The organism is Vibrio sp. 10N.261.51.F11 (assembly GCF_041471665.1).
Classification (GTDB): Bacteria; Pseudomonadota; Gammaproteobacteria; order Enterobacterales; family Vibrionaceae; genus Vibrio; species Vibrio crassostreae_C.
The window spans coordinates 269,184-310,108 of record NZ_JBFROW010000025.1 but is presented as its reverse complement, the minus strand read 5'-3'; the positions used below and the strand labels follow the sequence as shown (position 1 = coordinate 310,108).

Sequence of the window (40,925 nt, the reverse complement as noted above, 5' to 3'; positions counted from 1 at the left end):
GAGATGCGAGATGCGAGATGTGATATTGATATGGCCCCTAAAAAGTAGACACAGGGGTTGTCCCGTATTTAATCAACACGGGACAGATAAAGTAGGGAGAGATTAACGCTTTAAGTCGATGTAAATCTGCTCTACCTTGGTACGAGCCCAATCTGTTTTACGCAAAAATTTTAAGCTCGATTTAATGCTCGGGTCTTTTTTAAAGCAGTTGATGTTCACCATGTAACTCAACTCTTCCCAACCGTAATGTTCAACTAATTCAGTCAGTAGCTTCTGTAGAGTGATACCGTGAAGTGGATTATTGTCTTGTGTCATGAGATGTTCTCGCCATTTATTTGAGCTAAGTATACCAGTTTCGCCTTATGAATTATCCGACCATTTGAGTTCGTAGTCGGTGTGGATAATCGAAAGCTCTTCTCTACCTGTATTACCAAATAATTTAACCTGATTCTGCATCCATTCTTCGAAACGTTTTATCTTTTCTCGATGAAAGTAACCTGGAGGCGCACACAAAAAATAATTGTACTTAGGCTTCAGCGCGATGTTTCCGATTCGCACCAATTTCTTTTCTTGTAAATAGCGGTATACCAAGCTGTGCTTAACAAGCGCGACACCTTGAACGGATAGCGCACCTTCTAACACAAAATGAGAGCCATCAAATTGCAGTGATGTTCGGCCAGCTTTTACCCCTGCGACTTGTAACCAGAGATTCCAATCCATATCAGGCCAACGGTCTTCAATAAGTTCCGCTTTATGCAGATCGTCGATGTCATAGATACCATGTTTCTCTTGATAAATAGGGTGGCAAACCGGGTAAATGACCTCGTCCATCAACCAACGTGATTCGATGTTTGGGTAGTCTCCATGACCGTATCGAACGCAGATATCGACATTAGAATCTTCAAATGTGACTAGCTTATTGGTCGGCTCAATTAGCATGGATAGATCAGGGTGGCGATCGCGAAAGTCGCCAATTCTTGGTACGAGCCAATGCTGAGCAAAGGAAGGCACGGTAGAGATCGACAGTTGAGTGGGGTTAGGATCTTGGTTGATTCGTCTCACCCCATCTTGAATATGAGCAAAGCCTTTCTTCGCTTGCAGGTAAAGCACTTCACCTTCATGGGTTAATACTATTTTTCGGTGCTGGCGAATAAACAGATCTGCGCCTAACCACTCTTCAAGTTGGCGAATTTGTTGGCTGACTGCTGCAGCCGTGACAAATAGCTTTTGTGCGGCGAGTTTAAAACTGCCTGTTTCTGCCGCCGTGTAAAAATAGTAGATCCCTTGGAATGGTGGAGTGCGTTCTCTCACATTAGTTTTCCTTAACTGAATGCCAGTATCTATCGTTTGTCGATGTTGCTCTACTGGTCGATTATTGACCATAACAAAGCAAAAGATCAACAGGGGAAAGGTTATGAATACGATCACAGCAATAGTAAATACCAACCATTCATTTTTGTCATCATTATCAATTAAGAAATTCTATTCTAAATTAAGCCTGTACTTTCAAAATCGTAGAACCAGAAAGCAACTGTCTGAGCTACCCGATTATTTACTTAGAGATATCGGGATTACGTCGGAACAAGTCGAGAAAGAACTGAAGAAGTCATTTTGGGAGTGAGTGGGAGTGTTAGGGGAGGGACTGGCTAATCTAAGGTTGAGCGTACTTTGCTGCCAAAAAAGGAGCCATAATGGCTCCCTCTCGATTTTAATTATTCTTCCCAAACCACCAATTTATCTTTCGGCCAGTTATGACCGACTTCATGGTATTTCTGCTCTAGTACATGGCGTTTGATCTTGAGTGTTGGTGTTAACACACCATTTTCAATACTCCATGGTTCTTTAATCATCAGTACGCCCTTGATCTTCTCATGAGACGCGAGCTTCTCATTCATTCTCTCGATCACTCGTTTAGTGGTTCTCTCGTAGCGAGCGCGATCAAAGTTAGGGAAGTCATGCGGTACCACAAGTAGGATTGGACCAGGTAGGCCAAGACCTATCAAACACATCATTTCTACGCGGCTGTACTCAAACAGTTTGTTTTCGATTGGTACAGGGGCAACAAACTTACCTTTAGCGGTTTTAAAGGTATCTTTCTTACGCCCACGAATCGTTAGGTAACCTTCACTATCGATATCACCGATATCACCGGTATGAAGCCAACCATCCGAGTTAAAAGACTCTTGGGTTGCAATATCATTCTTGTAGTAACCAGAGAATAAGCCTTTGCCTCGAACTAGAATCTCTTCATCTTCAGCTATTTTGAGTTCGATCCCTGGACCTGCATTACCAACCGTACCAATTTTATCGGCTCTGAATGGGTAGTTGAGCGTGCTGTAGGCGAAAGACTCTGTCATGCCCCATGCCTCGGTAATGTGCAGGCCAACACTCTCATACCATGCGAGTAGAGCGGGTGATACAGGTGCAGAACCACACCCGAGAACGCGAGCTTGGTCTAACCCTAAGCCATCAGCAAGCTTCTTCTTAATGATGTTGTTGATAAACGGAATCTTCAGTAAGAAGTTCAGTTTCTTCTGTGGCAATTTGTCTTGGATTCGCTGCTGGAACAGAGTCCATAAGCGAGGAACTGAGATAAACAGTGTAGGGCGATGCATTTTCACATCATCAATAAAGGTGTCTAAAGATTCAGGGAAAGCCGTAACCACGCCCCCCATTACTGAAGAACCAAAGATGTAAACGCGTTCTGTAATATGAGCAAGCGGTAGGTAAGAAAACAGGCGATCGCCAGGTTGGATCCCAATATGGTCAATCAACCTTTGAACAGACCAAGTAAATGCGCCGTAGGTGAGCATTGCGCCTTTTGGTAACCCTGATGTACCCGATGTATAAACAAGTGACATCAGCTTATCGTCGTGATGCTGAGGGCGTTTGGTTGATGGTTCATGTGTCTCAATGAGCTGCTCGAAAGTGTGTTGGCACTTCGCTGCGCTGTCGTATGGCAGTGAAATACTCACCAAGCTCGGGTTGTCATCAAGTACTTTTTGAGTGGCTTTAGGATCGTCAAGCTTACCCGCAATCACAATTTTACATTCACTGTGTTCAATACAGTACTGAATGGTATCTGCACCTGCTGTTGGAAAGATTGGGACGCTGACAAAATCTCCTAACATCATGGCAAGATCGCAGATGAACCACTCTGCACAGTTTTTCGATACGAGAGCGACTCGATCGCCAGGTTGGGCTCCGAGTCCTTCTAATGCTGACGCCAGTTTCAGTGCTTTGTCGGCTACTTCTTTATAAGTAAATTCGACAAATTGACGGTTAATAATCTGTTTCAAATAGACTTCATCTGGGCGATCTTCTGCCCATTTTAAAATCATGTCATTGGGTGTAGGGAGAGCTGTTGCTTGTTCTTGGCTAAACTCGTTAGGCTGAATCATTGTCTAACTCCATGTTTTTCGCTAAGTTATTTTTGTTAAGATCATGTTAAATGTACCATGATTTTTTCTTTTAGGGAGTAAAATTAGCGTTTTCTGTTATCCGTGCAGGCACGTCTGTAACTTGCGGGTGTTACTCCGGTCCTTTTCTTAAAGATTCTTGAAAAATACGACACATCCTTGTATCCACATTGGTAAGAAATAACAGCTATTTTTGATTCGGTATCGGCTTCGATTAACTTTTTGGCTAACAGGATTCGTTTATCGCACACAAAGTCTCTAAAGCTTACCCCAAAGTGTAGATGAAACTTCTTAGAAAAGTAGGTTGTTGAACAATGACACTTTTCTGCGATTTCTGTTTCTCTGATTTCTTTGTTGATGTTGTCCATAACAAAGTTAACGACTTCAGAGGTAAACAACTTTGCAGGTAATTGATTGTTGTTGTTTGTATCTCGGTCGAGATCAAAATGAGGCTCGAAGATATGCTGTGTTTTACTCTTCAGTTCTTCGAACTTACTGGTCAGATGTTTACTGTTTGTTTCGATAATAAAGAATATATTCTTATGATTTCGAACGATATTAGGTAACGGGTCTGAGCAAATAAGAACTATTCTTTTATTAAGGTTCTCGCAAATAGCTAAAGCCATTGTAAGTAGTTGAAGTTTATCTGGCTTATTCAATATGAAAAACACTAACCTTACATCTAAGTTACTGATTATAGATATATCTTGTCCAAAGTTTTCAATAGGAAAGTAGTGGCTTATTTTATTGATAATAACAGCGTTAAAGTCACTATCCTTATCTGATAATAAAGGTGTTACTACTTTCATATAAATACCAACTCTATTTCATATTTAAATGTGGGTTTAAAATTAGCTAAATTACTATACGTAACAATTAGATTAGAAGTACCACAAAAAAGTGCAAGTGAATGGCAAAAAAATCCTAACCGAATATATCTCTCACCTCTAGATTTAGTTTACAGGTAAACAAAGCCTGATACGTAAATCAAGGAGAGGTTCTCATGGATAAGTTTTTGAATAATTGTAAAGAATTCATGAAAGATGAAGAAGGGTTGACTGTTATCGAGTACGTAATCGGTGCAGCGATGCTTGTTTTAGGTTTGACCACAATTTTTTCCGGTGTAGGTGCTGCCCTAGCTACCAAACTGACAAATATCATTGGGTTAATTACAGAGACTGGTACTCCAGGTGTATAGACTGGAAAAATTTACTAGTAAGTTAGTAGGAGCACGTTTGGATAGAGCATTGATTAGAAAATTTCAAAGAGATGAGAATGGGCTTGTAGTTGTTGAATATGTTATTGGTGCTGCAGGTTTATTAATTTTAGTTGGGATATTATTTGCTTCTTTCGGAACGGCGCTTCTTTCTAAGTTGTCTAGTATCCTCTATTCGTTATAAAAGGGTTGACAAGCATATGGTAAGTTATTTATGTGTTTGGTTAGTTATGTTTTTTATTTCATTTTACGATCTTAGTGAAAATAGAATACCAAACAACCTACTGATAATGCTTATTATTGTTGGTTTTTCTTATGGTTTTCAACAAGTCGGAGTTAAAGAGCAGATATTAGGCGTTGTAATTTATTTCTCTGGTGGGTTACTACTTTATTTTCTTAAAGTGATGTCTGCTGGTGATGCTAAACTTTTGGGTGTTTTAGGTGGTATTTTTGGCGCGTCGGCAATAATAGATGTTGGTTATTATATTATAATATCTTGTGGTTTGATTGGACTTATGTACTTGTTTTTATATAAAGTTAATAGTTTAGGGCTTCAAGGGGGAACGTTGAATTTGAATCCAACCAATAATCAAGTAAATACTAGATATAAAGAAAAAATAACGATGCCTTTTGCACCTTCTGTTGTTATCGGTTTAGCGATGTATAGTTATTTTACTTAAAAGTGTTGTTGGCTAGTTCTAATGGAGAGGAATAATATATGGATATTATAGGACATACTGATCCAACAACATTAAAACCTCAAATATCTGCTCCAACCGTACCAACATCTATTGATATGCTAGGTGTTCCTGAGGTCGTTATTGAAAACCTTGTGTTGAAGCACCTGTCAGCTTATCCGAAGTCGGATGTTTTAGAGCTCTCTAACTACTTGTGTGTTGTGACACATATTGTTGAAAGTGCGTTGGCTGTGTTGAGAAAAAAGTCATTGATTGAAGTTTTTCAACCAACCAACAATCTTTCTCTCTCATCAGCATCTCATAGTCACGTCCGCTATTCTCTTTCTGAGAAAGGGCTTGAAGATGCTGATCTAGCTTTTAAACGAGATGCGTATTTAGGTCCTGCTCCAGTTTCGCTTGCTCAATATAGTGATGTGGTCAAACAGCAAGACCTGAGAGCAGAGTTAGTGACTCGGCCACATGTCGAAGCTGCTCTGGATGATGTATATGGTGTCGATAAAATGATTTCGGTATTGGGGCCTGCAATTAATTCGGGGCGTGCCTTATTACTGTATGGGCATGCGGGGACGGGTAAAACATTTGTAGCGTCGCGCATTGTCAATGCGCTGCATACGTCGGTTTTCATTCCTTATGCCGTTTATGCGTTGGGCAATATCATTAAGGTGTTTTCTGCACAGCATCATAAACCGCTGGATAGTAACGGCAGCGATCAAAGTATCTCCCTCAAAGATCAATACGACAAGCGTTGGCTTAATTGTGAAAGACCAAATATCCAGGTTGGGGGAGAACTGACTATGGATATGCTCGAGGTTAATCATTCAGAGAACAGTCGCGTTTGGTTAGCGCCTGTACAAATGATGGCAAACAATGGGATTTTTATCATTGATGACCTGGGTCGTCAGCCCATGCCGGTGGATGCACTTCTTAACCGTTGGATTGTTCCTATGGAGTACTCATTCGACTATTTGTCGTTGCCCAATGGTCAGCAGATAACGATGCCATTTGTTCTAACGCTAGCTTTTTCTACCAATCTAAATCCCAAGAAAATAAGCGACCCTGCATTTCTACGTCGTTTAGGTTACAAAATTGAATTCAAGCCGCTGAATCAGCGAGATTATGAAGCTTTATGGATGAGCGTCGTCGCTGAAAAAGAGATGGAGCTTCAAGATGGTTTCTTTGAGCGTTTGTCTCAAATGCACACGCTTCTTAAGGTGCCACTTTTCCCCTGTTTGCCGAAAGATCTCGTTGGTATAAGCAAAGACATTCTTTCGTTTGAGCAACTCCCACCTGTTATCACATTCGATATTCTTTCCATGGCATGGGAAGTCTATTTTACCTCTGATGGACACGAGGAAGAGAATAATGAATAAGAGTCAAGTTTTCCTACTGTTTTTACTGTCCGTAGTATTCGGCTTAGCGGCTGTATTTTTTGCTAAGCAGTGGATGGATGATCAAGTTCAGCCAACCGTTGAAGTTGAAACGGTCGAGCGTCACCCCGTTGTTGTCGCATCACAAGAAATTGAAGCCGGAACCATTATCGAGGATCAGTTTTTAACCACCAGGTTGATGGAAGTTGATTGGATTAATGAAAATAACTATTCGGATAAAGCAGAGCTGATTGGCAAGGTTGTTGCGAATACTGTCTATGCGGGAGAGGTGCTTCACAAGTTACGATTTACTGTACCAGGAGAAGGGTCAACGCTTGCAGCTCTTATCCCTGAAAATAAACGTGCGGTAACGATACGTGTTGATGATGTTATTGGTGTGGCGGGTTTCTTATTACCGGGTAACAAGGTTGATATTCTCAATACCGTTTCTTACGGAAAAAATTCTGCCACGACTCAAACAGTATTAAAAGACATCAAGGTTTTGGCTGTCGACCAAACGGCTAAGACGAATGAAAACAGTCCAATTATTGTACGAGCGGTAACACTTGAGATGACGCCGAAAGAGGCAGAGAAACTTCTCACGGCTAAAAGCAAGGGCGATATTCAGCTGACTTTGAGAAACCCACATGAAGTTGAGAAAAAAGTGGTTCGTCGATATGTGCCTAGACCAAGTGTCACCATTATCAAAGGTACAGAAACATCTAATGTGCGCGTCAAGGATTGAGGTGAAATATGAGAATATTAATTGCGTGTGTTTTGAGCCTGATTTGTATTTCGACGGCCAGTGTTGCGGCGTTACAAACGGGAAAAACAGTCACGGTTCCACATCATAAATCTACGCATGTCGTGCTGTCGGGAAAAGCGGCGAAGGTTTCTCTTGGTGATCCTGAAGTTTTAGATATTGTAATTTTAAAATCAAATGAAGTGTTTTTAATTGGTAAAAAATTAGGTGCGACAAACCTAATGGCTTGGGACTCTCGAGGTCGGTTAATTGAGTCTATTAACATTGAGGTTACTCATGATCTTAATAGCCTCAAAGCTAAATTATATGAGTTCCTTCCAGATGAAACTATCGAAGTCCACAGCGCACAGAATCGTTTGTTGTTGAGTGGTCAGGTGAGTAATCAACAACAAATGAATGTCGCGATGCGAATTGCAGAAACGTATTCATCTGGGCAAACCGCTGACAAATCAAATGAAAGTGGTAGCGAGCAAGCCGCTGCTACCGGTGTTATCAATTTGATGTCCATTGGCGGGGCTCAACAAGTCATGTTAGAGGTGACGGTTGCCGAGGTGCAAAGAAGCTTGGTGAGAAAGTTTGATGCAAACTTCCACTTCTTCCAAACCAGTGGGTCTGACTTTTCTTGGGGGGCGTCTTCAGTCCCTGCTGGTGTGTTAGGTGCAACCCCAATTTTCAATATTCCTACCTCTACCGATTACGGCATTTTAGGTTCTTTCATTGATAGTAATACATTGTTTACTTTCGCACTGGACGTAGCAAAACAAAACGGGGTCGCTAAGGTATTGGCTGAACCGAACTTAACCGCATTAAGTGGTTCTAAGGCTGAGTTTTTAGCTGGTGGGGAGTTTCCAATTCCAGTGCCTGATGAGGATGGTATTACGATTGAGTACAAAGAGTATGGTGTGGGTTTAAAGTTCATCCCAACGGTACTCAGTGACAAAAAAATCAACCTAAACTTAGCGGTTGATGTGAGTGAAATTGCCAATAGTAGCTCGTTAACGATTGATCCTGGTACTACCAATGCGACTTACTTTATCCCTCCAATTACACGAAGAAGTGCGTCATCGACGCTTGAGTTAGCCGACGGTCAGACCATCGGTATTGCGGGGTTGTTGAGTGAGAATGTTAGGGACATCAGTAACAAGATGCCAGGCTTTGGCGATGTGCCGATTTTAGGTCAGCTTTTCAATAGCCAAGAATATGTGTCTGGTGAAACAGAGTTGGTCATTCTTGTTACGCCTCGACTCGCCAAACCGGTGGATAGAAGTAAAGTAACACTGCCAACTGATGCTTTTGTTGACCCTAATGACTTGGAGTATTACTTATTGGGCCGAGGCGCTTACATAGCTGAACCGTCTGAATCTGATTCAGAGCAATCTCAAGCTTCACAGGATATATCACCGACCGATGGTGGTAGCGAAGGCTCATTTGGGCATGATTTATAAGGGGATAGATATGACTAAAATAATGATGATCTTTCTCGCAATGTTATTAGTTGGCTGTGCGAACGATGCTCGTTTAGGGCATTCGGTAGCACTAGTGAAAACAGAGCAAACGTATAACCCTAATGCTACCCAAGAGAATTTACTCGAAGTACCTGATGGTACAGGGGAGCGGATGCAGACTGGTTACGACAGATATGTTGGCAGAGGTGAAAACGAACTGTCCGGAAGTAGTAGCCAGATCTTAGAAGATTTTAACTAAATCTGGAGGTACTCATATGTTGTATCGAGTATCACAAAGCCCTAAAAAGCAACAAGGCTTAGTTGTGGTGATGATTACTGCTGCCTTGTTGGTTTTTCTAGCTGTCTCAGCGCTAGCTATAGACATAAACCATATGGTTGTAAATAAAACGCGCTTACAAAATGCAGTTGATTCTGCAGCGCTGGCTGCCGCAACCATATTAGACAATAGCAAAGATAAAGACGCGGTAGACGCGGAAGTCGGTACGGCGCTCAATGCTATGGCGGCTTCAACAGGGAACCAAGAAATTGATTTTTCGACCGCTTCTATAAGCATTGATTATTCGAATGACCCACAGGATTTTACTGGCACGGCGACGTTCGGTGCAAGTGATGATGTTTATGTGCGAGTTCGCGTGGATGCACTAGAGATGGATGAATTTTTCATTCATATGTTTGGTCTTGATAAGGCAGTATCGGCAAGTGCCGTTGCTGGGCCAAGCTCAGGGCAAGAAGTCGTTAATAACGTTGTACCCATTGGCGTATGTATTGGTGATGGCACTTCGGATAACGATATTGATCCTGAAGATGGTTTTCACGATGACACCGGTGAGGTAATAACCAATGTGTTTGGTTATGAGGTCGGTACCGTTCATGCTCTTAAGGTAGGGGATAACAAACTATCTGAAATGGGTAATGGTAATTATCACCTATTAGACTTTGGCTCTGGTGGTAAAACCGTCAAAGAGGGCTTAGGTGGGAATTATAGTTATCCTGTAGCGATTGGTGACAATATAACCACTAAACCAGGTGGCACGGTTGGTCCCACAGGCGATGGCCTGAATACTCGTTTTGGTGATTATGGTGGTGGCTTATCTGCATCAGATTATCCTTCAGATTATGTAACCACAGAACCTACCAACGAAATAACGATTGATGCCGGTACGGGAGAGATCGACTCTGACGGAAGTTATACCTACGCTCAATATGAGTCAGAGACTAACGCCTGTATAGCAAGCGGAGGTTCAGGGTGTGCATCTAATGGTGTGGCTTGGCGAAGAATTTTACCGATTCCTATGGTTGATTGCTCAGGTAAAAGTGGTGGTGCAACCGACTTTACCGTAAACAAAATTGGCTGTTTTTTCTTGTTGCAAAAAGCACCAACTAATAACTCAGGTACACCCGCCGTTTTTGGTGAGTTTATCCACTCTTGCAGTGTTGCTGGTGGTTCTGGTAGTACAACGTCGACAACGGAAGGGACTTATAAGATTGTTTTGTATAAGGACCCCAATAGTGGGGAGTCTTGATCATGAAGCAATCTAATCAATTTCAACAGGGGTTTGCTGCTGTAGAGATGGTCATTGTGACTCCCGTCTTATTGTTTTTTCTAGTTTTAGTTCTAGAGCTTGGCAATGTTCTGGTTCACTACAATGTGATATCGAAGTCAGTACAAAATGGCGCTCGTTATGCGGTTAGTGAAGTATATGGAACCATTGGTGGAACCATCGCACCGACGTCTGAAATTCAGAATGTCGTGGTCTATGGTCAGAACAGCGCGGGGACAGCTGTACTATCTTCATTGACGACATCGGATGTGACGGTAACCCCGCCTTCAGGCGACAGTTATGTACGAGTTAGTGTGACGTATGATTATGTTCCACTTTTCTTGTCTATTCCTTTTTCGAATGAGAGTTTTGCTGTTCCATTAAGTGTGACTTCAGTGATGAGGGTGCTGTGATGACAAGGCTTAAAAGACGAATTGAAGGGCTGGCCATTATTGAGTTCACTCTGGTCTCATCGCTAATTTTTCTACTTCTCTTTCTCATTTTAGCGTTGGGTGCCTATATATTTTCGCTACAAATGGTTAGTGAAGCGACTAGGAAGGCGGCTCGGTTAGCGACGGTATGTTACGTCCTAGATAGAGACAATATTGCAGGAATGGTGGTGGATGATATTCCTCTTGTTGGATTTACTAATGCGAACTTAGAAGTGGCTTACTTAGACGCGAGCGGGGGAGAGGTTGCTTCTGATTTTGAAGCGAACTTTGGCACCATTAAGTTTGTGCGTGCTAGGGCTACGGGTTATGGCATTCAGTTAATCAGTAACCTAAGCTTTCTAGGAGTGAATGGATTTCTTGCTGCCCCTGCGTTTGAAACAATATTACCAGCTGAAAGCTTAGGTGTGGTTAGGGCGGACTCTGAAAAAAGGAATCGGTGTCCATAAGTTATTTATTACGGGAGTAGCGGTATGGGGGAAGCGATCAAAATAACGCCGAATGAAAACGATAAAGATATGACGCGTTTAAGAACGAATCTAAAGGTTTGGTTAGTCTACAGTACTGACGGCTTTCATTCGCATATGAGTAAAGAACTAAAAAAATGCCGAAATGTTCATGTAACGTCGTTTTCTCTTGCGGCAATGAGTGAGGAATACCTAAAAAGTGCAGATGTCCCAGAGCTTATTTTCGTTGAAGCTAATGGGAATTGGGCTCAAAAAATGGTTGAGTTGCAAGGGTATGATTTGTCTTTAGAAGACAAGGATTTGTCTTTAGTTGTGCTTGGTGATGAAAGTGATAACGGATCACTAAAAATAGCACTTCGTTTAGGGGCATCAGATTTTTTGTCTCATAATGTGACTCTATCGGACTTACTTCCATTATTGAAGAAAACCGCTTCCGAAAAACTTGAGAACTCCAGTTACGGAGAGTTTATCTTGTTTTTGAATACCAAAGGAGGGATGGGGGCAACTACCTTGGCTTTAAATACTGCCATTGAGATGGCGACTCAACATCCTAATGAAGTTCTTTTACTTGATATCGATCTCCAGTTTGGCGTGATTCCAGACTATTTGAACATAGTTCCGACTTATAGCGTTTCTGATGCGATCAACAGTTCTAATGATTTGGATGAAATGTCTTTGGGATCTTTGGTAAATAAACACGAATCAGGTCTCCATGTTCTAAGCTTTAAACATGAAAATAACGCTGATGATTTCGAGCAGGCTCAGAAAATTGGCAGATTACTTCCAATTCTGCGTCGTTTCTACCCTTATGTGATCATTGACCTGTCTAGAGGCTTAGATCACGTATTTGCATCAGCAATATCACCCGCGACTAAAGTACTTTTGGTTTTGCAACAGAGCTTAGTGTCAGTAAAAAACACAAGCCGACTAATTAAATCTCTGAAGTTTGAGTACGGCTTACAAAGTGACTCAATAGAGGTCATTCTCAACCGTTATGAAAAGCGACATTCAATTAAGTTGAAAGACATTGAGCAAGCAGTGGGTAACCACGACATACACCTTATGCCAAATGATTTTAAAGTCGCGCTAGAGAGTGCCAACTTGGGGCAGCCGTTAGTTCAGTCGAGAAAAAAAAGCTCTATTACTCGCTCTATCATCGACTTATCTCATGTTCTTTCACCACCGGAGCAGGAAGAGAAAGGGTGGCTGAAAAAGTTGTTTTCATAATGAGTTGATGAAAAGTAAACACGAGGGATTGTGATGTTCTTTAAACGAAAAAATGTAAATCCAGAGTTTGAAAAAAAAGTAGAACAGATTTCGCATGATTCAGAAGATGCCAATCCTGTTGAACGTTTATCAAGTGTTGAGACGTCCAGTCACTCTCGGACAGAAGCGAGCGTTGAAAAGGAGAAAGCGATCGATGAAGCTCGAAAAGTACTGGAGCAAGAATTATCAATCAAACACTTCTTTCACAAGCAGTTGCTTGAAACGTTAGACTTAGGGTTACTTTCTAGCTTGGAGAAAGAGCGCGCCAAGCTAGATTTGCATGAAGCTATCGTTCAGTTGATGGCTGATGATGGTAGTCATGCACTCAGTGCAGAAGGTCGTAAGCGGGTCATCAAACAGATAGAAGATGAAGTTTTTGGTCTTGGTCCGTTGGAGCCCTTATTAGCTGATCAAACTGTATCGGATATATTGGTCAACGGCCCTAAAAGTGTTTATGTGGAGCGACGGGGTAAACTCGAAAAAACGCCCTATACTTTTCTTGATGATCGCCATTTAAGAAACATTATTGACCGTATCGTCAGTCAGGTTGGTCGTCGTATCGATGAAGCATCACCTATGGTAGATGCCCGCTTAGTTGATGGTTCCCGTGTTAATGCGATTATCCCGCCTCTCGCACTCGATGGCCCTTCCGTTTCGATCCGTCGTTTTGCTGTCGATCGTCTGACCATGGATAACTTAATTGGTTACGACTCAGTCTCGCCTCAGATGGCTAAATTTGTGGAGGCTGCCGTGAAAGGTGAGCTGAATATCTTGATTTCAGGAGGGACGGGGTCAGGGAAAACAACCACACTGAATATCTTTTCTGGTTTCATTCCGCGAGACCAGCGAATTATTACCATAGAAGACTCGGCAGAATTACAACTGCAACAACCACATGTTATTCGTCTCGAAACCCGCCCTGCTAACCTAGAAGGGAAGGGAGAAATCAGCCAGCGCGAATTGGTTAAAAATACCTTGCGTATGCGACCAGACCGAATCGTGGTTGGGGAGGTGCGTGGTAGCGAAGCCGTTGACATGCTAGCGGCGATGAATACGGGTCATGATGGTTCACTGGCTACCATTCACGCGAATACCCCCCGTGATGCCTTGAGTCGTGTTGAAAACATGTTCTCGATGGCAGGGTGGAACATATCAACCAAAAACTTACGAGCTCAAATTGCTTCGGCTATCCACCTCGTCGTACAGATGGAGCGACAAGAAGATGGTAAGCGTCGTATGGTGAGTATCCAAGAGATCAACGGCATGGAAGGTGAGGTGATTACGATGTCGGAAATATTCCGTTTTCAGCGTAAAGGTATTGATGAAGACGGCAATATTATCGGTTATTTCACAGCAACGGGGGTTGTGCCTCAATACCATGACCAGTTAGTCAAACGTGGACTCGACCTGCCTTTCGAGCTCTTTAGTGAGACCAAAGGTTAAGGAGGGAATATGGACAATGTAAGCGTTTCATTAGCCCTATTATTTATCGCAGTACTTTTTATTTCACAGGCGTTGTTATTACCTGCTGCCGGTAAGAAAGCGAAACATAAAGAGTTGTCTCGCCGCTTAAAAGAAACGCAGCGTAATATCGATGCAGAGAGTTTGTCATTACTTAAGGAACACTATAACAAAGAGCTTTCTCCGCTGGATCGTAAGCTCATCGTTATTCCTTTCTTCGCTGGCTTGAAAAAAATGTTGGAACTTGCCGGTATGAAAGTGACGTTAAGCCGGTTCTTACTTGTTGTTTCTCTTTGCGCCGTAATACTCTCATTGATATCGATAATGACCAACCAAGTATGGTTCCTTACTGTCGCGGCATTCATTTTTGTTTGGGTTATCGCCTATCTATTTGTGCAAAATCGAGTGACCTACCGAATGGCTCGATTTGAAGAACAGCTTCCTGAGGCTTTAGATATTATTCGACGTGCATTACAAGCAGGACAACCCCTCGTTCAATCATTTAACGAGGTTGGCGAAGAACTTCCAGATCCAATCGGTGTTGAATTTAAAAATACCTATAACCTGCTTAATTATGGTTATGACTTACGTTTGGCGATTCTACAAATGACAGAACGAGTACCAACCGTCTCAATGTTGGCATTTTCTAGTGCTGTAATGTTGCAAAAAGAGACTGGGGGTAACCTCTCTGAGAATCTGCAAAAGGTATCTGAAGTACTTAGAGCACGTTTTAAACTGGAAAGGAAAGTCAGAACGCTCTCTGCTGAAAGTCGTTTATCAGCATGGATCTTAACGTTATCTCCTTTTGGTTTGTTTTTCGCATTAAGGGTCGCTAGTCCTGAGTATATCGAGCCACTCTATAAAGATCCCCGCGGCCTATCCATGGTGAGTGTCGGTATTGTTCTTTTGGCTATCGGAGCCTTGTGGATTAAAAAGATCATCAGCATAGAGATATAACCTATGGAATTATTAAATATTGAAGTTTGGAAGCAGATGTTAGCAGACTTTGGAGTTAGCTCTCAGATGGTTATCTATTCGATGATTTTGCTTACAACAGTGTTGTTAACGCTAACGCTTGGATTTCTTTTTTTAGGAGCTCGTTCTCCCTTGGACAAAAAACTGAGACAGATATCAGAAGATGGGGCACCTACCGGCAGAAAACCATACGACTTCTCGAATACGTTAGAATCATTAAGCCCTTTTATAAGTAAAGGTAATAAAAAAGATAATGAAACTTACTCAGAAAAGTTGATGCATGCAGGGTTTCATGAGAAGAGCTCGTTATCGGTTTTCTATGCGTTGAAGGTTTTATCTAGCTTAATAGGTATCGTCGCGGGCTTTATGGTTTATTACATAGCGTTAGGCGGAGAGTATAATAAATTACTCATCATGACCTGTGTTTTTCTTGGCACATTCACACCTAATATTATTCTAAGTAAGCTGCAAAAAGAGCGTCAGAAAAAAATCAGAAACGGCGTCCCTGATGCGCTTGATCTTCTTGTTGTATGTACTGAATCAGGGCTTGGCTTTAATGCAGCTCTTGGACGTGTTGCATCAGAGCTTTATATCTCTCAGCCTGAACTTGCGGATGAACTAGAGACTGTGTTTGCTAAAATTCAAGCGGGCGTCACTATGCCTGATGCGCTTAGGCAGCTTATCGAACGAACTGGTTTAGTTGAATTGGAAGGCTTGGTTTCTTTGCTTTCTCATGCATCGAGAATGGGCGGAAGTTTAGCGCAAACGCTCCGTGACTATACTGAAGATTTTAGAGATAAGCGTCAGCAAGCCGCTGAAGAAATCGCGGCGAAAATACCGACTAAAATGTTATTCCCCATGTTGATATTTATTTGGCCTTGTTTTTTCATTGTTGCACTTGGCCCTGGACTCTTGATCGTAATGGACGCATTAAGTGCGCCGGGAGCAAGTTTATGATGTTATACAATAAGTTTCTTCTACTACTATTGCCCATTTTGCTACTTGGTTGTGCATCTTCTGACGAACCAACCAACCAATTTGATGCCGAATTGTATTCGGGTAAACCAATCGATAGTTTGACTAGTGATGATCCACCGCTAAATGAAAAAGAAGCAATTATGCGCGGTGACATTGCTCTGCGAGACAACAATATAGACTTGGCGTTGTATGAATACATACGCTCTTTGTCTTTCCCTGAAAAAGAGTTTCACGATAAAACTCTGTTCACTATTGGCCAAATACATTCGTCTCGCGGTAACTATGCGTTGGCCGAGAAAGCTTACCTTGCAGCGCTAGATTTTAACCCCGCTCACACTGAAGTTTTGGAGCAGTTAGGCGTTCTATACACCAAACAACGTCGTACAGATGAAGGACGGAGTTATTTCTTTAAAGCGATTAATTCAGACCAAGTTCGCTTGAAAAGCAGTGAAACGACTAAAAATTACCAAGCGTTAAGCCAAAGTGAAGTTGCTGGCTTGAAGGTGGATAGCATGTCGCCAGCACTCGCTTATATGGGAATTGGGGTATTGGAGGATGTTGAAGGTAAGCATCAAATAGCTCAAGAGTATTTTAAAAAGTCGCTCACTATCGATAAAACCTCAGTAAAAGCCTTGTTGAACATGGGCTACTCCCATTACATGTATGGCAACTACAAAGAAGCGTATCAATACACTCGTTCGGCGTTAGAGATTGAGCCTAACAATGAGAAAGCTCAGAATAACCTTGCCCTTATTTACTTAGCTTCCGGCGATGTGAAAAAGGCGATCAACGTTTTTATGCGTCATATGGATGCTCCCGAAGCGTTGAATAATGTCGGGTATTTTTTAATTCTCCAAGGTCGACCTGATGAAGCGATTCCTTATCTTCAACAAGCGATCGATAAAAAGCCGTCTTACTACAAAATTGCTAATGAGAACCTAAATAGAGCGTTGGCAGAGGTAAGGGAAATGAAAGCCAGCACCCCGATATAACGCCCTATCAAGTTAAGTCATTCTAAATAAGATAGCCCCTGATGAGTTTCCTGATCAGGGGCTATTATTTGTAACTCAGTTTAGTATCTAAAGTTGGGTATCTAAGTGCTTAATTATAAATAGTTAAGCATCGCACCAGCGGCGATAAAGGTACCCACTAAACCTACAATCGGCATCTTAATTGTTTTCAATAACCACACACCAACAATGATCAGAGCGAAGTCTATGCCGCTGCTTACTGCGCTTGTGAAGATCGGTTGATATAGCGCTGCCAACAATAAACCGACTACCGCCGCATTCACACCAGTAAGAGCGCCTGCCACTAAAGGTTTGCTTGCAATCGCCTGCCAGTTCTTCAGTACACCCAGTAGTAATAAGAAGCCCGGTAAGAACACAGCAATCGTTGCGAGTAGTGCGCCAGTGATCGGTGCCGATGGCATCAATACATAACCTAAGTAAGTAGCAAGTGTAAACATAGGCCCTGGTACTGCCTGTGCTGCTGCATAACCTGTTAGGAAGGCATCTTGAGACAGTTGGTCACCAATACCATTTTGTAGCAACGGAAGTACCACGTGGCCGCCACCGAATACTAAGCTACCTGCTTGGTAGAACAAGCCAAATACTTCAATGCCTTGAGAGTAAGCACTGAATAGAGGCAGACCAACCAGTAAAGCAACGAAAATCACGAGTGGTGTTAACGATATCTTGTGCGTCGAAGGTACTGTTTTTAATTCGTGTGAGGTTAAGAACTTACTGCCAACCATAGCAGCAAACAATAGAACTAATACCTGAGGCCAGATCCCAGGAATTAAAAGCAGAACAATCGCGGTGATCACACACAGTGCTGTTGCTATCTTTGATTGGCAAAAGTTTTTGTACATGCCGAAAGTGGCGTCAGCCACAACCACGACCGCGAGTAGCTTAAGTCCGTGGATGATAGAAATGAAAAGCGGTGCTTCCAACAACTGATTGCTCACTAAGGCCAATATCAACATTAGGATGACAGAAGGGGAGGTGAAGCCTACAAATGCGGCAATCGCACCGGTTAAGCCACCTTTTTTGTAACCAACCGCGAAGCCAACCTGACTTGAGCCTGGACCCGGCAGAAATTGACTGAGGGCGACAATTTGCCCGTACTCTTCATCAGATAGCCAATTAAGCTTCTCAACAAAGGTTTTACGGAAGTAGCCAATGTGCGCAGCTGGCCCACCAAAGCTAATCCAGCCAAGCCAGAAAAATGTTTTAAAAATTGAAAGCATGATCGATTCCAGATAAATGTTTAGCGTAATTTAGGTGGAGTTGAACTATGATTCAAATTAATTGTTTTAATTATAATTATGAATGATATGGGATTGATTTGTGGCTGATTTTAACTGGAAAGGGGTCGACCTTAACTTGTTGATTGCACTGCAGGCTTTGTATAAAACGAATAGCGTGAGTAAGGCTGCTGAGCGTTGTTATGTCAGCCAATCTGCGATGAGCCATAGCTTACAAAGGCTACGAAAGTTGTTTGATGACCCTTTGTTTGAGCGGGTAGGTAGCAAGATGGAAGCAACGGATAGAGCGATTGAATTATCCAGTACTGTCGATGCCTTGCTCAATACCATTCAATCTGAAGTACTACTCTCTAAATCATTTGATGCAACAACTTACAAAGGCAGTTGGAAGATTGGTCTTACCGATTATGCCGAGCAGATGTTTGCTCCAGTGTTGTTTGATCTCATTAAACAGTCCTCTCCTGATTCTCAAATTGCGTTGTTCAACGTAAATCGATCTAACTATCAGCAAGTCTTTGACGATGCCAAGCTTGATATGACGATAGGCAGCTTTGGTGAGGTACCAAAGCAATATCGAACAAAGCATTTGTATACGGAGCAACATGTTTGTTTACTTGATCAATCGGTTCTATCTATTGAGGAGCCGATGTCGCTAGAACAATTTGTTGCTGTCGAGCACGCGCTTGTTTCCCCTGCAGGGGCTTTAAAGACGGGAGTGGACACTCGTTTAGGTGAACTCGGCTTAAGCCGGAAAGTCGCGATATCTTCCAGTAACTTTTTAACTGTTAAACGACTCATTCGTGGCAGAGAACTATTGTGTATTGTCCCCAAGCTAGTCGCGCGCAAGGATATTGATAGTGAAGAAACCTTACTAGCTGTGAAGCCACCTATTGATGTTCCAGATTTTGATATCCAGCTTGTTTATAGAAAGGCAAAGCATTTAGATGATAAAAATAAACTACTTAGAAAGTTGATTACTAATGCGATCTCATCTGTGATTTCCGAATAGTTTATTGTGTCGGTTAATCGTCAAATTCATATGAATTAATTTTAGAAAAATCCGGTTTATTATAAGAACCCGACTATACTTAATTTACGACTCAAGGCAGTCGTAAAGAATAGGCTTTTTGATTTACCTAAGTAAAAAAATTGGTTATATCCTCATGATATAGCTTAAAAATCTACCAGGCTAAACGGACTTAGTTGGTCTTAAAAGCGCTAGCTCCCCCTAGCGCTTTTTCTTTTATGTCGATTCTGGCAAAAGGGTCTGAATTCTTTTCAGCAGTTGCTCGATCTCTTGTTTTTCATAGTGAGCCGTCACCTTAGGTTGGCTGCTTTCTCTTGGGAGTAATGCAGTTTCGATATGGTGCTGCAGTAAAGCATCTTGTGAGTTAGCGTTGAGCTTCTCTGCAAGTACCACAGCTTGTCGACCAATCGTGGTGAAGTCTTGTTTGATGGTGGTCAGTGGTGGATTAAAAAACGCACTGTCCTCGATGCCATCAAAGCCGACGACCGCAACCTTGTCAGGGACTGGAATCTGCAGTTCTTGCAGTGCGCGTAAAACCCCTAATGCCATTTGATCACTGGCGACCAACACAGCATCAAATGGGATTTGTTTCGCAACGGCGTCTCGAATGCCAAGGTAGCCACTTTCCGCTTGCCAGTTTCCTTGATGTTGAAACTGTACCTGACAGTTTGCATCTGATAGCACACCCAACCAACTCTGAAGACGGATTTGTGAGGCACTGGATTCGTTAGGCCCGCTGATCAACAAGTATTCAGAGCGACCATTTTCAATAAGATGCTGAGCCGCCAGCTTTGCGCCCTCGGCGTGATCGCCGCATATATAGTTAACTTGGCTGTTAGAAGGGACATCAATGAAGATGAGGTTCAAGTGTTGATATTGTTCTACCAGCAATTCGGCGTCTGCACTCTTTAAAGGCACATTGAGAATGATGCTGTCGACCTGTTGAGCCATCAGTTCACGAATAGCCTCACGGGTGTTCGCGAGATTAGGCTCGGAAACAACAGAGAAAGCGACGCCATAACCCATATCATGAGCCTGCATTCGCACGCCATTGGCGATCATTGCTGCGCCATGCAGTGCCATATCGAGCGTGACTAAACCAACGCTGGTGGACTTGGCTCGACTGAGCATTTGAGCACCTTTATTGGGTACATAACCCAGTTGCTTTATGGCGGCGTTAACCTTGTTGCGGGTGGATTCCGCGACGTCTTGTGAGCCATTGGTTACTCGAGATACTGTCTGGGTAGATACCCCTGCCAGTTTTGCTACGTCTTTGAAGGTGATACTCATCGCTCTGCTCATCGAATATTTTAGAGTGAAATAATCCTACCGAAATTTACCAAACTAAACTCTGCTCACTCTCAAATAAATGTCTTTTAAAACATTAAAAATGTTTCCGGAAACAGTCGATCTTGTGCAAATTTTTCGAATATTAAAGCCAATTTACATCACGATTTTGTGGGTTTTGGATACTAATCTGGCGTGATGGGTTCACTATTATTTCTATATTATGTTTACGAAAACAATAGAGATTAGTAATGAACGAATTTATTCACTTAAAGAGTAAAAACCATAGTTTGATCATTAAATCAGGGCGTGTTCCAGAGGTTTTGCATTGGGGGGCAAAGATCGCAAGTATTGATGAAGATCTTCTGCTTTCGACAGAAAGACCGATTTCTCAAGCTCGACTTGATGTGGATGTGCCACTTTCTCTTTGCCCTGAGTTAGGCAGTGGACACTTTAACGCTCCAGGCATTGAAGGTCACAGAGAAGGGCGTGATTGGGCTCCTGTCTTTAAGACCGTTCGTTACGATGCTCAAGATCAAGAGGCGTGTTTTTTCCTTGAAGACAAGGTTGCTCAACTGAACCTTAAGGTAGAGATTAAGCTGGATTTCGAATCTGACGTCGTCCAAAAGCGTGTAACCGTCACCAATAAAGGCAGCAATAAATACTACTTGAACAAGCTTTCTTCAACGCTGCCATTGCCGAATCATGCTAACGAGCTTATGACGTTCCATGGCCGTTGGTGTCATGAGTTCCAAACGCAACGTCAGCGTTTTGAACACGGCGGCTTCATGCAAGAGAACCGTCGCGGTCGTACTTCACATGAAAACTTCCCTGGCATGTTTGCAGGCACTCAAGGGTTCTCAGAGCAGAACGGCTTGGTGTGGGGCTTCCATTTAGGTTGGAGTGGTAACCACCAAATGCGCGCTGATGTACGTAGTGATGGCCGCCGCTTTGTACAAGCGGGAGAGTTATTGCTAGCGGGTGAATCGATTCTAGAACCAGAGGCAACTTACCAGACACCTTGGCTCTATGGCTGTTACAGCAATTCTGGTTTGAACGGTATTGCTCAACGTTTTCAGCAGTTTGTTCGTGACAACATTATTCAATTCCCTACCGATAAACCTCGCCCAGTGCACTTGAATACTTGGGAGGGTATCTACTTCGACCATAAACCGGAATACATTATGCGGATGGCAACGGAAGCCAGCGCGATGGGTGTTGAACGATTCATTATTGATGATGGTTGGTTTATTGGTCGTGATGGTGAACGAACGGCATTAGGCGATTGGTACCTCGATGAAGTGAAATACCCAAATGGCTTAGAACCTGTGATTGAACACGTTAACCAACAGGGGATGGAGTTCGGGTTGTGGGTTGAACCTGAGATGGTCAGCCAAGACTCAAACCTATACCGTAACCACCCTGATTGGGTGCTTGGTTTGCAAGGTTATCATCAACCCTCTGGTCGTTGGCAGTATGTTTTAGACTTGCAGAATGAAGCGTGTTTTGACTACTTGTTCTCTCGCCTTGATACGCTTCTGACTACGTACAATATCGGCTACTTTAAGTGGGATATGAACCGTGAATTAGTTCAGCCGGGCCACCAAGGTAAGGCGGCGGTGCATGGTCAAACTCAAGCCTTGTATCGTCTCGTTGATCAACTGAATCAAGCACACCATAAGGTCGAGATTGAATCTTGCTCATCAGGCGGTGGTCGCATTGATTTTGAAATCCTTAAAAGAACACATCGATTCTGGGCATCCGATTGTAACGATGCATTGGAACGACAAGCCATTCAAAAAGGCATGAGCTACTTCTTCCCACCAGAAGTTATGGGTGCGCACATTGGCCCTGCTGAGTGCCATTCAACCAATCGTCGTCACAGTATCAATATGCGTGGTGTCACCGCTTTGATGGGGCACATGGGCGTTGAACTTGACCCGGTTAAAGAGTCGCAACAAGAGAAGCAAGCTTTCTCTCACTACATCTCTCTGCATAAGGAGTTCCGCCATATTTTGCACTCAGGTCGTAGTTTCCGCATGGATCCCGCGGACAAAAACCAGAACATCTATGGGGTGCAGAATGATGATGAAATGCTGATCACCGTGTGTCAGTTGGCCATGCCTGAATACGCTCTGCCATCACCACTTCGTATTAGCTGCGTGGAAGACAGTGCGCTGTATCAAGTGAAGTTAGTGGAGATGCCACAAACCAGTTTCCAACTCATGAAGCAACGCCCTCAATGGTTAGATAAAACTCTGACTTTAAGCGGCGATAACCTCAAAGAGATTGGATTGACCTTACCTATTCTCGACCCAGAGTCTGCCTTGATTGTGCATCTAAAAAAGATGTGAATCTCTGACTCTGAGTACCCCTACAAATAAAAATCTAAATATAAAAATTATAATCGGCAGCGAGGTATTGCTGCCGCAATAACTCAACTTAAGGAAAACAAAATGTCTATTACCGTTCTGTTGTCATTTTTGTTATTTACTGGGTTTGTAGTCGCGTTTACCTACAACAAAGTGAAAAATGACAAAAACACCTCACAAGATGGTTTCTTTCTTGGCGGAAGAAGCTTAACCGGTGGCTTAATTGCCAGCTCACTTATCTTAACGAACTTGAGTGCCACCAGTTTCGTGGGCATGAGCGCACAATCTTACACCCACAACATGAGTGTCATGGGTTGGGAAGTGGCTTCTGGTGTCACCTTGGTGATTATTGCTTTAATGTTAGTTCCTCGTTATTTGAAACAAGGTATCACCACCATTCCTGATTTCTTAGAAAGCCGCTACGACATGTCGGTGAAGAAGTTTGTGACGTTACTTTTCTTGTGCCAATACGTGATCAACATTTTGCCTACCACACTTTACGCGGGCGCTGTTGTTTTGGGTGAAATCTTCGATGTTCAGGCCCTGCTAAATATTTCAGAGTTTAGTTCAATTGCACTGATTTCGGCGACGATTGGTCTACTTGGCTTCTTTTACGCGATTTATGGTGGCCTAAAGGCGGTTGTAATTGCAGATACCATTAATGGTGTAGGCTTGATTGTCGGCGGCATGATGATCCCTGTATTTGGTTTAATGGTGTTGGGCGAGGGGAGTTTCGGTGCTGGCTTAGATATTCTGCTTTATGCCGCGCCAGAGAAGCTTCAATCGGTGGGTACAGAAACCGATCCACTGCCGTTCTCAACATTGTTCACAGGTCTGCTTTTGGTGAACTTGTATTACTGGGGTACTGACCAATCTATCATTCAACGCGCATTGGGTGCTAAGAACCTGAAAGAAGGTCAGAAAGGTGTAATCCTTGCCGGTGCGATTAAGGTCATCTCTCCGCTGTTTTTGATCATTCCGGGTATCATTGCTTTCCATATGTTTGGCGCTGATGCGGGTAATCCAGACACCATGTACACCCGTTTAGTTAATGAAGTTTTGCCTAAGCCGCTAGTGGGCTTCTTCGTTGCGGTGATGTTTGGTGCGATTTTGAGTACCTTTAATGGTGTGTTGAACAGCTCAACGACTCTGTTTGCATTGAACGTGTATAAGCCGCTATTCGGACAAGGTAAAACCGATGAAGAGCTAGTGGGTAAAGGGCGTATTTTTGGTGTCGTGATTGCGATTATCTCGGTATGTATCGCACCATTCATCATGTACGCACCAGAAGGTTTGTTCCAATATCTACAAATGGTGGCAGGTTTCTTCAGTGTGCCAATCTTCACTATCGTGTTTGTCGGCTATATCTCTAAACGTGTACCAGCTGTAGCGGCGAAAGTGGCGTTGGTGGTGTTTGTAAGTTCTTACGCTGCAATGCAGTTGGTGTTCAAAACTCCGATTCACTTCCTACATCAATTAGCGATTCTGTTCGTGGTATGTACCGCGTTGATGTTCATCATTGGTTACTTTATGCCGCGTGAGTCTGAGTACGTGATACCAGTCAATGAGAATATTGATGTGACACCTTGGGAGTTCCGTTTCGAGGCTTCGGCTATTATTCTTTACATGGTTCTTGGTGCTTACGTTATGTTCTCGGATGTGGGTTTTGTATCGGACGATCCAACCATCATGCAAGTTTATGGCGTGTGTGGCATTGTTATGTTGCTCGGTATTTTTGGACGACTAGCAAAGCGAAAGAAAGCACTTGCGACCGCGTAGATGAGTTCGGGTAATTAAAAACGAAAACGCCGCTCTTTGGAAATAGGAGCGGCGTTTTTCGATCTTGTGAAGATAAATGGAAGGCTAAAAAGTCTAAAAAGAGAATCGAGTCCATTTCTTAGCTCGCCAGCGATAGGCCATGATGATTCCACGGAACCATTCGTCCATCGCGATTGCCATCCAAGCACCCAATACGCCATAACCCCAATGCACGCCAAGCAAATAGCTCATGGCAACCCCAATGCCCCACATGCTGAGAATGCCCATTTTGATCGGGAATTTAATGTCGCCAGCAGCCTTTAGACAAGAGATAAAGATAAGGTTAAATACTCGTCCAGCTTCAAGAATGATGGAACCTGCAATCAGTGCCGCCGTTAGCGCAATGATCTCTGGATCTTGCGTGAACAGATCGAGAATTCTGAAACGGAACACATACACCATGCAGGTGATCGCGGTTGACGCGATAAAGCCAACCACAAAGTAACGTTGCACGCGCTTGGTAATCTCGTCGATCCAACCCTTACCAATGTAATAGCCTGTTTGGATTTGGCTGCCTTGACCAATCGCCAGTGCAAACGCAAAAGAGAGGCGAGCGATGTTTTGTGCGTAAGTAAACGCTGCCAGTGAAGAGGTGCCCATCTGCACCACAAAGAAGGTAATGCTGATCTGAGCCATGTTATAAGAGAGCACTTCTCCTGCATTCATCGAACCGATCTTAATGATTTTTTGATAGATGGCTTTCGGCACAGATTTAAACTGCTTCACTGGTAGATCAATCCCTTTGCTTCTGACCACACCAATCAAGATCAACATCCCTATCATTTGGCTAATGACGGTCGCGGTCGCAACCCCTTGCACGCCGTATACAGGCAAACCAAACGGTTGATATAAGGCGCAGTAGTTACCGAATACGTTGATAACGCCTGTAATCATGTTGATCACCATCGGTGACTTTGAATAGCCATGACTGCGCAAAATAGTGGTGAGAACCACACCTATGGTTACATTGAAGGTGAGAGCGCCACTGATGAACAGGTATTCTTGCGCGTACTGTTCAACTTGAGGTTCGAGTTGATAGAGCGGGATAAAATATTCAGCAACAAGAACGGCAATCACACTCAGTAGCACACCGGCAATAATGGCCAGAATGATGCTCGCTACGCCCACGTGAGCGCTCTCTTGAGTGCGAGAGGCACCATTGTATTGCGCGATTAAAATACCCGTACCACTGCTGACCATGGTCGAGACAATGATCAGGAAAAAGGATATCTGAGAAATAACACCAACGGCAGACACGGCTTTGTCCGAGTATCCCGATAACATGAATACATCACTGGTGTTGAGTGCGGTTCTTAAAAGAACTTCGATAAAAATTGGCCAGGTGAGCGCAACGATTCCCATACGTTTATTTAGGGTGGAATCAGCATTAGGCATTTAGGTTTTCTCAAAAAAGGGGTAGGCGACACTATAGTTTAGCGATTATTTAGTAAACGACTATCAAATTAATGTCCGGAAGGCTAATAAGGATAAATAAAATTCGAATAAGTCTTCATAACCCAATATTTCAGTGAGAGTGATGAAATTTTTGAGTGGGATTTCATAGACATTTAGAGGAACAGAATGGAAGCAAGTGGTTGCTTGAAACGAACGGAAAGTGAGTTTGAAAAGTGGCAAAGCTAGCGACATCGAGCTAGCTCTACCGTTTTTAAAGTCTAGTTAATTCGTTGCCCTTGATCATCGAATAGGTGGTAATCTTTTGAGGAGAAACTCAGTTCAAGCGATTGGTATCGAGTCACCTCTTGGTCTCCTGGTAGGTGCACCTTAAAGCTATCCACGCCACAAGACTGGCCAAACATATAAGTGCTGTTCCCTAGTCGCTCGACCACCTCACTTTGAAATTCAATGGTGATATCGGAGCCGCTGTTAATCTCTAAATGTTCAGGTCGAATGCCCAGCGTGATGCTTTGTCCCTCTTTTAATCCATCACTTGGTAAGGGGAGGGTAATTTGGCTGACACCGTTAACAGCGAGTTGGGCGTACGTTTCTGAGGTGCTGTTAACAACACACGGTAAGAAATTCATTTTCGGTGAGCCAATAAAGCCAGCCACAAATTCATTTTGTGGAGAGTGGTATAGATCGAGTGGAGAACCGACTTGTTCAACACGACCATCTCTTAATACCACGATCTTGTCTGCAAGCGTCATGGCTTCGACTTGATCGTGCGTGACATAAATCATGGTATTTTGCAGATCTTGGTGCAATTTGGCGATTTGTAAGCGCATATCGACGCGAAGTTCAGCATCGAGGTTCGAGAGCGGTTCATCGAATAAGAATACGCGAGGGTTGCGAACTATTGCTCGGCCGATCGCTACACGTTGACGCTGCCCACCCGAGAGCTCCTTTGGTTTACGTTTCAATAAAGGTTCTAGTTGGAGCGTCTTTGCCGCACTGGTGACTTGCTTTTCAACGACTTCCTTCGCTACGCCATTCATTTTCAGGCCAAAGCCCATGTTTTCTTCCACGGTCATGTGTGGGTAGAGTGCGTAGGATTGAAATACCATCGCGACACCACGCTCAGCAGGATCGACATCGTTAACAAGATCGTCTCCAATATGAATCTCGCCTTCAGTGATTTCTTCTAAGCCAGCAACTAAGCGTAAGAGGGTTGATTTTCCGCAACCTGATGGTCCAACGAATACGACGAATTCGCCATTATTTATTTCTAGATCAACACCATGGATGGTCTGTATATCACCATATCGTTTGATGACCTTTTTTAAGCTGATATCAGCCATGCTCTCTCCTTGCTTCGTTGGACTACATCTCTTTGCCTTTAAAACATACGCTTTCATCAGAAATTTGTTAGGTGCCTCGCATGATTTATTGATCATTGTCATATAAATCCCGCGATCTATACTGATTTTTGTGAAAACGTTTACATAAATAAAACATAACTGTGCGTAATGTTATCAATAAGCCTAATATTTGAACGTAATCATTATAAATGCTGAGCTACTGATTGGGATTTATAAATTCAGATGGAAGTTAACCAAGTAGTAAACCAAGCTTTCAATACAAGGAATTTTGGGAAATGGAGCAATCTGTGAAAACGATATACCCAGAAAATCGCACCCCATCAGCGAAGAAGAAAAGGCGCATCAGTTCCAAGGTCTCGCCTTGGCTGTTCTTGGCACCAGCCATCGCTATCTTCTCTCTCTATGTTATCTATCCCATATTGGACAGTATTTGGCTGAGCTTCTTTGAATGGGATGGATTAGGTGAAAAGGAGTGGGTGGGGCTTGAGAACTACCGTGAGCTTTTTGACTCAGATGCTTTTTATACTTCGTTAACGAATAACTTCCTTTGGTTGATCTTTTTTATGCTTGCGCCACCCTGTGGCTTGGCGATTGCCCTTTTCCTCAACCAACAAGTGAAAGGCATTCGTGTCGTAAAATCTCTGTTTTTCTTCCCATTCGTTATTTCTCAAGTGGTGGTAGGCCTCGTATTTGCTTGGTTCTATGACCCCTCTTTTGGCCTTTTCAATATTGCACTCGGGTCGCTTGGCTTCGAGCCAATTTCGATACTTGCTGATGAAGACTATGTGACCTATGGAATCATCGCTGCCGGCTTATGGCCTCAGATCTCTTATTGCATGATCTTATATTTAACGGGGCTGAATAACCTCGATCCTGAGCAGTTAGAAGCGGCTCGACTTGATGGTGCAAAGAAGTGGCGCATGTTGTGGTATGTGGTGCTTCCACAGTTAAGACCGGCGACTTTTATCGCCGTGGTTGTCACCGTGATTGGTGCTCTGCGTTCATTTGATTTAGTGGCGACCATGACGGCAGGCGGCCCTTGGGGCAGCTCGACAGTACTTGCGTACCAGATGTATGAAGAGTCTATTTTTAACTATCGAATGGGTTATGGTGCAGCGGTCTCTGTGGTGCTATTTCTGATTATGGATATCTATATCGCTTACTTCTTGTGGCGCATGTTAAGGAGTGAAAAATAATGTTTCCGCAACCAATTCAAAAAGCCGGTCGCTTTACTAATATCAGCTATCGAGTCGCGTTACCTATCTCGATCGTGATGTGGTTATTACCACTTATCGCCGTAATGATGACCTCGATTCGTTCGATGGAAGACATCAACAAAGGTAACTACTGGGGCTGGCCGAGTGAGATTCAGTTCATTGAAAACTACACTCAAGTATTTACCTCGACGTCGATGGGGCAGTACCTCATCAATAGTTTGATCATCACATTGCCAGCGGTTGCTGGTGCCGTGGCGTTATCTACGCTGGCTGGTTATGCCTTGGCTAAATACAACTTCAAAGCCAATGTGTGGATTTTTGCGATGTTTATCGCGGGTAACTTTGTTCCGTTCCAAATTCTGATGATTCCAGTCCGTGATTTAACGATTGGACTCGGTTTATACGACACTCACTGGGCATTGATTTTTTTCCATATCGCTTTCCAAGCCGGTTTTTGTACCTTGTTCATGCGTAACTTTATTGTCGGGATCCCTGATGCCCTGATCGAAGCAGCGCGTGTTGAAGGGGTGAGTGAATGGAAAATATTCTGGCATGTCGTACTCCCTCTGGTTCGCCCTGCTTTAGCGGCGTTAGCCGTATTGGTGTTTACCTTTATTTGGAACGATTTCTTCTGGGCTCTAGTTCTGGTTCAGAGTGATGACGTTCGTCCTGTAACTGCGGGTTTGAGCTCACTTCAAGGCCAATGGCTGGCGTCTTGGCAGTTTATGTCGGCGGGTGCAGTGGTCGCGGCTATCCCACCGGTAGTGCTGTTCTTTACCATGCAAAAGCACTTTATCGCAGGCCTGACATTGGGTGCGACTAAAGGGTAAATCACGAGATAAGAATCGATACACGAATCTAGCAATAGCGACGGCTTTAAATCGTTATTGCTATCGATATCCCAAATGGATGAATCATTAAAGAGAAACTAAAACACGAACAACCCTACGAGATAAAACAATAAGAATTGGACTTAGAGAGCTTAGCTCCATAACAAGGACCTCAATATGAAATACGTGAAACATATCGCTGCCAGTGCAGTGCTCGCTGCCTCCATGTCTGCAACATCGTTTGCAGGGACACTCGTTATCAACTCAGATGCTTCTGATCCTGCGCCAAAAGAGGCGTGGGGTGAGATCATTAACCGCTTTGAAAAAGAAAACCCAGATATTACGGTGAAGTACAACTTGTACGATCACGAGTCGTATAAAACAACGATTCGTAATTGGTTGGTCACTTCCCCGCCGGATGTGGTTTTTTGGTATGCGGGCAACCGAATGAAAGCCTTTGTTGACCGTGGCCTGTTTGAGGATGTCAGTGATATTTGGGCTGACAACAACATGAAGCAAGACTTTGCGGCTGCCGCGCCTGCGATGACAGTACAAGGCAAGCAGTTTGGTGTGCCGTACACGTATTATCAATGGGGTATCTACTACCGCAAAGACATCTTTGAGCAATATGGAATTGCGGAGCCGAAAACGTGGGAAGATTTGAAATCTGCGTCTGCAACACTTAAAGAAAATGGTGTAGCGCCGTTTGCGATTGGTACCAAGTACCTTTGGACTGCTGCTGGTTGGTTTGATTATATCAACATGCGTACTAACGGCTTGGATTTTCATATTCAGTTAATGGAAGGCAAAGTGCCTTACTCTGATGAGCGAGTGAAGAAAACCTTCGCTAATTGGGCGGAGTTAGTTGAACCTGGTTACTTCCTAGAAAACCACGCGTCTTATTCATGGCAAGAAGCTCAACCTTTCTTGTACAACGGTAAAGCGGCTATGTACCTGATGGGGAACTTCATCACGCCTAACTTCCCTGCTGAGTTAGATGGCAAGATGGATTTCTTCCAGTTCCCGGTGATCGACCCAAGTATTCCTATGTCTGAAGATGCGCCAATGGATACGCTGCACATACCTTCAAAAGCGAAAAACAAAGAAGATGCTCGTAAGTTCCTAGAGTTTGTTGCTCGCGCTGAAAACCAGCAGCTGATCAATGAGATGCTATTACAGATCCCAACCAACAACAAAGCTAAGGCGAAGTCTGACCCGTTCTTAGACAAAGGCGTCGCGATGTTGGCATCCAGTGATGGTACGGCTCAATTCTATGACCGAGACACCGACCCTGCGATGGCAAAAGAAGGCATGAAAGGCTTCCAAGAGTTTATGGTTCACCCTGAACGAATCGATAAAATATTGAAAAAACTCGATAAAGTGAGCAAGCGTACCTTTAAGTAACATTTCAATAGCCGCAGCTGTTCTGGCTGCGGCTTTTTTTCTTCTCTTAAGGGATTATTGCAAGAGCTGTTTAGTTGGCGTTCGTAATGTTTGAACGCAATGAGGCGCTGAGCATCACTTGCAATGGTTCACGTTAAACGGCTTTTGGTAAGGAACACGTCATGAGAACTTTCTCTCAAATCATCTCTGCCCGTGAGTGGGAAAATCAACACATCACCCATCATAATGTTGTTGAGGCTCATGCTCCTTTAAATAGTTACACCTCGTTGGTTGAGGCTATGACGAAGAACTCGTCGAGCACTATGTCTCTCAATGGGACTTGGAAGTTTCAGCTGTTCGATTCACCAGAGTTGGTTTGCGAAGAGGTAGTATCGGAACATTTTGATGATTCTTCATGGAAGTCGATTTCAGTGCCAAGCAACTGGCAGATGCAAGGCTTTGATAAACCGATCTATACCAATGTGAAATATCCTTTCGCTGATAACCCTCCCTTCGTCCCTAGCGATAATCCGACAGGGCTCTACCGAACGCGTTTTAACTGCACGGAACCGGAGTTATTAGATACCCATAGGCTGACCTTCGACGGCGTGAATTCTGCATTTCATTTGTGGTGCAACGGCAAGTGGGTTGGCTATTCGCAAGACAGTCGATTACCGGCTGAATTTGACGTGTCTGAATACTTGCAAGCGGGCGAGAACACGCTGGTAGTGATGGTGCTGCGTTGGTCTGATGGTTCTTATCTTGAAGACCAAGACATGTGGTGGCTCAGCGGCATATTCCGTGATGTGACTTTATTGAGAAAGCCCAAGGTCGCAATCGAGGATGTTGGTATTGATACTCAGCTAGATGCTTGCTATCGCGATGCGGTTTTAAATATTTCTACGCAAATAACCAAGCACAGCAATGATGTAGAAAGCTGCTATAAGCTGAAAGCTGAACTTTATGATGCTCAAGGACAGTTGGTTTTCGAACCTCAAATCGTGGGTTTTGGTGAGCGTTATGTCGATGAAAAAGGGCCGTGGTCTGAAGTCGCAGAACACCGCATTTCAGTGGTGAACCCGAACAAGTGGAGTGCCGAGTCACCCTACTTATATCGCTGTGTGGTGTCATTGCTCGATGAACATGACGAGCTAATCGATTGTGAGGCTTACGATGTCGGCTTTCGAAGTGTTGAAATTACCGATAGTTTGCTAAAAGTTAACGGAAAACCGTTGCTGATTCGTGGCGTCAATCGTCATGAACATCACCCTGAATTGGGGCACACCATGACTCGAGAGGGGATGATTCAAGACATCAAACTGCTCAAACAAAATAACTTCAATGCCGTTAGAACCGCTCATTATCCGAATCATCCATTGTGGTATGAACTATGTGATGAGTATGGTCTGTATCTGGTTGATGAAGCGAATGTGGAAACTCATGGTCAATTTCCGATGTGCCGTTTATCCGATGATGCGTCATGGTTGAATGCGTACATGAGACGAATGACAAGGCTGGTGGAGCGCGATAAAAACCACGCCAGCGTGATCATTTGGTCGCTGGGTAATGAATCGGGTATTGGTCGCAATCACCATGCGATGTATCAATGGGTGAAACAAACTGATCCAACACGTCCCGTTCAGTATGAAGGTGGCGGGGCAGATACAGCAGCGACAGACATTTTATGTCCTATGTATGCGCGGGTTGATTGGGATTTACCTGTGGTTGAGAGTCAACCTGAGGTGACACCTCGCGTGGGTATTCGTAAAGCTATCGCTCTACCAAACGAGCATCGTCCTCTTATTCTCTGTGAGTACGCCCATGCAATGGGGAACAGTCTCGGTAGCTTTGATAAATACTGGCAGGCGTTTAGAGACAACCCAAGATTACAGGGCGGATTTATCTGGGATTGGGTCGATCAAGGGATCACCAAAACCGATTCGAGCGGCAAACAATATTGGGGCTATGGTGGTGATTTCGGCGACGAGATTAATGATCGCCAGTTCTGCATTAATGGTTTGGTATTCCCAGACAGGACGGTGCACCCAACGCTACATGAAGTGAAAAAAGCACAGCAGTTTTATCAATTCAAGCTGGTTTCTGCATCACCACTGGTGATTGAGATTGCTAGTGAGTATTTATTTGATTCAGAGTCTGTCGAAACGCTTAATTGGAATATAACTCAAGATGGAATTGTTCAATGTCATGGCAGTATTGAACTGTTTGTTGAAGCTCAATCCAGTGTGCAGATTGAGCTTGATGGTGTAACTATTCCGAAGACGGCCAACGTACTTAATTACCTTAATCTCGAAGTGGTATTAAACACCAATACTGCATGGGCGGATAAAGGTCATGTGACGGCGATTGAACAGCTTAGCTTACCGACTCAACCGCAATTGATGTTGGATGCTAACCTTTCACAATACCCACCGAAAGTGACTGAAACCGATATGCTGCTGACGGTGATTGGTGATGCTTATCAAGTAGAGTTCGACAGATTGTCTGGGACATTAGAAAGCTGGAAAATCAAAGGGGTGGAACAACTTGCTAGTGGCCTTCGAGATAACTTTTATCGTGCACCATTAGACAACGATATCGGTGTCAGTGAAGCAAACCGTGTAGACCCCAATTCATGGATCGCACGCTGGCAGGCGATGAGGTTAGATAGGCTCACTCCAGAGTGCATCGAATTTTCATCCATCACTCAGAAAAATAGGGTGTCGGTGACTGCAAGAATTGCCCACACGGTGGAAGATCAGGTTCGTTTGTTGTCGACTTGGCAATACCAATTATTTGCCGATGGTGAGGTCAAATTAGATGTGGATGTTCAAGCGGCGAAAGGTTTGCCGTCTCTGCCACGAGTCGGATTTGAGTTTGCTTTGAAGCATGTGCCTGATGGGGTGGAATGGTTTGGTCGTGGGCCACACGAAAACTACCCAGATCGAAAGATGTCCGCACATATGGGGCTATATCAGCAAAGTATTGAACAAATGCATACCCCGTATATTTTCCCTTCTGATTGCGGCTTACGTTGTGATGTTCGTGAGGCAAAAGTGGGTGCATTCGAATTGCAAGGAGACTTCCATTTCTCAGTCAGTCGTTTTGGGTTACAGCAGCTACAGAAGGCAAAACATATTTGTGACTTAACCGAACAAGAACAGCTGTTTGTTTATGTCGATGGCTTCCATATGGGGGTTGGCGGTGATGACTCGTGGACGCCAAGTGTCCATGATGAATTCAAATTATTGAAAGAGCATTACCATTATCAGGTGCGCTTCCATTGTGGTGATAAAGGCTAACGTGCAGCGAATTGAGTAAAAGGATCATAGTAGGCCAAATGATCTAAATGCTTGTTTTTTTCGCTTATTTGGCTTCAAGTATAAAAAAGGCACTCAGCGAGATACTGAGTGCCAAAGCTGGAAATTTATGAGGTTATCTTTTCATTGAATTCCAGAAGACAGGTATAGGTTTGATTTACTCTGCGTCAGTAAAGAAATCGTTGTACAGCATGTACAGGTGAGCCGCACTCCAAGAGAAGTTTGGTGCGCCTTGTTGTTCACCGTTCAATGGGTTGTAGTTCTCACGGATAGGACCGTCTTGCACCAAGCCATCGGCGTGGTCGAAGAATGCGCCTGCCATTTCAATCGCATCGTCACGGTAGCCGTAGCTGTCCATACCTTTTAGGCCGAAGTAGAACTGGTCTACCCATACACGTCCACGCCAGTAAATATCTGGGCCAAATGCAGGGCTAGAAAGCGCCGCTGTGCCTAGTGGAACGTAGGTATTGAACTCTTCTGTATCTTTCATTACAGAGACAACTGCATCAGCGTTAGCTTGAGTGGCAGCAGCATTGAACAATGGTGACCAACCTTCAGGGCCTTTACCTCGCTCTACAATCGGTTTACCTGCACAGCCGTTGGCTAGTGGTTTGTCTTCGATACGAATGTCGTAGAAGAAGTTAGTGCCTTCGTCGAACATACAAGTGTTGATGTAGTTCGATAGGTGTTCAGCCTTTTCACGGAACTCTTTCGCTTCTGCGTCTTTACCAAGAATGTCAGCCATCTCTGCTAGGTACTTGTTATCGCTGTACATATAGCTTGCTTGGTCGACAGATTCTTGCAGCAATGAATAGCCAAGCAAAGTGCCGTCTTCAGCGCGGTTTTGAGCGAACTCAACATCCCAATCGCTGCGCTTACCACCGTTTGCAACGTATGCGTCTAGCTGGTCTTTATCAATGAAGCCAAATGCGGCTGCATCGTCACGGCCTGATTCCCAAGATGCAGCCGTTTGTGCGGGGCTCTCGATGTAATCGTAGTTGCCTTCTGCTACCACTTTATCCAGTGCTGCTTGTCCTACAACTGTTTCGTGCTTATCGCCACGAACCACGGTGAAGTACATTTCACCTTCAGGTGTGTTGTGTGCTTTGTCACGAGCAGCGCCATACTCTGGAACGCCATTGCCGTTGTTGTCACGGTTGCGTAGCCACCAATCATGGTATGCCACTAGTTTTGGATACATCTCTTGTAGCCAAGCTTCGTCGCTTGTGGTTTTGTAGACTTCCATTACTGCCCATGCTGCTAGGCTTGGTTTGGTATTACGTTCATTCCAGTTACCGCCATCGCCGCCACGTTCTGGACTTAGGTTGTAAGCGAGTAGATCGGGCACGTAACCTTCATCCCAAGGACGAACGGCATCGTCAGCCTGAATTTGGTAAGCGAACATCGCGCGGATGTTATCTTTCGCTACATCTGGGTTGAAGTGAGCCATTGCGTAGGCTTGCTTCCATGTGTCCCAAGGCCAAGTTTGGTTGCCCGAGAACCAACGCGCCGTCACGGATGGTGTCACAGAGTCAAACTCCATCGCACCTGCAGCGCCACGCCAGTTACCGTTTAGGGTTTCCATCGCTTTAACCGCAACACGCTCTTGCTCTGGTGTCGCGTTCGGGTTGGTTAAACCCATCTCAAGATAGCCTTCCCAACGTTCTGCTGATGCGGCTAAGAAGTCGGTAGGGTTTGCCATGATCTTTTTGATTTTAGGCTGTTCCGCTTGCGCTTCTTCTGCCGTTAGAACATGCGAGTATGTGGTGTAGATAGTCGTCGATGCTTCAATGTTTGCCGTTGAAGTAAACGCTAAACCATCAACCGTGGTTTTCGTTGGAATCGACTTGTGAACTTGGTATTCAGACTCACCAGAAGTCAGTAGATCCCATGTCGAACGAACCTTACCGAAGGTCACCTTTAGGCCATCGTCGGTAGCGACGATTTGACGGTCATACTCAGGGTAAGTTTCAGCGATTGTTTTGTCGGTTTGTGCCACGCCTTCTTTGGCGTGCGTCTTTTCTAGCAGTTCACCATCCCACACTAATTCAACCGGTGAGTCGGTAGTGATTTTTGTTTCTAGCAGAGAGGTACGGTTTGAAGCAAAACGCATCGTCATTTCTACGGTCACATCGTCAGATTTTAGCGTCTGAACCAATGCGCCCGGTAGGCTATAAGCTTCCATAGTGAAAGCCACTTTTTTGCCGTCTTTGAACACGCTTAGGCGGTCGAAGTTATCAGCCATGAAGTTGATATATTCTTCGGTAAGCAGTGCTGTACCTGGGAATCCGCCCATGCCTTCTGCACTGTCTGGCAGCAGATGACCGTGCCATGCACCTAGGTCGAAGAATGGGTTAAAGCGTTGGTGGTCATCGAAGTCGTAGTCACGCATGTATTCAGGTGAGCCAGTACGGTCGATAACGTTCTTAAATTCGTTGGCTTGCAGTTGCTCTGTGTCAGAGCCTGAGCCAGAGATTGAGTTTGAAGCACAACCAGTAACGACAAGGGCTGCACCGATAGCGAGAGCTGCGAATGATTTATTCAGTTTCATGATCAATTCCTGTTATTACCAGTAGAAGTATTGCATTGCGAACACCTGAGCGTCGCCGATTTCAGTGTCGCTGCCTACGCCAAAGCGGCTATCGAAAGCAGTCGCAAACGCGCCGTTGCCGTATTCATACCAAACGCCAGCATTGATGTAAGAGGTGATTTCTTTGTCGCCATTGTCACCGTCAAAGTTTGCGTAGTTGTAGGCTGCAGATAGGTAAACGCCTTGTGCCGCTTCGTACCATGCACTGGTTTGAATACCAGACTCGCTACCGAAAGACTCTTGGTTGCCTTTATCTGTATCGAGCCAAACACGAGTGGCGAAGTTTTTGTACTCAGCACCCAATAGCAATAGTTCACCACCATCGTTGTTACGAACTTCACCACCACCCATTAGGGTTAAGTCGTCGGTCAGATCGTATTGAAGGTAACCATTGACCATGGCGTTCTTATCTTTCCATTGGTCTGCGAAGCTGTCGTATTTACCGAAGTGAACAAGAGCATCGTCTTCCGAGAAGTCAGACTCTGGCGCGAAAGAAACGCTGTAGCGAAGCTTGCCTTCTAGGTTTTGAATCTTCACACCAAGGTGCACGTCTCGCGTGTTTGAGATCGCGTAGCCGTATTCAACCGTAGGGTCACCCCACCATTGAACGTCATCTAATGAAGAGTCCATACGACCAATCATGAATTCTGTTTTGTTATCTGTGCGGTAGCCAGCGTAAAAGCGGTTGAAACCACCTTCAAAACCGCCCCAGCCGTGGCCCGTTGCCCAAGCATTGCCTTCGTCATCGGCTTGTACTGTCCAGCCCTCCATATAAGCAAGACCAAACCAATTACCGTGCTCGATAGCCAAGCCAGCTTCAATGTAAGTACCGTCTGCGTAGCGGCCTTTATCATCACCTTCGAGTGCCACGTGACCACCAAGGCCAAGCTCACCATAAAAGTTAAATAGGGTTTCAGTTTCTGTCTGAGGAGGCTGAGTATCACTGTGGTTTGCTGCGGACTCTTCCGCGTGGGCAGTGGTACTTAAGGCAGCAAGAATACAGCTTGTAATAAGAGTGTTTTTAGTAAAACTACTTTTCATTTTAATCACTTCTGTGTCGGGGTTATAAATGAAGGTTCGCAAGCAGTTCTGACTTCTAATATGGGGTGCTCTTCAAGGCGTATTGGTCAGGTTACTTACGATCGCAAAACCAATATTAATGATAATTTTGATGTTTAAAATTAATTAAGTTTAAAAGTGTGATCTATTTTTAGTAAATATTTACTTTGTTTTTATTTTGACTTTCAGTTGAATTTGCAGAGGTATGGCTAGGGTGATAGCTATTCAGTTGGTGAATTACTTTATAGGCGGTTCGATTGTTGACTCGAATGTCTTCTTTCTTGAAGGCTTTGGTGAAATTTAGGTGTTGAGTGGGAATGTACCGACAAATAAAAAGGCACTCACCAAATGTGAGTGCCTTAATTTTCAATCAGAATGTGGAGTCAAACTAAGCATTCGCCGCTTCAGGTTTTGCTTCTAGTTTCTTCTCTTCTGGAGATAAGCTTTTCTCGTATTGACCGTACTTCCACCATGCGTAGCCAAGGAAGATCACAATCCCGCCCACGTTGTAGAAGATGATGGTCATGATGTCTGCGCCCGTTGGGAAGGTTGATGCAAAGAAACCAACCGTAAAGATAGCGATAAGAATCGACACTGCGGTGATACCTACTCGGCGAGAACCCATGCGGAAGTCACGAGGTAGATGGTCAAGTTTTACACGTAGATGAAGGTAAGCAATCATGATGAACAGTGGTGGCAACATAGAGGCTGCGGCTGTCATATTGATGATGGTGCTCATTAAGTCTTGTACTGTATCGGACGCCAGTGTCGGAATGAACATCAGTGGAATCACAATCAAGAACTGAATCCAAGCCGCACGCTCTGGAACGCCTTGTTTGTTTAGAGCGACCGTTTTCTCACCGAAGATACCTTTAGGGATTTCAGAGAAGAAAATCTTAACCGGTGTTGCTGTCCACATCAGCAGAGAGCCCAGCATCGCCGTGAATGAAACCACACCAACGAAACGGTTCATCAAGATTTCAGACAGGCCAAAGTGTCTTGCTAGCCCTTCAAATACCTGAACTGAGCCGCCTGTGAATTTAAGCTCTTCACGCGAAACAAACACGTTTGCTAACACAGATCCTACCGAGTAAAGCGCACCGATGAAGATACCGGCAATGATGATGACTTTAACGAAAGACTTGTGACCGCCTTTGATGTCGTTAACGTAAACCGCGACCGATTCTGCACCGCCTGCCGCCATGAAGATCCAAGTGATTACGCCAAGGAATGCCCAGTTGAAGCTTGGTGTCATGGCTTCAATGGTGATTGGGTCAGCTGGCTCGATACCGCCTACCAAAGCACCGCCAGATAGCAAGATGTAAGACATCGTTAGCAGCAGCATCAGTGATGATGTTAGTGAGGTGATAGGGCCCAGTAATTTCGCACCGTTATTCGAGATATGAGTCGCGACCGCAAACAAAATAGTACTTAGAATTGCGGTGGTCATTGGCGTGAATATGTACTCAAAACCTAAGAACGCATACGACGCGTAAGCGATGATTCTAGGGAGCAGAGAGGTGAAGAAGAACAGGTTAACAAACCAGTAGGTGTAAGCTGAAATAAACGCCCAGCGGCCGCCTAGAGAGCTTTTAACCCAAGAGTAAACACCCGCTTCAGAGTCTTTATTCAGTGACACAAACTCTGCAACGATCAAACAAAATGGCACAAAGTAAAAGATGGTTGCTAGAAAGAACATCGGAGCTGAGGAAAGGCCGATCTCGATGTTGTTATTAATGATGTTATTGAAGCTGTATACCGCCGCGAAGGTCATAGACAGTAGGGCAAATTTGCCTATCGTACTGCGTTTATTTTCGGACATGATGTTCTCCGGTGAATCACGTTGATGATCGTTATAACTTGGTCCTAGAGAGGGAAGCTCTAGGCCGCACTTTTATTGTTATGTTGGTTTGGCAAACACCCGCTTTGTTTTGTCAGGGTTGGCTCATTGTTGTTTTTATAGATTTACGATCGGACTTCTTTGGGATTTTTTTCTTTGGTATTTCAGTAAACTTATTACCAAAACAAAGAGTTAAAGATTAAGAAGTTCATTGAAGAGATTGCTTGTTTCATGAGCGACGATTTATAAGGCGTGTAGGGGCTTTTTGTCGCTTTCTTTATATGAATCAGTTTGTCTCTTCAGCAAGAAGATTAAAGATTAAGCGGCGGGAAGTTAATCGAAATTGATCAAATATGTGACCTTGAGTAAATAAATTTAGTTAATGTTTTACCTTGGTTTTTATTTGAGTTTTATTACCTATTAATTGGTGTTTTCGTGAACTGAAACCTTGACGGAACGCCGTTTTTATTTTTGGGGTTTTTATTTTAATTATCTGATTTAAAACAAAAAAAGCGCCAATTAAGGCGCTTTTAACTAGATGTATAGATTCTGGATTACGACTGCTTAGCCGTTTCTAGCTTTGCTTCTTTACCTGCTTGCTTCTTTTCAAAGCGAGAGATCCACCACCATGCGATACCAGAGAATACCGCTGTCATGAAGACGTTGATGAAGAAGGCTTGAACAAGGTCAACACCTGTCGGGAATGCCGATGCTGTCATGCTCACAATGAAGATACCAATCAGTACCGATACTACTGCCATACCTTGAACTCGAGTACCCATGCGGAAATCACGCGGTGTGTCGTCGTGTTTCAAGCGGAATACAAAGTAGGCCACCATGATGAAGATTGGCGGTAGCATTGCGGTACCTGCTGTTAGATTGATTGCTGTATTCATCATGTCTTGTACAGATTCAGAGCCGAAGCCGTTCACCACAAGCATCACGAATACAAACGCGAACTGCCACCAAGCTGCACGTACTGGCACGCCGTGTTCGTTAAGCTCTGTTGTCTTCTCGCCGTAAACACCTTTAGGGATTTCAGAGAAGTGAATTTTTACTGGAGCTGCTGTCCA

At 43.9% G+C, this 40,925-nt stretch carries 35 protein-coding genes (1 of these 35 only partly in view); 23 read left to right on the top strand and 12 right to left on the bottom strand.

The genetic code is table 11. The annotated features are described in order from the left end of the window. Nucleotides 1-102: 102 nt before the first annotated feature. Together AB4351_RS09580 and AB4351_RS09575 are read right to left on the bottom strand one after the other, a co-directional pair. A complete protein-coding gene (locus tag AB4351_RS09580) occupies nt 103-315 on the bottom strand; it encodes a VF530 family DNA-binding protein (RefSeq protein ID WP_012604684.1) in 213 nt (70 codons plus the stop codon). 45 nt (nt 316-360) lie between these two features. Next, on the bottom strand, nt 361-1,311 hold the full coding sequence (locus AB4351_RS09575) for a LysR substrate-binding domain-containing protein (protein WP_372102527.1): 951 nt from the start codon (nt 1,309-1,311) through the stop codon (nt 361-363). Between the two features lie 103 nt (nt 1,312-1,414). Here AB4351_RS09575 and AB4351_RS09570 point away from each other — a divergent pair, with 103 nt between their 5' ends. Then, the gene (locus tag AB4351_RS09570; RefSeq protein ID WP_372125745.1) at nt 1,415-1,621 is read left to right on the top strand and encodes a DUF1127 domain-containing protein; all 207 of its coding nucleotides are present in this window, start codon (nt 1,415-1,417) and stop codon (nt 1,619-1,621) included. Between the two features lie 91 nt (nt 1,622-1,712). On the opposite strand, the gene AB4351_RS09565 is transcribed toward AB4351_RS09570, so the two are convergent. Both AB4351_RS09565 and AB4351_RS09560 read right to left on the bottom strand, forming a co-directional pair. Continuing rightward, on the bottom strand, nt 1,713-3,401 hold the full coding sequence (locus AB4351_RS09565; protein ID WP_372125743.1) for an AMP-binding protein: 1,689 nt from the start codon (nt 3,399-3,401) through the stop codon (nt 1,713-1,715). Nucleotides 3,402-3,484: 83 nt separating this feature from the next. Beyond that, nucleotides 3,485-4,228, bottom strand: coding sequence for a helix-turn-helix domain-containing protein (locus AB4351_RS09560; protein WP_372125740.1), 744 nt, complete (start codon nt 4,226-4,228; stop codon nt 3,485-3,487). Nucleotides 4,229-4,422: 194 nt separating this feature from the next. Here AB4351_RS09560 and AB4351_RS09555 point away from each other — a divergent pair, with 194 nt between their 5' ends. The 15 genes from AB4351_RS09555 to AB4351_RS09485 are packed head-to-tail and all read left to right on the top strand — an operon-like array spanning nt 4,423 to nt 17,058. Next, nucleotides 4,423-4,617, top strand: coding sequence for a Flp family type IVb pilin (locus tag AB4351_RS09555; RefSeq protein WP_372125736.1), 195 nt, complete (start codon nt 4,423-4,425; stop codon nt 4,615-4,617). A gap of 37 nt (nt 4,618-4,654) precedes the next feature. Then, entirely contained in the window at nt 4,655-4,819 is a 165-nt protein-coding gene (locus tag AB4351_RS09550) for a Flp family type IVb pilin (RefSeq protein WP_248389332.1), read from the top strand. Between the two features lie 16 nt (nt 4,820-4,835). Continuing rightward, nucleotides 4,836-5,315: a prepilin peptidase gene (locus tag AB4351_RS09545; protein ID WP_372125733.1), complete on the top strand. Its 480-nt coding sequence runs from the start codon at nt 4,836-4,838 to the stop codon at nt 5,313-5,315. A gap of 38 nt (nt 5,316-5,353) precedes the next feature. Next, nucleotides 5,354-6,703: an AAA family ATPase gene (locus tag AB4351_RS09540; RefSeq protein WP_372125730.1), complete on the top strand. Its 1,350-nt coding sequence runs from the start codon at nt 5,354-5,356 to the stop codon at nt 6,701-6,703. Then, on the top strand, nt 6,696-7,445 hold the full coding sequence (gene cpaB, locus AB4351_RS09535; RefSeq protein WP_136973751.1) for a Flp pilus assembly protein CpaB: 750 nt from the start codon (nt 6,696-6,698) through the stop codon (nt 7,443-7,445). Before AB4351_RS09540 ends, cpaB begins: the two co-directional genes overlap by 8 nt. Nucleotides 7,446-7,453: 8 nt before the next feature. Next, the gene (locus AB4351_RS09530) at nt 7,454-8,908 is read left to right on the top strand and encodes a type II and III secretion system protein family protein (RefSeq protein WP_372125727.1); all 1,455 of its coding nucleotides are present in this window, start codon (nt 7,454-7,456) and stop codon (nt 8,906-8,908) included. Beyond that, a complete protein-coding gene (locus tag AB4351_RS09525) occupies nt 8,871-9,167 on the top strand; it encodes a hypothetical protein (RefSeq protein ID WP_017080025.1) in 297 nt (98 codons plus the stop codon). The genes AB4351_RS09530 and AB4351_RS09525 overlap by 38 nt, the downstream gene beginning before the upstream one ends. Before the next feature lie 16 nt (nt 9,168-9,183). Next, entirely contained in the window at nt 9,184-10,452 is a 1,269-nt protein-coding gene (locus tag AB4351_RS09520; RefSeq protein ID WP_017080026.1) for a TadE/TadG family type IV pilus assembly protein, read from the top strand. Nucleotides 10,453-10,454: 2 nt separating this feature from the next. Next, entirely contained in the window at nt 10,455-10,883 is a 429-nt protein-coding gene (locus tag AB4351_RS09515) for a TadE/TadG family type IV pilus assembly protein (protein WP_029222737.1), read from the top strand. Next, nucleotides 10,883-11,368 (top strand): TadE/TadG family type IV pilus assembly protein, encoded by a 486-nt coding sequence (locus tag AB4351_RS09510; RefSeq protein ID WP_029222738.1) that lies wholly within the window; start codon nt 10,883-10,885, stop codon nt 11,366-11,368. The genes AB4351_RS09515 and AB4351_RS09510 overlap by 1 nt, the downstream gene beginning before the upstream one ends. 24 nt (nt 11,369-11,392) lie before the next feature. Next, nucleotides 11,393-12,613 carry an AAA family ATPase gene (locus AB4351_RS09505; RefSeq protein ID WP_102398355.1) on the top strand — a complete coding sequence of 407 codons (1,221 nt, stop codon included), beginning with the start codon at nt 11,393-11,395 and terminating at the stop codon, nt 12,611-12,613. Nucleotides 12,614-12,646: 33 nt separating this feature from the next. Further along, a complete protein-coding gene (locus AB4351_RS09500) occupies nt 12,647-14,095 on the top strand; it encodes a CpaF family protein (protein ID WP_004734450.1) in 1,449 nt (482 codons plus the stop codon). A gap of 9 nt (nt 14,096-14,104) precedes the next feature. Continuing rightward, nucleotides 14,105-15,070 carry a type II secretion system F family protein gene (locus AB4351_RS09495; protein ID WP_017080030.1) on the top strand — a complete coding sequence of 322 codons (966 nt, stop codon included), beginning with the start codon at nt 14,105-14,107 and terminating at the stop codon, nt 15,068-15,070. A 3-nt stretch (nt 15,071-15,073) separates the two neighbouring features. After that, entirely contained in the window at nt 15,074-16,045 is a 972-nt protein-coding gene (locus AB4351_RS09490) for a type II secretion system F family protein (RefSeq protein ID WP_102498635.1), read from the top strand. Then, entirely contained in the window at nt 16,042-17,058 is a 1,017-nt protein-coding gene (locus AB4351_RS09485; RefSeq protein WP_372125721.1) for a tetratricopeptide repeat protein, read from the top strand. The genes AB4351_RS09490 and AB4351_RS09485 overlap by 4 nt, the downstream gene beginning before the upstream one ends. A gap of 113 nt (nt 17,059-17,171) precedes the next feature. Here the strand turns inward: AB4351_RS09485 and chrA are convergent, their stop codons facing one another. After that, the gene (gene chrA, locus AB4351_RS09480; RefSeq protein WP_372125718.1) at nt 17,172-18,317 is read right to left on the bottom strand and encodes a chromate efflux transporter; all 1,146 of its coding nucleotides are present in this window, start codon (nt 18,315-18,317) and stop codon (nt 17,172-17,174) included. A 100-nt stretch (nt 18,318-18,417) separates the two neighbouring features. Between chrA and AB4351_RS09475 the strand changes: the two genes are divergently transcribed. Further along, entirely contained in the window at nt 18,418-19,344 is a 927-nt protein-coding gene (locus AB4351_RS09475; RefSeq protein ID WP_372125715.1) for a LysR family transcriptional regulator, read from the top strand. Between the two features lie 234 nt (nt 19,345-19,578). On the opposite strand, the gene AB4351_RS09470 is transcribed toward AB4351_RS09475, so the two are convergent. Continuing rightward, nucleotides 19,579-20,652, bottom strand: a complete 1,074-nt coding sequence (locus tag AB4351_RS09470) for a LacI family DNA-binding transcriptional regulator (RefSeq protein WP_102398363.1) — start codon at nt 20,650-20,652, stop codon at nt 19,579-19,581. A 248-nt stretch (nt 20,653-20,900) separates the two neighbouring features. Between AB4351_RS09470 and AB4351_RS09465 the strand changes: the two genes are divergently transcribed. Both AB4351_RS09465 and AB4351_RS09460 read left to right on the top strand, forming a co-directional pair. Beyond that, entirely contained in the window at nt 20,901-23,003 is a 2,103-nt protein-coding gene (locus AB4351_RS09465; protein WP_372074641.1) for an alpha-galactosidase, read from the top strand. A 102-nt stretch (nt 23,004-23,105) separates the two neighbouring features. Further along, entirely contained in the window at nt 23,106-24,800 is a 1,695-nt protein-coding gene (locus tag AB4351_RS09460) for a solute:sodium symporter family transporter (protein ID WP_372074643.1), read from the top strand. Between the two features lie 93 nt (nt 24,801-24,893). Here AB4351_RS09460 and AB4351_RS09455 read toward each other — a convergent pair whose 3' ends face one another. Both AB4351_RS09455 and AB4351_RS09450 read right to left on the bottom strand, forming a co-directional pair. Further along, nucleotides 24,894-26,234, bottom strand: a complete 1,341-nt coding sequence (locus tag AB4351_RS09455; RefSeq protein WP_372074645.1) for an MATE family efflux transporter — start codon at nt 26,232-26,234, stop codon at nt 24,894-24,896. 278 nt (nt 26,235-26,512) lie between these two features. After that, complete coding sequence (locus AB4351_RS09450) at nt 26,513-27,595, bottom strand: ABC transporter ATP-binding protein (protein WP_372074647.1); 1,083 nt, start codon at nt 27,593-27,595, stop codon at nt 26,513-26,515. A gap of 296 nt (nt 27,596-27,891) precedes the next feature. On the opposite strand from AB4351_RS09450, the gene AB4351_RS09445 reads away from it, so the two are divergent. From AB4351_RS09445 to AB4351_RS09430, 4 genes are all read left to right on the top strand, one after another. Further along, nucleotides 27,892-28,812 carry a carbohydrate ABC transporter permease gene (locus AB4351_RS09445; protein ID WP_050619981.1) on the top strand — a complete coding sequence of 307 codons (921 nt, stop codon included), beginning with the start codon at nt 27,892-27,894 and terminating at the stop codon, nt 28,810-28,812. Continuing rightward, on the top strand, nt 28,812-29,663 hold the full coding sequence (locus AB4351_RS09440; protein WP_050644910.1) for a carbohydrate ABC transporter permease: 852 nt from the start codon (nt 28,812-28,814) through the stop codon (nt 29,661-29,663). The genes AB4351_RS09445 and AB4351_RS09440 overlap by 1 nt, the downstream gene beginning before the upstream one ends. A 177-nt stretch (nt 29,664-29,840) precedes the next feature. Beyond that, nucleotides 29,841-31,067: an ABC transporter substrate-binding protein gene (locus AB4351_RS09435; protein WP_050619979.1), complete on the top strand. Its 1,227-nt coding sequence runs from the start codon at nt 29,841-29,843 to the stop codon at nt 31,065-31,067. 161 nt (nt 31,068-31,228) lie between these two features. Then, a complete protein-coding gene (locus AB4351_RS09430; RefSeq protein WP_372125713.1) occupies nt 31,229-34,345 on the top strand; it encodes a beta-galactosidase in 3,117 nt (1,038 codons plus the stop codon). A gap of 175 nt (nt 34,346-34,520) precedes the next feature. Here AB4351_RS09430 and ygjK read toward each other — a convergent pair whose 3' ends face one another. The 4 genes from ygjK to AB4351_RS09410 form a co-directional block, all read right to left on the bottom strand. Then, nucleotides 34,521-36,914 carry an alpha-glucosidase gene (gene ygjK, locus AB4351_RS09425; RefSeq protein WP_372125711.1) on the bottom strand — a complete coding sequence of 798 codons (2,394 nt, stop codon included), beginning with the start codon at nt 36,912-36,914 and terminating at the stop codon, nt 34,521-34,523. A gap of 15 nt (nt 36,915-36,929) precedes the next feature. Beyond that, entirely contained in the window at nt 36,930-37,994 is a 1,065-nt protein-coding gene (gene ygjJ, locus AB4351_RS09420; protein ID WP_372125709.1) for a protein YgjJ, read from the bottom strand. Between the two features lie 406 nt (nt 37,995-38,400). Continuing rightward, a complete protein-coding gene (locus AB4351_RS09415; RefSeq protein ID WP_136973741.1) occupies nt 38,401-39,834 on the bottom strand; it encodes an amino acid permease in 1,434 nt (477 codons plus the stop codon). 572 nt (nt 39,835-40,406) lie between these two features. Continuing rightward, on the bottom strand, nt 40,407-40,925 hold the end of the coding sequence (locus tag AB4351_RS09410) for an amino acid permease (protein WP_102319938.1). It continues 906 nt past the right edge of the window; only the last 519 of its 1,425 coding nucleotides appear in the window; its start codon lies off the right edge, out of view — the gene reads right to left on this strand; it ends in the stop codon at nt 40,407-40,409.

Excerpts from the sequence above, each read along its gene's own strand:
- AB4351_RS09530 (WP_372125727.1), top strand. The coding sequence starts at position 7,454 with ATGAGAATATTAATTGCGTGTGTTTTGAGCCTGATTTGTATTTCGACG.
- AB4351_RS09435 (WP_050619979.1), top strand. The coding sequence starts at position 29,841 with ATGAAATACGTGAAACATATCGCTGCCAGTGCAGTGCTCGCTGCCTCC.
- ygjJ (WP_372125709.1), bottom strand. The coding sequence starts at position 37,994 with ATGAAAAGTAGTTTTACTAAAAACACTCTTATTACAAGCTGTATTCTT.
- AB4351_RS09485 (WP_372125721.1), top strand. The coding sequence starts at position 16,042 with ATGATGTTATACAATAAGTTTCTTCTACTACTATTGCCCATTTTGCTA.
- AB4351_RS09555 (WP_372125736.1), top strand. The coding sequence starts at position 4,423 with ATGGATAAGTTTTTGAATAATTGTAAAGAATTCATGAAAGATGAAGAA.
- chrA (WP_372125718.1), bottom strand. The coding sequence starts at position 18,317 with ATGCTTTCAATTTTTAAAACATTTTTCTGGCTTGGCTGGATTAGCTTT.
- AB4351_RS09430 (WP_372125713.1), top strand. The coding sequence starts at position 31,229 with ATGAGAACTTTCTCTCAAATCATCTCTGCCCGTGAGTGGGAAAATCAA.
- AB4351_RS09445 (WP_050619981.1), top strand. The coding sequence starts at position 27,892 with ATGGAGCAATCTGTGAAAACGATATACCCAGAAAATCGCACCCCATCA.
- AB4351_RS09515 (WP_029222737.1), top strand. The coding sequence starts at position 10,455 with ATGAAGCAATCTAATCAATTTCAACAGGGGTTTGCTGCTGTAGAGATG.
- AB4351_RS09490 (WP_102498635.1), top strand. The coding sequence starts at position 15,074 with ATGGAATTATTAAATATTGAAGTTTGGAAGCAGATGTTAGCAGACTTT.
- AB4351_RS09450 (WP_372074647.1), bottom strand. The coding sequence starts at position 27,595 with ATGGCTGATATCAGCTTAAAAAAGGTCATCAAACGATATGGTGATATA.
- ygjK (WP_372125711.1), bottom strand. The coding sequence starts at position 36,914 with ATGAAACTGAATAAATCATTCGCAGCTCTCGCTATCGGTGCAGCCCTT.
- cpaB (WP_136973751.1), top strand. The coding sequence starts at position 6,696 with ATGAATAAGAGTCAAGTTTTCCTACTGTTTTTACTGTCCGTAGTATTC.
- AB4351_RS09440 (WP_050644910.1), top strand. The coding sequence starts at position 28,812 with ATGTTTCCGCAACCAATTCAAAAAGCCGGTCGCTTTACTAATATCAGC.
- AB4351_RS09525 (WP_017080025.1), top strand. The coding sequence starts at position 8,871 with ATGGTGGTAGCGAAGGCTCATTTGGGCATGATTTATAAGGGGATAGAT.
- AB4351_RS09470 (WP_102398363.1), bottom strand. The coding sequence starts at position 20,652 with ATGAGTATCACCTTCAAAGACGTAGCAAAACTGGCAGGGGTATCTACC.
- AB4351_RS09545 (WP_372125733.1), top strand. The coding sequence starts at position 4,836 with ATGGTAAGTTATTTATGTGTTTGGTTAGTTATGTTTTTTATTTCATTT.
- AB4351_RS09505 (WP_102398355.1), top strand. The coding sequence starts at position 11,393 with ATGGGGGAAGCGATCAAAATAACGCCGAATGAAAACGATAAAGATATG.
- AB4351_RS09570 (WP_372125745.1), top strand. The coding sequence starts at position 1,415 with ATGAATACGATCACAGCAATAGTAAATACCAACCATTCATTTTTGTCA.
- AB4351_RS09465 (WP_372074641.1), top strand. The coding sequence starts at position 20,901 with ATGAACGAATTTATTCACTTAAAGAGTAAAAACCATAGTTTGATCATT.
- AB4351_RS09540 (WP_372125730.1), top strand. The coding sequence starts at position 5,354 with ATGGATATTATAGGACATACTGATCCAACAACATTAAAACCTCAAATA.
- AB4351_RS09460 (WP_372074643.1), top strand. The coding sequence starts at position 23,106 with ATGTCTATTACCGTTCTGTTGTCATTTTTGTTATTTACTGGGTTTGTA.
- AB4351_RS09455 (WP_372074645.1), bottom strand. The coding sequence starts at position 26,234 with ATGCCTAATGCTGATTCCACCCTAAATAAACGTATGGGAATCGTTGCG.
- AB4351_RS09415 (WP_136973741.1), bottom strand. The coding sequence starts at position 39,834 with ATGTCCGAAAATAAACGCAGTACGATAGGCAAATTTGCCCTACTGTCT.
- AB4351_RS09500 (WP_004734450.1), top strand. The coding sequence starts at position 12,647 with ATGTTCTTTAAACGAAAAAATGTAAATCCAGAGTTTGAAAAAAAAGTA.
- AB4351_RS09520 (WP_017080026.1), top strand. The coding sequence starts at position 9,184 with ATGTTGTATCGAGTATCACAAAGCCCTAAAAAGCAACAAGGCTTAGTT.
- AB4351_RS09560 (WP_372125740.1), bottom strand. The coding sequence starts at position 4,228 with ATGAAAGTAGTAACACCTTTATTATCAGATAAGGATAGTGACTTTAAC.
- AB4351_RS09565 (WP_372125743.1), bottom strand. The coding sequence starts at position 3,401 with ATGATTCAGCCTAACGAGTTTAGCCAAGAACAAGCAACAGCTCTCCCT.
- AB4351_RS09495 (WP_017080030.1), top strand. The coding sequence starts at position 14,105 with ATGGACAATGTAAGCGTTTCATTAGCCCTATTATTTATCGCAGTACTT.
- AB4351_RS09510 (WP_029222738.1), top strand. The coding sequence starts at position 10,883 with ATGACAAGGCTTAAAAGACGAATTGAAGGGCTGGCCATTATTGAGTTC.
- AB4351_RS09580 (WP_012604684.1), bottom strand. The coding sequence starts at position 315 with ATGACACAAGACAATAATCCACTTCACGGTATCACTCTACAGAAGCTA.